The organism is Pseudomonas sp. NY15364 (assembly GCF_048068235.1).
Lineage (GTDB): Bacteria > Pseudomonadota > Gammaproteobacteria > Pseudomonadales > Pseudomonadaceae > Aquipseudomonas > Aquipseudomonas mendocina_D.
Window position 1 is genome coordinate 1 of sequence record NZ_JBLUPX010000007.1, and the last position, 56,075, is coordinate 56,075.

Annotated in this window: 55 protein-coding genes, 1 tRNA gene and 1 riboswitch; of the genes, 44 read left to right on the forward strand and 12 right to left on the reverse strand. The window is 62.3% G+C overall.

Annotation, left to right across the window (positions count from 1 at the left end; translation table 11 throughout):
* The 11 genes from ACNFCJ_RS07975 to ACNFCJ_RS08025 form a co-directional block, all read left to right on the forward strand.
* Positions 1–658: hypothetical protein (locus ACNFCJ_RS07975; protein ID WP_416770703.1), on the forward strand; the 658-nt coding region annotated here is incomplete at its 5' end.
* On the forward strand, positions 655–918 hold the full coding sequence (locus tag ACNFCJ_RS07980; protein WP_416770704.1) for a hypothetical protein: 264 nt from the start codon (positions 655–657) through the stop codon (positions 916–918). The genes ACNFCJ_RS07975 and ACNFCJ_RS07980, both read left to right, overlap by 4 nt.
* The gene (locus tag ACNFCJ_RS07985) at positions 915–1,226 is read left to right on the forward strand and encodes a hypothetical protein (RefSeq protein ID WP_416770705.1); all 312 of its coding nucleotides are present in this window, start codon (positions 915–917) and stop codon (positions 1,224–1,226) included. The genes ACNFCJ_RS07980 and ACNFCJ_RS07985 overlap by 4 nt, the downstream gene beginning before the upstream one ends.
* Before the next feature lie 141 nt (positions 1,227–1,367).
* On the forward strand, positions 1,368–2,543 hold the full coding sequence (locus ACNFCJ_RS07990; protein WP_416770706.1) for a hypothetical protein: 1,176 nt from the start codon (positions 1,368–1,370) through the stop codon (positions 2,541–2,543).
* Positions 2,540–3,043: a hypothetical protein gene (locus ACNFCJ_RS07995; RefSeq protein ID WP_416770707.1), complete on the forward strand. Its 504-nt coding sequence runs from the start codon at positions 2,540–2,542 to the stop codon at positions 3,041–3,043. The genes ACNFCJ_RS07990 and ACNFCJ_RS07995 overlap by 4 nt, the downstream gene beginning before the upstream one ends.
* 10 nt (positions 3,044–3,053) lie before the next feature.
* Positions 3,054–3,500, forward strand: coding sequence for a hypothetical protein (locus ACNFCJ_RS08000; protein ID WP_416770708.1), 447 nt, complete (start codon positions 3,054–3,056; stop codon positions 3,498–3,500).
* Between the two features lie 6 nt (positions 3,501–3,506).
* Positions 3,507–5,318, forward strand: coding sequence for a hypothetical protein (locus ACNFCJ_RS08005; RefSeq protein ID WP_416770709.1), 1,812 nt, complete (start codon positions 3,507–3,509; stop codon positions 5,316–5,318).
* Between the two features lie 2 nt (positions 5,319–5,320).
* Complete coding sequence (locus ACNFCJ_RS08010) at positions 5,321–6,265, forward strand: hypothetical protein (RefSeq protein ID WP_416770710.1); 945 nt, start codon at positions 5,321–5,323, stop codon at positions 6,263–6,265.
* Between the two features lie 35 nt (positions 6,266–6,300).
* Positions 6,301–8,592, forward strand: coding sequence for a hypothetical protein (locus ACNFCJ_RS08015; RefSeq protein ID WP_416770711.1), 2,292 nt, complete (start codon positions 6,301–6,303; stop codon positions 8,590–8,592).
* 5 nt (positions 8,593–8,597) lie between these two features.
* Positions 8,598–9,677 carry a hypothetical protein gene (locus tag ACNFCJ_RS08020; RefSeq protein ID WP_416770712.1) on the forward strand — a complete coding sequence of 360 codons (1,080 nt, stop codon included), beginning with the start codon at positions 8,598–8,600 and terminating at the stop codon, positions 9,675–9,677.
* 70 nt (positions 9,678–9,747) lie between these two features.
* A complete protein-coding gene (locus ACNFCJ_RS08025) occupies positions 9,748–11,787 on the forward strand; it encodes a hypothetical protein (protein WP_416770713.1) in 2,040 nt (679 codons plus the stop codon).
* Here ACNFCJ_RS08025 and ACNFCJ_RS08030 read toward each other — a convergent pair.
* The 3 genes from ACNFCJ_RS08030 to ACNFCJ_RS08040 all read right to left on the reverse strand — a co-directional run bounded on the left by ACNFCJ_RS08030 (position 11,784) and on the right by ACNFCJ_RS08040 (position 13,890).
* Positions 11,784–12,155, reverse strand: coding sequence for a hypothetical protein (locus ACNFCJ_RS08030; protein WP_416770714.1), 372 nt, complete (start codon positions 12,153–12,155; stop codon positions 11,784–11,786). The genes ACNFCJ_RS08025 and ACNFCJ_RS08030 overlap by 4 nt on opposite strands.
* A gap of 43 nt (positions 12,156–12,198) precedes the next feature.
* Positions 12,199–12,744 carry a hypothetical protein gene (locus ACNFCJ_RS08035; RefSeq protein ID WP_416770715.1) on the reverse strand — a complete coding sequence of 182 codons (546 nt, stop codon included), beginning with the start codon at positions 12,742–12,744 and terminating at the stop codon, positions 12,199–12,201.
* Between the two features lie 705 nt (positions 12,745–13,449).
* Complete coding sequence (locus ACNFCJ_RS08040) at positions 13,450–13,890, reverse strand: Arc family DNA-binding protein (protein WP_416770717.1); 441 nt, start codon at positions 13,888–13,890, stop codon at positions 13,450–13,452.
* Positions 13,891–13,985: 95 nt separating this feature from the next.
* Between ACNFCJ_RS08040 and ACNFCJ_RS08045 the strand changes: the two genes are divergently transcribed.
* The 5 genes from ACNFCJ_RS08045 (at position 13,986) to ACNFCJ_RS08065 (ending at position 23,570) form a co-directional block, all read left to right on the forward strand.
* Positions 13,986–14,153, forward strand: a complete 168-nt coding sequence (locus tag ACNFCJ_RS08045; protein ID WP_416770718.1) for an Arc family DNA-binding protein — start codon at positions 13,986–13,988, stop codon at positions 14,151–14,153.
* A gap of 70 nt (positions 14,154–14,223) precedes the next feature.
* The gene (locus ACNFCJ_RS08050) at positions 14,224–14,484 is read left to right on the forward strand and encodes a hypothetical protein (RefSeq protein WP_416770720.1); all 261 of its coding nucleotides are present in this window, start codon (positions 14,224–14,226) and stop codon (positions 14,482–14,484) included.
* Positions 14,481–15,374: an ORF6N domain-containing protein gene (locus ACNFCJ_RS08055; RefSeq protein ID WP_416770721.1), complete on the forward strand. Its 894-nt coding sequence runs from the start codon at positions 14,481–14,483 to the stop codon at positions 15,372–15,374. Before ACNFCJ_RS08050 ends, ACNFCJ_RS08055 begins: the two co-directional genes overlap by 4 nt.
* Complete coding sequence (locus ACNFCJ_RS08060) at positions 15,367–16,185, forward strand: hypothetical protein (protein ID WP_416770723.1); 819 nt, start codon at positions 15,367–15,369, stop codon at positions 16,183–16,185. The genes ACNFCJ_RS08055 and ACNFCJ_RS08060 overlap by 8 nt, the downstream gene beginning before the upstream one ends.
* 86 nt (positions 16,186–16,271) lie before the next feature.
* Positions 16,272–23,570, forward strand: coding sequence for an LPD38 domain-containing protein (locus ACNFCJ_RS08065; protein WP_416770725.1), 7,299 nt, complete (start codon positions 16,272–16,274; stop codon positions 23,568–23,570).
* An 8-nt stretch (positions 23,571–23,578) separates the two neighbouring features.
* Here the strand turns inward: ACNFCJ_RS08065 and ACNFCJ_RS08070 are convergent, their stop codons facing one another.
* The 4 genes from ACNFCJ_RS08070 to mobA form a co-directional block, all read right to left on the reverse strand.
* Entirely contained in the window at positions 23,579–24,808 is a 1,230-nt protein-coding gene (locus tag ACNFCJ_RS08070; RefSeq protein WP_416770727.1) for a tyrosine-type recombinase/integrase, read from the reverse strand.
* Positions 24,809–24,977: 169 nt separating this feature from the next.
* Positions 24,978–25,054 (reverse strand) — tRNA-Pro (locus ACNFCJ_RS08075).
* A 130-nt stretch (positions 25,055–25,184) separates the two neighbouring features.
* Entirely contained in the window at positions 25,185–25,406 is a 222-nt protein-coding gene (locus ACNFCJ_RS08080; RefSeq protein ID WP_099525269.1) for a YgdI/YgdR family lipoprotein, read from the reverse strand.
* An 87-nt stretch (positions 25,407–25,493) separates the two neighbouring features.
* Positions 25,494–26,084: a molybdenum cofactor guanylyltransferase MobA gene (gene mobA / locus ACNFCJ_RS08085; RefSeq protein ID WP_143504243.1), complete on the reverse strand. Its 591-nt coding sequence runs from the start codon at positions 26,082–26,084 to the stop codon at positions 25,494–25,496.
* A gap of 68 nt (positions 26,085–26,152) precedes the next feature.
* Here mobA and moaB point away from each other — a divergent pair, with 68 nt between their 5' ends.
* From moaB to ACNFCJ_RS08195, 22 genes are all read left to right on the forward strand, one after another.
* A complete protein-coding gene (gene moaB / locus ACNFCJ_RS08090; RefSeq protein ID WP_045732987.1) occupies positions 26,153–26,692 on the forward strand; it encodes a molybdenum cofactor biosynthesis protein B in 540 nt (179 codons plus the stop codon).
* Positions 26,689–27,903, forward strand: coding sequence for a gephyrin-like molybdotransferase Glp (glp, locus tag ACNFCJ_RS08095; RefSeq protein WP_416770728.1), 1,215 nt, complete (start codon positions 26,689–26,691; stop codon positions 27,901–27,903). The genes moaB and glp overlap by 4 nt, the downstream gene beginning before the upstream one ends.
* A gap of 151 nt (positions 27,904–28,054) precedes the next feature.
* Positions 28,055–28,687, forward strand: coding sequence for a C40 family peptidase (locus tag ACNFCJ_RS08100; RefSeq protein ID WP_256834726.1), 633 nt, complete (start codon positions 28,055–28,057; stop codon positions 28,685–28,687).
* Positions 28,688–28,814: 127 nt separating this feature from the next.
* Positions 28,815–29,339, forward strand: a complete 525-nt coding sequence (locus tag ACNFCJ_RS08105) for a C40 family peptidase (RefSeq protein ID WP_416770730.1) — start codon at positions 28,815–28,817, stop codon at positions 29,337–29,339.
* Between the two features lie 10 nt (positions 29,340–29,349).
* Positions 29,350–29,670: a hypothetical protein gene (locus tag ACNFCJ_RS08110; RefSeq protein WP_099525274.1), complete on the forward strand. Its 321-nt coding sequence runs from the start codon at positions 29,350–29,352 to the stop codon at positions 29,668–29,670.
* 39 nt (positions 29,671–29,709) lie between these two features.
* A riboswitch (cobalamin riboswitch) is annotated at positions 29,710–29,921 on the forward strand.
* 185 nt (positions 29,922–30,106) lie between these two features.
* On the forward strand, positions 30,107–30,718 hold the full coding sequence (gene cobO, locus ACNFCJ_RS08115; RefSeq protein ID WP_143504237.1) for a cob(I)yrinic acid a,c-diamide adenosyltransferase: 612 nt from the start codon (positions 30,107–30,109) through the stop codon (positions 30,716–30,718).
* Positions 30,718–32,010, forward strand: coding sequence for a cobyrinate a,c-diamide synthase (locus tag ACNFCJ_RS08120; protein ID WP_416770732.1), 1,293 nt, complete (start codon positions 30,718–30,720; stop codon positions 32,008–32,010). Before cobO ends, ACNFCJ_RS08120 begins: the two co-directional genes overlap by 1 nt.
* On the forward strand, positions 32,007–32,660 hold the full coding sequence (gene bluB / locus ACNFCJ_RS08125) for a 5,6-dimethylbenzimidazole synthase (protein WP_416770733.1): 654 nt from the start codon (positions 32,007–32,009) through the stop codon (positions 32,658–32,660). Before ACNFCJ_RS08120 ends, bluB begins: the two co-directional genes overlap by 4 nt.
* Positions 32,661–32,663: 3 nt before the next feature.
* Positions 32,664–33,572, forward strand: a complete 909-nt coding sequence (gene cbiB, locus ACNFCJ_RS08130) for an adenosylcobinamide-phosphate synthase CbiB (protein WP_416770734.1) — start codon at positions 32,664–32,666, stop codon at positions 33,570–33,572.
* On the forward strand, positions 33,565–34,575 hold the full coding sequence (cobD, locus tag ACNFCJ_RS08135) for a threonine-phosphate decarboxylase CobD (RefSeq protein ID WP_416770735.1): 1,011 nt from the start codon (positions 33,565–33,567) through the stop codon (positions 34,573–34,575). Before cbiB ends, cobD begins: the two co-directional genes overlap by 8 nt.
* Positions 34,575–36,026: a cobyric acid synthase gene (locus ACNFCJ_RS08140; RefSeq protein ID WP_416770737.1), complete on the forward strand. Its 1,452-nt coding sequence runs from the start codon at positions 34,575–34,577 to the stop codon at positions 36,024–36,026. The genes cobD and ACNFCJ_RS08140 overlap by 1 nt, the downstream gene beginning before the upstream one ends.
* Before the next feature lie 58 nt (positions 36,027–36,084).
* Positions 36,085–36,606 (forward strand): bifunctional adenosylcobinamide kinase/adenosylcobinamide-phosphate guanylyltransferase, encoded by a 522-nt coding sequence (cobU, locus tag ACNFCJ_RS08145; protein ID WP_416770739.1) that lies wholly within the window; start codon positions 36,085–36,087, stop codon positions 36,604–36,606.
* A complete protein-coding gene (gene cobT, locus ACNFCJ_RS08150) occupies positions 36,603–37,658 on the forward strand; it encodes a nicotinate-nucleotide--dimethylbenzimidazole phosphoribosyltransferase (RefSeq protein WP_416770741.1) in 1,056 nt (351 codons plus the stop codon). Before cobU ends, cobT begins: the two co-directional genes overlap by 4 nt.
* Entirely contained in the window at positions 37,658–38,230 is a 573-nt protein-coding gene (gene cobC, locus ACNFCJ_RS08155; protein ID WP_416770743.1) for an alpha-ribazole phosphatase family protein, read from the forward strand. Before cobT ends, cobC begins: the two co-directional genes overlap by 1 nt.
* Positions 38,227–38,958, forward strand: coding sequence for an adenosylcobinamide-GDP ribazoletransferase (locus tag ACNFCJ_RS08160; RefSeq protein WP_416770745.1), 732 nt, complete (start codon positions 38,227–38,229; stop codon positions 38,956–38,958). Before cobC ends, ACNFCJ_RS08160 begins: the two co-directional genes overlap by 4 nt.
* Positions 38,959–39,030: 72 nt before the next feature.
* On the forward strand, positions 39,031–39,435 hold the full coding sequence (locus tag ACNFCJ_RS08165; protein ID WP_099525285.1) for a MarR family winged helix-turn-helix transcriptional regulator: 405 nt from the start codon (positions 39,031–39,033) through the stop codon (positions 39,433–39,435).
* Positions 39,436–39,493: 58 nt separating this feature from the next.
* A complete protein-coding gene (locus ACNFCJ_RS08170) occupies positions 39,494–40,699 on the forward strand; it encodes an MFS transporter (RefSeq protein WP_416770746.1) in 1,206 nt (401 codons plus the stop codon).
* Positions 40,696–40,821 (forward strand): hypothetical protein, encoded by a 126-nt coding sequence (locus ACNFCJ_RS08175; protein ID WP_256672108.1) that lies wholly within the window; start codon positions 40,696–40,698, stop codon positions 40,819–40,821. Before ACNFCJ_RS08170 ends, ACNFCJ_RS08175 begins: the two co-directional genes overlap by 4 nt.
* 205 nt (positions 40,822–41,026) lie before the next feature.
* Positions 41,027–41,578, forward strand: coding sequence for a glutathione peroxidase (locus tag ACNFCJ_RS08180; RefSeq protein WP_416770748.1), 552 nt, complete (start codon positions 41,027–41,029; stop codon positions 41,576–41,578).
* A gap of 146 nt (positions 41,579–41,724) precedes the next feature.
* A complete protein-coding gene (locus ACNFCJ_RS08185; RefSeq protein ID WP_143504222.1) occupies positions 41,725–42,651 on the forward strand; it encodes an esterase/lipase family protein in 927 nt (308 codons plus the stop codon).
* Positions 42,652–42,693: 42 nt separating this feature from the next.
* The gene (locus ACNFCJ_RS08190; protein ID WP_416770751.1) at positions 42,694–43,752 is read left to right on the forward strand and encodes a lipase secretion chaperone; all 1,059 of its coding nucleotides are present in this window, start codon (positions 42,694–42,696) and stop codon (positions 43,750–43,752) included.
* Positions 43,753–43,764: 12 nt separating this feature from the next.
* Complete coding sequence (locus tag ACNFCJ_RS08195; protein WP_416770753.1) at positions 43,765–45,513, forward strand: ATP-binding protein; 1,749 nt, start codon at positions 43,765–43,767, stop codon at positions 45,511–45,513.
* Here the strand turns inward: ACNFCJ_RS08195 and ACNFCJ_RS08200 are convergent, their stop codons facing one another.
* The 4 genes from ACNFCJ_RS08200 to ACNFCJ_RS08215 all read right to left on the reverse strand — a co-directional run bounded on the left by ACNFCJ_RS08200 (position 45,514) and on the right by ACNFCJ_RS08215 (position 49,343).
* Entirely contained in the window at positions 45,514–46,125 is a 612-nt protein-coding gene (locus tag ACNFCJ_RS08200; RefSeq protein WP_416770754.1) for a response regulator, read from the reverse strand.
* A 63-nt stretch (positions 46,126–46,188) separates the two neighbouring features.
* On the reverse strand, positions 46,189–47,448 hold the full coding sequence (locus ACNFCJ_RS08205; RefSeq protein ID WP_416770756.1) for an OmpP1/FadL family transporter: 1,260 nt from the start codon (positions 47,446–47,448) through the stop codon (positions 46,189–46,191).
* 148 nt (positions 47,449–47,596) lie between these two features.
* Positions 47,597–48,076, reverse strand: coding sequence for a hypothetical protein (locus tag ACNFCJ_RS08210; RefSeq protein ID WP_416770758.1), 480 nt, complete (start codon positions 48,074–48,076; stop codon positions 47,597–47,599).
* A gap of 412 nt (positions 48,077–48,488) precedes the next feature.
* Positions 48,489–49,343: a sulfurtransferase gene (locus ACNFCJ_RS08215; protein ID WP_143504210.1), complete on the reverse strand. Its 855-nt coding sequence runs from the start codon at positions 49,341–49,343 to the stop codon at positions 48,489–48,491.
* A 322-nt stretch (positions 49,344–49,665) separates the two neighbouring features.
* On the opposite strand from ACNFCJ_RS08215, the gene gdhA reads away from it, so the two are divergent.
* Together gdhA and ACNFCJ_RS08225 are read left to right on the forward strand one after the other, a co-directional pair.
* Positions 49,666–51,003: an NADP-specific glutamate dehydrogenase gene (gene gdhA, locus ACNFCJ_RS08220; RefSeq protein WP_416770759.1), complete on the forward strand. Its 1,338-nt coding sequence runs from the start codon at positions 49,666–49,668 to the stop codon at positions 51,001–51,003.
* Between the two features lie 129 nt (positions 51,004–51,132).
* Positions 51,133–51,813, forward strand: a complete 681-nt coding sequence (locus tag ACNFCJ_RS08225) for a spermidine synthase (protein WP_416770761.1) — start codon at positions 51,133–51,135, stop codon at positions 51,811–51,813.
* A gap of 41 nt (positions 51,814–51,854) precedes the next feature.
* Here ACNFCJ_RS08225 and ACNFCJ_RS08230 read toward each other — a convergent pair whose 3' ends face one another.
* Positions 51,855–52,916, reverse strand: a complete 1,062-nt coding sequence (locus tag ACNFCJ_RS08230) for an SMP-30/gluconolactonase/LRE family protein (protein ID WP_416770878.1) — start codon at positions 52,914–52,916, stop codon at positions 51,855–51,857.
* 131 nt (positions 52,917–53,047) lie between these two features.
* Here ACNFCJ_RS08230 and rnd point away from each other — a divergent pair, with 131 nt between their 5' ends.
* The 4 genes from rnd (at position 53,048) to ACNFCJ_RS08250 (ending at position 56,040) form a co-directional block, all read left to right on the forward strand.
* Entirely contained in the window at positions 53,048–54,181 is a 1,134-nt protein-coding gene (gene rnd, locus ACNFCJ_RS08235) for a ribonuclease D (protein WP_143504202.1), read from the forward strand.
* The gene (locus ACNFCJ_RS08240) at positions 54,178–54,471 is read left to right on the forward strand and encodes a YcgL domain-containing protein (protein WP_099525298.1); all 294 of its coding nucleotides are present in this window, start codon (positions 54,178–54,180) and stop codon (positions 54,469–54,471) included. Before rnd ends, ACNFCJ_RS08240 begins: the two co-directional genes overlap by 4 nt.
* A 3-nt stretch (positions 54,472–54,474) precedes the next feature.
* The gene (locus ACNFCJ_RS08245; RefSeq protein ID WP_416770763.1) at positions 54,475–55,407 is read left to right on the forward strand and encodes a D-2-hydroxyacid dehydrogenase; all 933 of its coding nucleotides are present in this window, start codon (positions 54,475–54,477) and stop codon (positions 55,405–55,407) included.
* 183 nt (positions 55,408–55,590) lie between these two features.
* Complete coding sequence (locus ACNFCJ_RS08250; protein ID WP_143504195.1) at positions 55,591–56,040, forward strand: YcgN family cysteine cluster protein; 450 nt, start codon at positions 55,591–55,593, stop codon at positions 56,038–56,040.
* Positions 56,041–56,075: the final 35 nt, after the last annotated feature.

A 56,075-nucleotide genomic window follows, 5' to 3' on the forward strand; every position in this document is an offset into this window, starting at 1 on the left:
TGTCACGCTGTCCGGCGCTGCTACTGGCACGCTAACTGGCACAGGCGCAGGCAACCGTGTATCGCTGACTTTTACCCCTACTGCCGGCACTCTGACGCTGACGGTATCCGGCAGCGTGACCAGCGCCATGCTTGAGGCCGGCTCCTTCCCCACATCCTACATCCCCACGACCACTGCCCAGGTCACGCGCTCTAGCGAGGTAGCAAAGGTCACGCAGCTGGCTCCTTGGCATAACGTCGCAGAGGGCACGCTGTATGCAGAGTTCTCCTATGAGCTAAACGCTCGACCGGGGACGGTCGCAAGTTTTGACGATGGGACAGCATCCAACCGCATCTTCATCGCCGGCTTCAGTAGCAACCAGCGGCTAAATGGGGCCGTCACAAAAGACGGCAATAACGTCTCGACCATCGTACTCAACGATGGGGTAACTTGGAGCGGCAAGGTTGCTTTTGGTATCCAGCAGGCCGACATGGCTGCGGCGTTCAACGGCGTGATGGGATCAAGCACCAATTATGTCGGCGCTTTACCCCCGGTAAGCCAGCTGAGCATCGGGGGAGGTAACACGGCGGCTGTGAGCAGGGTCAACGGCCACATCCGCTCCATCCGCTACTGGCCACGCCGTCTATCTAACGCCGAACTCCAGGGGATCACAGCATGACGCCCTTTTACCTGCAAACAGACACCGAAGCTGGCATGTGGGCGGCTCTCGACCAGTTGGGCTATGTCTCCGAGCATGAGGGCGAGCGGTACATCAATGTCGAGCACAGCATCATCGGGACGTGGTACGTCATCGACGGGGAGGATGCACAGGCGCTACCAGGGTGGCACTTCAACCTGATGCTGCCCGAGGTGCCCGCAGAGTGGCCTGCCGGGGTGACGCAGCACAATCCGCAGACGCCGTGGAGGATTTGGAGGTGAGAGGCAGCAGCAAGTCTCCCGCGCTGCTATCCCTGACACTCGCCGCCGTCTGTGCGCTTGCGCTGGTGATGCTCACCGGCTGCGACGATCAGCCGAAGCCGAAGATCAGCGAGGCACTGATCGTGGTCAAGATCGTGGACGCACCAGCGCCCGACTGGCCTTCCGGCTCGGCAGCGATCACTCGCGGATCGGGCACTGGTCTATCCACCATCGAGATACTGCGCGGCTACTACCCGGAGTGCGTGACGCACGAAGTCCGGCATGTGTTTGAGGGTAAGTGGCACGACCAGCGCACTACCTGTAGGTGATCGCTGGACAGGCAGCCGCCAGTGACATTCCGTAGCCCTCACAGAAGTGAGGGTGCGCAGCCTGACCCCCTGTAGGGTTCGCACCCTCGTTGAGTCCCACATCAGACTTGCGGCATCGATTCTTGCCGTGAGTTTGGCGCAATGCCTGCACCTACAACCCGCATCAGCAACTGGTCACAGGGCATTAACAACAGTGCCCAGCCTGACCGTTTGCCTGATGGTGCGGTGCGCAACCTTGTGAACCTCGATGCGTCGGCGGGTGGCACGCTTGAGCTGCGCGCACCGTACCGCCGTGTGCACGCTGGTGCGCTGCGTGCGTGCGGTGCTGCCGGCCGGAAGGTTATTGCGATCGGCGACACCGTTGCTGCCTACGACCCGATGACGGACTCGACGCAGCAACTGGCTGGCGCTGTTGGCCCTGGTGCCGTGGCGTGCGTCACGCATAACGGCCAGCTCTTCATTTCGACGCCGGCAGAGACCTGGCGCTGTGATGGTGCCCAGCTTCAGCCGTGGGGTGTGCCTGAGCCTGCTGTTTCTGTGAGCCTCGTTCCTGGGCCGCTGAGCGGCGTTGTCACTGTCGGCGTGACTGCGCTCGGCGCCGGCGGCGAGGAATCAGGCGTAGAGCCGTTCGTGCTCACGCTGAGCAATCAGTCGATTGTCGTCAGCAGCAGCGACCCGCGCACGCTGCGCCTGTACGTCTCGCCGCCGAACCACGAAACGCTCTATTACCAGAGCGAGCTGCGCGGGCAGGTTGTCGTCTCGAATGTGCGTGACGAGACGGATCGGCTTGTCACTGACGGGCTGCGGCCATTCCCGGCCTGCTCGATGCTGGCTTCGCATCACGGCGTCATCGTCGGGGCGTTTGACCGTTACGTGGTCATGTCGGAACCGATGATGCCGCACTTGCACAACCCTGTTGCTGGCTTCTTCCAGTACGCAAGCCCGGTGAATCTTCTTGTTGCCACTGATGGTGGTGTGTTCATCGGCACTGATGACGCGACGTTCTTCCTGTCCGGACTTGAGAACGAGCCGGCGCAGATCCTGGCGCTGAACATCGGTGCGATCGCCGGTACCGGCGTGGCGCTTCCGGATGGTCGCGCCGCCTGGTTCACCCGCTATGGCCAAGCCATCGGCGCCGCTGACGGTTCGGTGGCGCTGATCAACAGCGGCAAATTTTCCCCCGATCTGGCTGCCGATGGCGCGGCCGGGCTGATCGAGCACAACGGCAACCAGATGCTGGTCACCACCATGCGTGGCCCGATCCGCACCAGCGGGCTCGGCGTCGGGTTTCATCACTCCCTGGAGATAGACGAATGAAGAAGCTGATCGGCTTCGTGCATGAGCTCGAAATCGTTGACCGATTCGGCGAGGTCGTGTCACGCGAGCGTGTTTGCAACCGCGTGCCGAAGACGGCGCTGGATTTCCTGATCATGGCGCCGTTCGGCGATCACGCGCAGATCCCGAACGTCTACTGCGGCCTGTTCACCAAGAACTACATCCCGTCGGATGCGAGTAGCGCGGCAGATCTGCCGATCGCCATGGGTGAGTTCACGCAGTACGCCGAGGCCACCCGGCCGATCTGGAATCGCGTTTACAACAACGCCGGCACCTACAGCAACGACGCCAGCCCTGCCGAGTTCATGCCTGCGCAGGACGTTGGTGTTTATGGCTCGTTCCTCGTCTCTGCATCGGACAAGGGTGGCAACAGCGGTTTGCTGCTTTCCGCGGCCCGGTTCTCGAGCGTCGAGCAGTTGCGGGCGGGAAACGCCACGCGGCTGAAAGTCTCGCTCACCTATCTCCCCACTGACGTCATCTGAGGAATCAATCATGGCATTTCAATTGAGCACGGGTGCGCGCAATGCTCTCGCTGTCAGCGTCTCTCTCCGTGGCCTGCTGACTGGCAACGTGATTCGCATCTACGGCGGCCCGGTACCGGCTTCTCCTGACGACTCTGTCGGCACTGCAGTTCTGCTTTGCACGGTATCTGGCGGCGGCACTGGTGCCGGTATCGAGTTCGAGGCGGTTCCGCAGAATGGCGCTGTGGTTAAGCTGGCCTCGCAGGCATGGAGCGGCACCAACGTCGCAAACGGAACCGCCACCTTCTGCCGCATCTGCCCTGCCAGCGATACCGGCGCTGCATCCGGTACGGCTATTCGCCTGCAGGGAACTGTCGGGCAGATTTCGGCAGACCTTGAACTGAGCAACGTCGACCTGGCGAATGGTGCGCCTCTCGCTATCAACTCCGGCGTCTTCACCGTTCCTGCGCGGTCGTAACGACAGATGACCTATCGCCTGCAGCGAGAGCCAGTTGTCACGGAATACGCCGCCATCCCGGCGGTTCCGGCATCGCCTGGCCGCAATGTGTGGGTCAGGCAGGGGCCCATCATTGGCGAGATCTACTTTCCTAAGAGCATGATCGAGGAAAGAAAGCTACGGATCGTCGGCGGAAGAGTCATTGCAGATATTGGCACCCACATTGTTGTGTCGAACCCCATTTGGGAGGAGCTGACATACTATCCTCCAACCCCAGCTGTTGCAGGTCAGGGCCCGCGCACGATAGTTACAGGCCGATCCGGATGGGATGGCGGCGGCCGAACAGTCAAGAAGGTCAGGGCAGGCGATCGCTTCACGTTCAAGTTCAAGGGGCTAGGGATCATTGCTGGCCTGGCCCGGCCCGGGGCTTCGTACTCATTCTCTACTGCTCGGCATGCCTGGTACCGAAATGGGGAAAGGCTTGAGCTGATTGAGAACGGCCGTGTGGTGATGGTCTTTTCTCCGAACATCCCTGACTTTGCCTTTGAGTCGTGGACGTTCGGTGTTGAGCGTATTGCCGGTCTGATCCGCTACTTCTTCATTCCTGCTGAAGGTGCTCCGGCCAACATCGTTTATGCGTCGCAGGATGTTGGTGGTGATCTGGTTGGCATTGCTATGCCGTACACGGTCGGCGACTACGTTGACCCAGTTGGCGTGAGCGGTGAGGGCATCGGCACTCTCTACGCCGACATTCCTGCTGTTGTCGGGAGGATGTCGAGCGGCGGCTATGCGAACTTGGTAGGCGACCTCCCCGCGATAGTCGGCTCGATGGTGTCGGACTTGGTTGCGAAGGTAGACAGCTCGGTGCCGGCTGTGGCCGGGCGCATGGGACGGTGGTCGGCAATCGCAGGCGCTGTGCATGGCGTGGTTGGCCAGATGCGCAGCGAGCCGGTGCTGGTTGTGAACTCGATTTACAGCGTGGTCGGCGGTGTGCTGGGCGGTATGTCCGGCGTGGCTGGGTCCGTTGGCCGAGTTGCCGATGGCATACCGGCGGTGCTCGGCAGGCTTGAGCAGATCCCACATGGCAGGATTCGTGCGGATGTGGGCTACCCGGTCACTGGTCGTATGAGCGATTACGTTCAGGACGCCTCACTCAACGCCATATCAATTGGCTTCAGTGCCAGCTTGGAAAGTCCTCTGCTGCTGGTCAGTGTGGATGGTGTCGGGGTCGGCTGCTCGGCATCTATCACCGTCATCATCGATCTGGTTACCGCTGACGGCCTGCAGCTTTCTGACTCTGCGTCCATCGGATCTCTCGTTGAGCTGATTTCCCGCGAGGGGCTGTACGTCAATGACGGGCGCAGTGCGATCGCTCGGCGCGAGGCGTTGCAGTACGCGATCAATCTGGCCACAGGCGCGCCCAGTGTTTACCAGGGCTTCGACTTCCAGGGCTTCGTTTCTATCGATGGCGTGAGCTACGGCTGGCGCCAGGACGGCCTGTACCGGATCGGCGTCAGCGGCGATGACGACGTTGCCATTCGTGCGATGGTTGACTTCGGCGTGAGCGACTACGGCACAGCACAGAGCAAGCGCCTGGCAACGGCCTGGCTGGGCCTGCGCAGCGACGGCCAGGCGTACCTGCGCATGCGTGCTGATGATGGCGCTGAGCATGTGTACCGGGCAATTCAATCGCATGACACGCACCGCGCTGTGCTGGCTAAGGGCGTCACCGGCCGGCAGTGGTCTGTCGTGCTCGAAATCGAGGATGCCTCCTTTGCATCTATAGACAGCATGGAGATCGAGGTCGCGGTCTCTCAGCGTAGGTTCGGGTCGAGGTAGATATGTCCAGCATTGACAGCAACATCCAACAGCTATTCAAGATCGCTGAGTCGGCACTATCGGACGCGCGCCATCAAGCATCGCGCATTCATTATCTCACGCCGGCATTATCGAATGCCGGTCTGTCGTATACGGCGCCGACATCATCTGGTGCGACCAAGCCGGCGGCGTTGAGCGGCATGCTGTCAGAGGACGACAGCGCGGCGCGGGTGCAGTTTCTCGACCAAGAGTCCGAGAAGTGGCTGGACACCTATTTCCCCGAGCTGCAGGCGTGCCTGAAGAGCGAACCGGAACGCTGGCTGTGCGGAATCATCACTGGGCAGAAGCCGTTCGGCTTGAGCGAAGACGTGTTTCGAGCGGTATGGCTGCAGGCCCGTGACCGGGAATACCGAACTCGCAATAGCGCGTCGCAGCAGTTGCGTGGCGATTTTTCGCGGCGTGGCTTCTCGCTGCCGCCCGGCGCGATGATCGCGGCGATGAGCCGGGTAGAGCGCGAAGCATCCGATGCGATAGGCGCTGTGAACATTGCCCAGGCCATCCGCGATTCCGAGATCAAGCTGGATCTGCTGAAGTTTGCCGAAGAACAGGCATTGACGTTGAAGCGCGGCATTCTCAGCGCTCTGGCCGACTTCTACCGCACCTGGGTTGAGCTGCCGAACAAAGCCCTGGAGGAGTCGCGCCTGAAGGTCGCGGCCTATCAATCGCTCAACAGTGCGCTGAGCGACTACCACCGCGTTGAGCTGGGCTGGGAAGAGCTGCGCCTGCAGGCCGCAAACCTGCGCATGAACGGCCGGCTCGATGCGGACAGAATCCGTGTCTCGGCCGCAACTGGCGACAACCGAAATGCTGCGGTTGGAAATGCAGTGCGTGCGTTCGGTGATGTTGCTGCAAGTGCAGCGAACGCCGCCGGTACCATGCAGGCCAACATTATCTCGGGTGAGTCGTGATTCCGCGCACGCTGCGAGTGGCTTCGGTCACTGGCATGCGCTGGGCCGGTATCTTTCGAGGATTCGCGGCCAGGTTCGCGCAAACATGGGCGCGTAAGCCGGACGCGGCGCGCAGCAAGACAGATTTCTTCGAGGGGTACATAGCCAAACACTCGCTGGTCAGTGGGAGGATCACCACGCGCGTCATCGACCCGCCCGGCTATCTGCTGGGGTTCCCCGATGGCGTAGCGGAAGCGCTATTCATAGACCCGCTCCCGGCGTCGTTGCTCTGGCCGACCTACGCCAGGGATGTATTCGCCCCCGGGGTGCCTATTCCCGACGACCTCGCGCCCAAGCCTGACGACCCGTCACAGGTCACGTTCCAGTACCCGACCTCTTTGTACGGGGCGTCCTCGTTGATCAATGGTAAGCCGTGGTCAAATGGCCCGTGGTGGTTCTCGGCGGGGGCGCCCACTGACGATAGCGGTATTGCAGGGGGTACTGTTATATGCAACACCCCTTATCCTTCACAGGGCGCAGATCGGGCAACGGTGTTGGATAGCGTTCGACTGGCTGCGTACATCCAGTGGTATGCCAGCAGGCGTGGAGTGGTGCGCCCCACAGATATGCTGGGCCTGTACATCTATGAGGATGGGTTGCAGGCGTCGATGCCGGGCTACACCTTCGCGCCCAGGATGTACCCGACCACGGCCGTGGGCGGCAGTAACAGGCCGATCACTGTAAGGATGGCCAGGCAGATCGCTATGCCTGCTGCCGCGCGCGCTGGGGGCAGGTGTGCGGCAGCTATGGGAGTGACCACCAGTCCTGAGCGCACGACGTTTGAGCTGGGCTGCGGCCTCACTGGCGTGTATATGCCGATCGTCGCGACGGCGGGGCTGCAACTGATCGACGACATTCGCGATGTTACGACTGACGACATCCTGCCGGGCAGCGCCACGGTTGGCCAGTGGACGGCAGATACACCGTGGGTGCAGGAGTTCGCTAAAGAGGAACCCGTGCAGTGGTACAACCCGGCGACTGACGAAACCGAAACAATCGTGGTCGAGGTCAAGCACGTTGTCACGTACCCGCCTGGCGGAACCTACCTGTACGGCGGGCGTACAAGCGGCAACCCTGAAGATCCGCTGCAGTTGCCAATCCAGCTGCGCGACTACATGACCAATGATGTCGGCGTGCCGGCTATTGCGCTGATGGACGATCGACTTGATGTGGTCGTTGCGTACCGGGCGGCGACCCCATGGATTGACGAGCGAGACACGGACGGGACGGGGATCGACATCTACCCCGAACTGACCCCGGTCACCACCCAAATGCGCACGGGATTGGTGGTTATGTCGATGACCTACACCACCAGCGTGAGCGAGGAAGGGGATCTGGTTACCACTGTCGGTGATCCAGTGCTCGATCACGTTCGGCAAGACGTTTCTGGGGCGGTAGAGAACTGCTTCGAGGCACTGGGCGGCGACAGGGAGGATTTCCACCGTCTGTATCGAGTCCGGTGGGCGGGCAACGTGGGTGGGAAGTCAGTCGCACTGGTGTCGATCGTCAAGCACAAGCGCTGGGAAGAGCCTGCGACTGGAAAAATCCCTGCTGACGGGCCGATCATCCCGGCGCTGCCTGCCGCGCAGGTGCTGCTGACTGCGCAGAGTGGGATCAACAACGGGCACAGCGTCGATTGGCGCTACACCTACACGGCCCCGGATGGCGAAGAGGTCTACGGCGAGCGCAATTGGAACCTCGGAGCGTGCGTGCGCATCCCGGGGGACGATGACGACGAGGACTGGCTGTCTACCATAGGGGTGGGTGTACTGGTCGACGGCGTACTAACGGAGCTGGAAGCGCTCGACCTCGGCTGGAGCCTGATCCGCAGCCCGACGCGCGCCCGACTGCGCGAGGACGATTGGCGCTGGGAGAGCACGACCGCAAACATCGGCACCGTGGTTTCGGATGACTCCCTGGTGTTTGCTGCCTACGCGCTACCGGAGATCGAGGGCGAGCCTGTGCGCGTGAAACTGTTGCGGCTCGATGTTGACGGCCTGGACTTCACGGAGTTGCGTGATGACGCGCTGCCAACCAACGGATCGAGGCCAGCGGTTTCCTGCTATCAGCACCACGTAGCGCAGGAAGGGGCCGACGATGTTCTGCCATGCCTGATCTATCGGCTCGGCCACCAGACCGCCGGAGGATGGGCCGAACTATCCAAGGACGGGGGGAGCACCTGGCGCCGGATATGGGAAGGCCCGACATCGCCAGGGCGGGGATTCATGTACATCGGATCGCAACTATGGGCGCCCGAGTACACCGATACATTCAAGAACTACAGGTGACAGGCATGTTGGCATCTCTATCATGGGCAACGGCGACGGAATCCATAGGTGACTATGGGGCCTTTATCTCGGTGTGGGAGGACGATGGGGCGACGCTGCGATTCCACACCCGTCTCCCTTTCGACTCGGGTGTGCAAGGGAACCTGAGCCTATTGGTCTCGCCGGACGCCAGCATGATCTGTGTTTCTGACTCGTCTGGTGCATATCTTGTGAATGCGTCAAACGGCACTTTCTTCGCAGTGCCTGAGCTGTCAGCCGGTGCTGGGTCGAACGACCCATACCAGCAGCCGGTTGGCTGGTCTCCGGTTGGCGCGTTCGTGTCTGGAAAGGCTGACTATGCCTACTATCTTTCGCCCGGCACCGTTTCTGAGTTGCCCGGGCCAATTCCTGAAGTGGTTGGCACCCCTGGATTTTCTGTGCTGCCTCACCTTGGGATAATCATCGAGGGGCGTACCAACATACGCCATCCAGATGATGCGGTAATCACTGCAAGGGATCTATTCTCTGGCGAGCCATTCTCGTTGCCTGCCTGGGTGACAGCCGGGTTTATGCCAGGTTTGCCGCCAAATCCATCCAGATGGAGTGATACCGGATGGCTGGGGACTATTGTGGGCGCCCCATCAGCTGCGGCGATGCCCCTGGCCGGCGTCATGGGGGAACTGGACGGTTGGCAACTGCCGTTGGACTCAAAGGTGCTCACGCTCCCCACCGAGACGGGTCTTATCGTTATCGACTCCGCCGGCGCCAGGCACGTCACCACGACCGGAGACATAGACCGGGTTTACGCGGGGGTGCCTGGCCACACCAACTCCCTGACCGCCACAGAGAACGTGTTGTTCCGCTGGAAAGGCAGCACGTTTTTCCGCCCCGATGGGGTATACGTAATTAGAGCCGACACCGTCTACGAAATGCAGACCTCCGGCCCTGTAGTCGGGGTGCCGGCGTTTCTCAACACCCCGGCTCTCTGGGGGCCGTCGTTGTCCGACATGACGGTGTGGAACGTAGCATCCCCTGTTGAACTGTTTTCGCTACAGGCCGGAGCGTTCTGGCAGAACATGCGTTATGCCGGCGAAGTGATGGTTTAGCCCCCCTGTAGGGTTTGGCCAGTTAGCTCGCTTGGTAGAACATCCCACCATCATCAATGGGAGATAGGCAATGTACGGGCTTCCCAAGCGCAAGCATGCCGCCAACGGCGGATTGATCGAAGGGCCAGGCACTGGCACGTCCGATTCGATCAATAAGGACGTTCCGGAAGGGACTTACATTCTGCCGGCCGACACCACGGCTCAGCTAGGCCTGGGTATGCCTGGGCGTAAGAGCCAGAGTGCGCCTGCTCAGGAGCAGCCGCGGCTCGGTATGCCTGGTAAGCAGGTGCCGGTTGCCGTCAGTAACGGCGAGTACGAAATGCCCCCGCAGGACGTTCATGCGCTTGGCGCGGTGGTGCTCGACCAATTGAAGAATGCCACTCACCAGCAGAAGGGGTTCGGTTTGACCAAGGCGGTGATGGCTGCTGCGAAAGGGCAGCAGGCCGATGGTCCGCGCCAGTTCTTTGCCGATGGCGGTCTGGTTGATGACGAGCGCAAGCAGCGCCAAAGCTCGTTCGATATCACTAACACCCCAGGCCTTGGCCTGCCAAGGCCTGGCGCCACTACGACGCTTGCGCAGCAGAATGCGCCGCGCCTCGGCGTTGGTGGCAACAACAGCCAGGCGGCTCCGGTGCAAGCTGAGCCGCGCGCTGGCGGCTTTGGGATGCCGCGCCCTGGGCAGCAGCCTGCTACCACTCAGCAGCCGGGGCTGGGCATGCCGCGAAGCACCACCACGCCGACTGCTGAACGGGAAGCGCCGCGTCTCGGTATGCCGGGGGCTCGTAGCCTGCTGGATGTTCCGGCCGGCATCGGCCAGGCCGTGGCTGGCGCAGCTCAGGTTCCGATCGCTGCTGGTCGTGATGCGCTGCGCAATGTGGCTGCATATGCAGTTGGCGGCGACCCGTCGACCTTACCTGGCGGCGCCGCGCGATATCGCGACGAGGCTGTCAGTGGCGTGCAACAGGGGCTGGACCGTATCAGCGGTGCCACCGAAGGCCTGCGTGCAGCCGGTCGTGAGGCTCTTGGCGTGCAGCCGCGTGATAGTGCAATCCAGGCACCTGCCGCATCGCCTGCACCAACTGCAACCACCGGAGTGACTGCTGAGCGTATCCAGGGAATGGCGCGCGATGCTGCAGCCATGCTGCCTGAAGCATCGGCGCCAAGCGTTGACGCGCCGGAGTTCGTATCGCCTGCCGGAAACGGTTACACCCAGGCCGGCAACGGTATCGCCATGCGTACCGGTGTCGATGGCGCACCTGAGTTCACGAACGACAACGCTGCAGTATCTGGCGCCAGGACGATGCCTGCAGGCGGCATGAGCCGTGTTGGCGATGGCGTTGGTGGTGGCCTCTCCGTCGGTGAGCCGGGTGACGCACAGATGGCCATTGATCGTTTCGAGCGCGCCAACCAAGAGCGTGCGCAGATGATTCAGGCCAGTCGACGTGGCGAAATCGGCGAGGGTGGTGGACGGGTTACCGTGGTGCGTGACAGCTCCCGAGCACCCAGCAACAACGAGATTCTGGCTGCGCGACATGCAGAGCGGCAGGATGTAATAAATCAAAACCGCGAACAGTCGCAGCAGCAGGCGCGCGCTGGCGTCAGGGGTGAGCAGCGGCAAGCGGCGACGGCCGAGCTGGAACAGCAGCGCCTGCAGCAGCAGATCGCAGAGGGCGACCTTGGAGTGCAGGACCGCCAGCGCCTGGACCAGCTGCGGGCGCAGATCAACGACCCGAACCTGACCGAGCAGCAGCGCGCACAGGCCATGGAAGCCTACAACGCACTGTCGATCACGCCGGATGCCAGGCTGAAGGCACAGCAGGACGCCAACACCCAGCAGAATCGACTGATCGGCGATCTCTACAAGTCGTTCAGCAGCCTGCAGACGCCGCCAACCATCGGGGAAGGCGAAAGCGCACGGCCTATGTCGTTCGAAGAATGGCTACAGCCAGCACTGCGGGCTATTCAGGGTGGTGGGCAGCAGGGGCAAAGTCTGCCGCAGGGAGTGAGCCAGGACGCGGCGATCGCAGAGGCGCGTTCAGCGATCGCCAGCGGCGCCTCACGGGATGCAGTAAACGCGAGGCTTGCGCAGTGGGGGATAGGTCCGGTTTAACGGGCCTGTTTCCCAGGGATAAGGTCGTCGAATAAGCCTTGCTTGGGTGCTGGCGGCTGCGGCTTGTTATAGAGCCGCATGCACGCCTCGGCCATTACACGAACAGCTCCGGTATAGCGCGTGTCCTTGGCCTTGTCGTAGGTGCATTCATCGCCTGAGTCGTAGGAAGCGAAGAGGCCACGGCCGGCGCCTTGTTCAACTCCGGCCAGGCCGCCAGGGTACTTGCTCTGGCACACGCGCACGGCAGAGACGCTGGCACCGTGGTTTTGCACGCCGGGCAGTTTATCCAGCAGGCAGGTGGCGTAGTTCCCAGCCTGGGCCAGGCCTGAGAATGCGAGCAGGGCGACTATGGTGAAGTGCTTCGTCATGGCGCTAGACCAACTGATTGGAGGGCGCGAAAAGTGGAGTGGTCTAGCTGCCTTTTAACCGCATATAGGTAAGCACAGCGCTCACAGTCAGGCCAGCAATGCCTAGCATGACAGTCACCAGTAGCCCAACAACCCAGCGTCTGCCAGAGCGCGCCCTTTCTTCGTGTTGCTGAAGGGCAACTGACGCGGTTTCTTTGGCCGCAGCAACCTGTTCTGCCAGGTCGCTCTGTATAGCATGCAGCCTATCCAGCAGTTCTACATGTTTGCTGTGCTGTTCCTTCAAGATGTCAGTATGCAGGCCACGGATGCCAGCCTCAGTTACCTGAGAACTCTTGAGCAGCGCAATGTTGTCACGCATGTGACTGAGATGGCTCTCCATGACAGCCAACTTAGTGGCGCGCTCGGCACTTTCTGCCGCCATGCATTTGATCGAATCAGCAGCGGAATTCAGCGCACCTTCAAAAGTCGTCAGCTTGCTTGAATGCCCATTCAGCTCTTTTTGAATCCACTGGAGCTGCATGGAGGCTGAAGCGCCACCGCTCTCGACTGGTACGGAATCAGGAGTCAGGCCAGTAATTGGATGGCTCATAGATTTTCACCATGGCCCTGCAGCCAAGTCCAAAGATCTGCGTCGTGATAGCCCCAGTATGACTCAAAACGCACAATCACAAGGGAGCCAAACTCACCGTCTTGGATGGCTAAGGTTTCATACATGTCCTTCGGAGTCACGATGGTTTTGGAGACAAGGGCAACACTGCACGGAGCAACCTTCCTAGCCAGCACTGCCTTCTCAGAGGCCCTAGTCAGGACAGCTTGTGATCGAGACTCATCCGTGTGTGTTAGAAGAAACAGGGCCATTTCATTACCGTTCTAGAACTTAAAAATGGCTACGTGAAGCGTAGCCTTGCAGGCTGTTAACAACTGTAGTTGCTCGGTGGCGGGCTGTTGAGTATGAAGCAATCCTCCTGATCGGGGAATTCCGCGACTTGATCTCCAACCCTGACGCCTGCCTGTGGCGGAGCATCCATTCAGTGGCCTTCCCGGCCGTCTCTCGTTGCTACGTAAACCCGTTTGTATCAGCTATGTATTAGCTACGTGACCATTCTACGCATGCAAAGTGGCCCGATTAGCGGCTGCTAGACTGACTTGCGTGGTGGCTTGGCGCCATCAGATTAAGTACATAAGGCTTGTAAGCATATGCTTACAAAGTGGTGCCTGACGAAGTTTCCTACGTTGTGACCCTGGCGTACTCGCAGTGTTCATGTCGCTGGGCTGATACCGACCCCCTGTAGGGTTAGGCTCTTTCTGGCGGCCAAAGGAAGATCGTGACGGCAGCCGGCCCATCCCATTCAACCTCGTAACCGGCGTTCAGCAGTTCCTCGTCGATTCCATGCAGAAGGTCTGAGGCTTCTTCGCCGCTTAGACCTCCCTCAAGCTCGAGGTCATAAAACTCCGCACTAGCGGCGCTGTGCCCCATTGCGATGGCTTTGTTGATCGCCTTGATGATGCGTTGGCGCACGATATCTGGGATGCGCCGACGGGCGATCAGAGAGAGTTCCTGCGCTTTCTTGGCTGGAACCAGCTTCTCTAAGGTAACACCCTCGCCAAAGCTGGCTTCCAGGCGTGTGGTGATCTCCGCGTTCAGGGATCGATTATTGGCGGCCGCTGCTTCCTCAACCCTGGCTTTCAGGTCGGGCTGCATTCGCAATTTGAATTGGGGGTCATCTCTGCTCATGCGCCGAATGATGGATCACCGTGGGGTTGACAGCAATGGGATCACGGTGGTTTTATTGTGATGCGGGATCACGGTGATCCTTTTGTGGAGGCTACATGAAACGAAGAGACATAAGCCCGTTTGGGTTCCGTATTCGGCCTGAAGTTAAGGAGGCCGCCCAGCGTGAGGCGAACAAGAACCGCCGCAGCCTTAACTCTGAACTCGAGTTGCTGGTTGAAGAGGGCTTGGACGGGAGAAAGAAAAGTGGGAAATCTGAACGCTGAAAGGATGAAGCCCCAGGTGCTCGCAACACCCAGGGCTTCGGACGTGAACAACTTGGAAGGAATTCACCCGATGAATGCTAACGCAAAGTCCGTGGAATGCAACCTTGAGGACGCCACTACGCCGGAGGAGATATTCAGCCTGCCCGACAATGTGCCGCTGAATCAGGATGTACTCAATACCTTCCTCGGTCGGGCGATCGGCCTGGCCGTTGTGCTGCAGGGCGGTGACCTGCCTACCCATGAGAAGAACGTGCTGTGGCTGCTGGAGTCGCAGTTGAGCCAGATGAAAACCTATCTGGATCGCGCGCTGTGCGGTCGGGAGGTTGCATGATGGGAAGCCTCACATCCCCCACAGTCAGCATTTATGGTCAGCAGATCCCTATCGTTGAGTTCAACGGGCAGCGCGTCGTCACTCTAGCGATGGTGGATAAGGTGCATCAGCGGCCGGACGGCACTGCTGGTCGCAACTTCAGAGAGAACCGCCAGCGCTTCATTGAGGCCGAGGACTACCTGCTTGTTACTTCCGACGAAATTCGTCGGAACAGTCCCAACGCCATTCCAGCGGCCCTACGGCGTAACGATGTGATCTTGCTAACCGAATCGGGCTACCTGATGTTGGTTAAGAGCTTCACCGACGACCTGGCTTGGGAGGTGCAGCGGCAATTGGTGAAGGGGTACTTCACCAAGCGTGAGGTGCAGTTGCCATCCTTGCCCCAGTCATTCGCCGATGCCTTGCGTTTGGCGGCAGATTTGGAAGAGCAGAAGGCCAAGCTGCAGGTTGAGAACAAGCAGCAAGCACAACGAATTGACAGCCTGGAAAATCTATTTCTGCCAGGAGAGACACCAACGCAGTTTTGTAAGCGTCTTAACGGTGTCAATACTCAGCAGGTCAATGCGACCTTGTTGGAGCTTGGATGGATATATAACTCCGAACGCGATACTGAGCGCTCCCCCAAGTATCGTGTTGCAAGCAGGGTGCGCGACCGCTATTTGACAGAAAAGCCGCGAACCATTTCGGCTGAGGGCTGTGACTCTTTCATAAAGTATGACCTGCAGTTGTTGCTAGCAGGGGCGCAGCGTCTTCATCAGTTCTATCTCATGAACAAGCTACCAATGAAGAAGGGGTGGGATGGCGAGTTCACCATGGTGAAGCTGGTCGCAGAAGGAAAGATAGGAAGAGTGCTTTCTGGAAAGGATGCAGGAGGGCGCAACGATGAATAAGCGTCTGGAAGATAACCAGAAGCATCGCGCCATGTTCAGCTTGCCGCCAATTCAATCCAGCGACGAGACCGCCCTTGTGGCTCAGGATTTACCGCCTCAGAAGGTTGTCACAGGCGACAAAGAAGTTGATGCACTACTGTGGTTGCGGGAGGTGATTAGTACTGGGCAGGAGGGGCTTATCGCAATTGCTCTGGAAGCGGCAAAAAACATCAAGACCCCGTTTAAAGAGTTGGAGAAACGATATACGCAGAAGCTCATCAAAGACAATCCCGGAAATTGGGCCGCCGCTTTTTCTTCTTTTGGATTTGCTGATATTCAGGGGTTGGCAGAGCGATCCATTGAAAAGGAGATGAAGAGGCGAGAGGCGAACGCAAGATTTCCAGGGGAGACTATTTGGGACAACACGCCTGCCGAGGATTTCTGTGTAACTACGCTGAAGCGTTGCCCGAAATTTAAAGACTGCACTAACTATGATAAGGAGGCAGTTAAAAAGCGATTTTTAAAGCATGCCGATTTACTGCCCTTCACTCTCACGGACTGCTTGCATGAGCTTAATTATTGGAGCGACCTGTATTGGCTCCGTAACTCATTTGGTAGCGGTGATGGTCCGGATGAGGCGACTGTTCGAGAATGGTTTGTCTTCGGTCTGCTCGCCGAGATCAAGCCGCGTAGTCATGCCGAGGCTAAATTCGTACTCTGGTGGTTGCGTGAAAAGGATCGGAATGACCATCAAGAGTACGATGCTATCGTCAACAACCTTCTGGATCACCCAGGAATGGTTGTAGATCAGGAGTGCTTTTCAAGCTCTTAGCAAAAGCCACCCCCTGTAGGGTTAGGCCATATCGCCGCCGCCTCTGAAACTCCCGCTATCGCGGGAGTTTTCTTTTGGAGGGTGGTATGGCTGGCTTGTTCGATGACCTGATGGGTGGCGGCTCTGCAACTGCCGGTACTGACCAGCCCTCGGGTAGCGGGCTATTTGATGATCTTCGTCAGAAGCCAGAGCAAAACACCTCCCTTATCGGCGACCTGGGTACTGACCTGAAACGCGGCGTGCAGCAGTTGCCCGGCGTGGTCACTGGCCTGGCCGACGTAGGTGTCGGCGCGCTGACCGGCCGCCGTGTAGTCGACGAGACTGCCGACAGGATCGGTGAGGCGACTGGCTTCCAGCCCAGCAAGTGGCAGGAAGAGGCGCGTGACGAATACAGCCCGGCTCGCCAGGCTGGTACCGCAGAGATCGATCAGGCCTGGGAAGAGGGTGACGCCCTGGATATCGCCGGCGCATACGCGAGCAATCCGGGCAATGTCGCCGGCCTGGTGGCTGAGTCGCTGCCGCAGATGCTGGCGGGTGGTGCTATTGGCCGTGGTGCGCTGGTCGGTGGGCGTGCTGCTGGGCTGATTGCGAACCCGGCTACTGCCGGCCAGGCCGCACGGCAAGCCATTGTTGCTGGCGCTGGTGGTGAGGGCGCCGTGATCGCCGGCGGCACTATGGACCAGATCGATCGCGAGGTCGACCCGCGGCGCGCTGCCCTGGCGTCTGCTGGTGCTGGCGTAGCTGGTGCTGCCCTGAGTGGCTTTGGTGCGCGCCTTGCGCAGCGTGCTGGCCTAATCGACGTAGAGAGTGCACTGGCTGGCAGCGTTGGTCAGGTGGCCGGGCAATCGTCAGGTCTTGCCCGACGTGTTGCAGGCGGCGCGCTGACTGAGGGCGTGCTGGAAGAGCTGCCGCAGTCCGTTCAGGAGCAGATGCTGCAGAACTGGGCAGAGCGGAAGCCGCTGATGGAGGGCGTACCGCGCGCCGCAGTGGAAGGCACGCTGGCAGGCTCCGCGATTGGCGGCGCGGTCAACGTTGCACGCCGACCGTCTGAGCAAATGGGGCTGGACCCTGCTGCTGGCCCGCTGTCTGCCGCTGCTGCAACTGCCGTTGATGGCGCTCCAACTGGCAGCCAGACCCCTGTGCAGGATGCTGTGCGTCAGTCGATGCTCAGCGGTGCGCCCGATACCCAGCCTGGTGGTCGATACGAGCCGATCAGCCAGCAACTGGCGATCGCTCAGGAGTTGTTCCCGGCCGATCTGGACGAGAACGGCAATCTGCGATTCTACCGCTACAATCGCGACCTGCAGACGATGGTTGAGGTGCCAGAGGCTGAGGCTCTGGCCGCCGCACAGCGGCAACTCGACACCTGGGCGCAGCAGGGCTTCGACCCTCAGGACGCTCGCGGCCTGGATGAACTGGTGCCGCAGGTAGACGAACTGCCAACTCAACCGCCGCTTGCTACCGTCGAATCGGACACTGGCCCGCAACAGGTGGAGCAGATCGAGCAACCGCTTCCACTGCCGACGGTTGAGTCGGATACCGGGCCTATGCAGACCGAGCAGGTGCAGGCCACGCCAGTGGCTGGCGATCCGAACTTCGAGATCCGCGTGCAGAAGAACGGGCGCCCATTCCGTGGCGAACGAGACGTGCGCTTGCTGGGCCTGTTCAACCAACTGCAGCGCGAAGGCGAGAGCCCGATTATCGTCCCGCATGAAGGTGGGTGGGCTGTCGCTGTACCGCGGGAGCCGGTGCCGCCTCCCGCGCCGCTGGGCTTGCCTGCGCCGAGCACCATGGTGGTGGATAGCCAGGGCAACGCGCAGCGTGGTGCGACTGCGCCATTCGTTGAGCCGCGCGCCCAGGTTCGCCCCATCGGCGGGCCTGGCATGGAGCGGCAGGCGCCGGCAGCGCGGCGACCTGTCACGGACGTGTCACGTGACAATGGCCGTGACAGCGGCGTGACTTTCGCGCGTGACCTGCAGGGTGACGACCTCGGTAGTGGGTGGGTTGGATTCAACCAACAGTCCGGCAGCCTTGGCGTGCCGCGCGCGGACATGCCGCAGATTCGCGCTGACCATCGCGGGGCCATGGTCAATTTCATGAACGCCCGCGGCGTTACGCATGAAGAACAGACCGTGCCGGCTAGCAGCCTGCGCCCGACGCAAGCTGAGTTCAGCCCGGAGCGGGTAGGGCGCGCTGCTGCTCGGGAAGGTACCGAGCGCTCCATTCTGGTATCTGGCGACGGCTATGTTCTCGATGGCCACCACCAATGGCTGGCGCAACGCGAGGCCGGCGGCGATGTGAAGGTTATCCGCCTCAATGCGCCGATGGCAGATTTGCTGCCGCTGGCGCGTGAGTTCCCCAGTTCGTTCACTGATCAGGCGTCTCAGGAGGTGCAAGGTGCTGATAGTCGGCCAGGGCCTGTTAATGACCGAGCCGCAGGCGATACGCCTGCTGTGCCAGATGCGGCAGATAACGTGGCGCGAGAGCCAGTTGTGGCTGAACGGCCTGCCGCTGCCGGGCGATCGGCAGGAGCTGGTCGATCTGGTGTTCCTGCTGCAACTCAAGGGGCAGACGGACAGCGCGCACTGAGCGAGCAGCCTGCTGCTGATCAACCAGCGGCCAGTGAAGAGGCGGTACCCGCTCAAGCGAATGACCAGGCGCCGGCTCTGCCCGATATCCTGGCGACCCCGCGCAAGCGCTATATAGACCGCCAGGCCAAGGCCGCCGGCATCAAGAAAGGATCGCCAGGCTACGATCAGGCCATCCAGCGCCTGCAGGATCAGTACGAAGCGGACGTAGACCGCGCTTCGGCCGGCATCACCTTCGAGCAGTACAACGACCTGAACAGCGACAGCCCGGAAGGCGTGAACCGCCAGGCCTGGGAGGCGCTGCGGCAGGAGTTTGGCCAGCAGTACTCGCGCAACAGCTACCGCCGTGCTCCAGAACAAGGCCAGGGCGCCCGTGCTGGCCAACTGCGCATTGCTATGAAGGTGCTGACTGGCGCCTGGCAGAACGCACCGGATGTGAAGGTCGTGCAGTCGATCAAGGATCTGCCGACTCGCCAGCGGCAGCGTGTCGAGCGCGATGGCGCCTTCGACGTGGAAGGCATCTTCGCCGAGGGCCAAGTGTATCTGGTGGCCGACAACCTGCGCGACGCCCAGCATGCGGCGTTCGTCCTGCAGCACGAAGTACTTGGCCATGCAGGCCTGCAGGGCGCCTATGGCCAGCGCCTGACGCCGTTGCTCATGAGCATCTATAACGGCAATCCAGAAATGAAGGCCCAGGCTGACACCCTGGTGCGCCGCTTCGGCTACAAGCCGGCCGTGGCCATGGAGGAAGTGCTGGCCGATATGGCTGGCGCTGGCACCATCCAGCAGCAAGCGTTCTGGCCGCGCCTGGTGACCGCCATGCGCAACGCGCTGCGCTCGATCGGCTTCAACATGCGTTGGACTGAGGGCGATATCCAGGGGCTGCTGGCCAATGCCCGGGCCTATATCGAGAACGGCCGGCGCCGTGCTGGTGCTCGGGAGGCGTTCTCGCGTGATGGGCGCTCCGGCATGGGGGCTGAGATCGTCGACGAACAAGGTCGCCTGCTGGCGCCCAATGGGAAGCCGTCGAAATTGACGCAGAAGCAGTGGCACCAGGCGCGCGGCGAGAACTTCAAGCGCTGGTTCGGTGATTGGCAGGCTGTGGCTGCGGAAGCTCGCCTGGCGAATCTGTCGCCGATCAGGATCAGGGTTTCTGATGGCTGGCGCAATCTGAGCATCAAGGAACTGCGCGCAAAGGCGAAGCAGGCGCTGGAGGCCATCGTTAAAAGTCGTGTTCCGTTGATGAATGACGATATCGGCGAGGTGAGCATCAGCCGGAACAAAGGCGTCAACAAGTTTATAAGTGAAGGTGCTGATCCCGCGAAATTGCTGATGGCCGAAGACCTGCGAAGCGCTTTCAAGCGAGCGGTCTATTCGTCGTCAAGGGCCCCCAAGGATCCATCTGCAGAACCGAACGTTGCCGCGTTTGAGAAACTGCTGGCCAAGATCAGTGTTGCCGACACTGAGCTTGTTGCAATTTTTACTGTGCAGAGGCTGAAGGATGGCAGCGCGCAGTTCTATAACGCGATGCTTGTAGATCCAGAGATCAGGGAGGGGAGGGAAGAAACCCCGGCAGTATCTCCGCGGGATACCCCCATTGCTGGGGAACGCGCCACATCGGCCCATACCGGGGTCACCGACTTTGTACGCCGACCGCTGGAGCGCGTCAACCCAGGCGACGTGTCGAAACTGACGGACGGTAATGGCGAACCGCTCGTTGTCTATCATGGTTCGCCGAACGAGTTCTCGGTGTTCGATCAGGCGCGGGCAGGCGAGTCGACCGGGCATAGCATCGCCCCGCTGGGCATTTTCCTGACAGCAGACAAGCAGCATGCCCGCGGCCACGCCGAAAACGTGTCCGGTGGGTTGCCTGGCAACGCGACGGTTATGCCGCTGTTCACATCGATCAAGAACCCGTACCGCATGAGCGTGGCGGAATCGCAGAGCCTGGATTCCTTCGAGAAGGCGATCGCCATGCGGCAGCGGCTTGAAGGTGAGGGCTATGACGGCATACAACTCGGTGACACCGGTACCTGGGTTGCGCTCTACAACAACCAGGTAAAGTCGGCCACGAACAACACGGGCGCATTCGATCAGGTCGATCCTGATATCCGCTACCGCCGTGCAGGCCAGGGCACTGTCGACTTGCTCGATACCTTCACTGATCGGTTTGTTACCGGGAAAACTGCAGATGCCTTCCCTGAGCTGAATCAGGGCGCGCGCGACTTCTTGAACAAGATCGGCTCGCCGCCGGCGCTGACCAAGGCCAAGGAGTGGGTGCGCGAGCGTACCGATCGCGTGGCCACGAAGATCCGCCAGGGCGTGGTGGATCGCTATGCCGCGCTGAAGGAACTCGACGAGAAGCTGCTGGGTAAAGATTTCATTGATAACGCCATTCACAGCAGTTCGTGGGTGCTGGCGCGTATGTCGTCGTCGGCCTCTGGTGCGCTGAATGCGATGCTGACCACTGGGCGCCTGCGCTTCGACGGGAAAGAGCGGGTGATTACCCTGCAGGATGGCGACAGGACCGGCGGGCTTTCTGCCGTGCTGACGCAGTTGGGTTCGGCCGCAGAGGTGGAGCGCTTCATGGGGTGGATTGCCGCGAACCGCGCTGATCGCCTGATGCAGGAAGGGCGCGAGAACCTGTTCACCGCCGATGAAATTGCCAGCGGCAAGCAGCTGAACGGCGGGCGGACGGCGGACGGCAAGAGCCGGCAGATGCTGTACAGCAAGGTATTCAACGAGTTTCAGCAGTACCGTGACGATGTGCTGGCCATTGCCGAGGCGAACGGCATTATCAATGCCGACACCAGGGCGATGTGGAGTGACGAGTTCTACGTGCCGTTCTATCGGGTGATGGATGAAGAGGCCGCCGCTGGCGGGCCGCGCGCGGGCAAGGGGCTGAGCCGGCAGGAGGCCTACAAGAAGCTGAAGGGTGGCAAGCAGAATCTGAATGACCTGCTGGAAAACACCCTGATGAACTTCCACCACCTGATTTCGGCCAGCCTGAAGAACCAGGCCGCTACGCAGGCCATGGTCAACGCCGAGCGCGCTGGCATCGCGCGAGTGGTGCCGGAGAGTCGCCGCGATCCCAAGACCAGCACGTTCGTCCTGAAGGATGGCGAGCGTGTCTTCTACGAGATCGATGATCCCCTGGTGTTCGAGTCGCTCACTGCTCTGGCAGATCCTGGCTTGAATAACCTGGCGGTGCAGACCATGTCGGCCTTCAAACGGCTGTTCACCAACATGACCACGGTTACGCCGCAGTTCATCCTGGCCAACACCATGCGTGACCTGATGCAGGCCTCGGCGACCTCGCCGACCAGTAAGAACCTGTTCAAGAACCTGTCGCAGGGCGTTGCGGGTTACCGGGATGCGCGTACTCGGGCGGAAATGCAGGCCAGCGGCGGGGCGTTCAGCTTCGGCCACCTGTACGGCGCTGACGTGAACGAGGTGAAGGCCAGCTTGAAGAAGACCGTTACCGGTGCCGAACTGGTAACCGATGTGAGCATGGTACCGAAGCTGCTGCGAGCTGGCTGGCGGCGCTGGGGAGAGGTAGCAGACACCGCCGAGAACGTGAGCCGTGCGGCCACCTACCTGCAGAACGTCGATGACCTGGGGCGCCTGCGTGCTGCCTATGAGGCGCGCGACATTATGGACTTCAGCCAGCACGGGGCATGGCCGGCGATCCGCTTCCTGATTCGGGTGGTGCCGTTCCTCAATGCCCGCCTGCAAGGCCTGGACAAACTGTATCGCTCTGGCGTCAAGCCGGCGCTGTTGACTGCCATGGGGCAGGGTACCGCCAGTGACAAGCAGGCTGCTGCACGCTTCAGTGCAGTGACTGGCGCGCTCACGCTGGCCAGTATCGCCCTGTACCTGGCGAATGCGGATGATGATGAATACCGCAAGCTCGAGGATTGGCAGAAGGACGCCTACTGGTTTATCCGCATCGGTGACAATGCGTTCTTCATTCCGAAGCCGTTCGAGGTGGGGGCGATCGCTACCATGGCCGAGCGCGTGACAGAGCAGCTCGTCGACGACAAGGCGACCGGCAAGCTGTTCGCCGATCGCCTGAAAGACATGATGATGCAGACCTTCAGCTTCAACCCAGTGCCGCAGATGTTCCAACCGGTGATCGATATCTACTCCAACCGGGATGCCTTCACTGGTCGCGATATCGAAACAGCAGGCATGGAGCGTCTGAGCAAGGGGCTGCGCTCCAGGGACAGCACCACCGTGGCGGCGCAGGCCGTATCGAGCGCGAGCCGGGTGTTTGGCGATGAAACGCCGTTCGCGCTTTCGCCTGTGCAGGCTGATCATCTGATTCGTGGCTATTTCGGTACCGTGGGTGCGAACGCGGCCGGCATCATCGATACGGTATGGCGCGGAGCAACTGGCCAAGAGGCGCCGGACAAGCGCTGGAGCGAGTACCAACCGATTCGCCGCTTCTATCGCGACCTGGGCGCACCAGCGCCTTACACCCGGTACAGCACGCTGTTCTACGATGGGCTGCGCGAGGCGAACCGCATTTACTCGGACGTGCGCGAGCTGCAAGGGCTTGGGAAAACGGCAGAGGCGCAGGATCTGGCAGCCGAGAAGCGCGGCATCCTGGCGATGCGGCAGCAGCTCAACCGCCAGCAGCGTCGTATCAGCGAGATCAACAAGCAGATGGAGAACGTGCGCCGCTCTGACCGGGACGGTGCCTGGAAGCGCAAGGAAATCGACAGGCTCACGCTGATGCGCAGCCTGATCACTGATCAGGTCGGTAAGCAGATCGAGGCAGTGAGGGCGGACTGAGGGCCTGTTCAGGCCCTCTTATCAAGCTGGACCACGTTGCCGCGCTCGAGCGCGGCGAGGTAGTCGGCATACCACTGCATCATCGTGCGCCGTTGCTCAAGGTAAGTGGCCTTGTTGTAGATCCTGGCGACGCCTTCCTCTGCGTGGGACAGTTGCGCTTCAACGTGGTCTTTCGGGAAGTCGTTCTCTCGCAGAATGGTAGATGCGATGTGGCGGAAGCCGTGACCAGTCTGCATCCCTTCATAGCCCATGCGGCGAAGGGCCATGTTGAAAACCATGTTGCTCAGCGGTTTGGTGCGGTCATTCCGCCCAGGGAACAGCAGGTCGTAGGAGCCTGAGTACAGTTGCAGTTCCTTGAGCAAGGCGACTGACTGGGTCGACAGCGGAACGATGTGCGCCCGCCGTTTTTTCATCCGTTCAGCCGGGATTTCCCAGATGGCTTTGTCCAAGTCGATTTCGCTCCAGCGGGCTTCTCGTACTTCGCTGGGCCGCAACCCGTTGATAACCAGCAGGCGCAGCCCAATCCTGACTGTTTTGTTGTTGTAGGCACTGATTGCACGTAGAAGAGCGGGAAGCTGGACCTGCTCGACGTGGGCATAGTTGGTGGACTGCTTTTTCTGGAGGAACTTGTCGAGGCCGTCGACTGGATTGTTGATCGCCCGGCCGGTAACCCTGGCGAGGTCGTAAATCTCTTTACAGAATCGGCGCACGTTGCCCATCTGGTCGAGAATGCCTTTCTTCTCCATGGAGCGGAACAGTTCCATCCATTCCATCGGGGTGATATCGGCGTAGGGCCGGTTACCCATTCTCGGGAAGACATGCAGTTCCAGGGCGCCTATCACTCGCTTGGCATACCCGTCGCCCCAGCCTGCTTTGCGCGTGGCATACCATTCTCGCGCCAAGAGTTCGAACAGATTCTCGGATTGTGCCTTCTCTTCCGCCTCAACCGCTTTGCGTTGAGTGGAAGGGTCTATGCCTTGGGCGATGAGCGTGCGCGCTTCCTGAGCCTTGGCCCTGGCCAGGGCGCCACCAACGCTGGGGTAGGGGCCTAGGCCCAGCCAAGAGCGGACTTTCGAGCCTGGTTTCGAGTACCTTAGCTCCCAAAGCTTCTGGCCGGATGGCTTCACCCGAAAATACAGACCCTGGCCGTCGTGTTCGCGGTATGTTTTTTCTTCGGGTTCGAGGCTGGAGAGGGTGGTATCGGCCATCGGCCGGCGCTTGATTTCCGCTCGTTTCATGGCTGTTTGGTATGCTGGGTTATAGGTGTTTTGCCAGCATACCAATCGGCATACCAATTAGGTAGGGATGACCTGGGATAAGGTGAGACAGCCAGAAACAGAAAACCCGGCGCAGAGGCCGGGTTTTCTGGGGTTCCGAGACATGTAGGAACATGCTGGAACAAGGGATTGGTCGGAGAGACAGGATTCGAACCTGCGACCTTCTCGTCCCGAACGAGACGCGCTACCAAGCTGCGCTACACTCCGAATGCCGTGTATTCTACCGAAAAACTTTTACCGCACAAGGGGTTAGCCCGAAAAAACTACGAGTCGGCAACCCGGTTGTCGACTCGTATCATCCATCTGTCCGGCCGATATGGGCGCTCAGGCTGTTGCCTCAGAGCTCCTTGACGGTTTGCACCTGATCCTTGTTGATGGTGGCGCGTTTGCCGTCGAGCTGTTCGAACTCGTAGAAGCCGGATTCTTCATCGAATTTGGGCTTGTCCACGGTCTGGATCTCACGGCCGTCATTCAGCGTGATTACCGACGGCGAGGAGCAGCCGGCCAGTACAGCGAGGCCGATCGTCATAAGCAGGGCTGGGATTATCCGTTGGTTCATGGTCTGTCTCCTTGAGTACAAAAGGTGGGGCTATACCCTCGCTCAGACGTAAAACTGTCGTATGAGTTCCGCTGGGTGCGTGGTGTTTCAGTGCGAAGGGGCGTGACCCGCCAAGGTTTCCGGCGTATTGAGGTTGGCTAGTCGTGCATCCTCTATGGGGCAATCGACAGCGATGGGCGCTAATTTACCGAACCAGCGCTGCGGGCTGCGTTCTCCGGATTGCCATGCACGTTCCAGGTCGTCTTTCAGTCGTGTCGGCAGCAGGCAGAACAACGGTTGCCAGTAGTTGCCCTGGCGAATCACCACCGGTTGGGTCCCCGCGTGCGCTAGCAGCGACTCGATCAGCGCGTGGTCGATCAGCGGGGCGTCGCAGGGCAGCACCAGCATTTGCTCATGGCGTGCCGCAGCCATGCCGGCGCGGATACCAGCCAGTGGGCCCTGAAAATCCTGATCTTCGTCGGTGACCAGCTGGTCGGCATAAGGCGCATAGCGCTCGGTGTTGCGGTTACAGGAGATGATCAGGTCGTCGCTCAAAGGTCTGGTCAGGTCATGCAACCAGGCGATCAGTGGGCGGCCGCGCCAGTCCAGCAAGCCCTTGTCGCGGCCACCCATGCGCTGGCCTCGGCCGCCGGAAAGCAGAAGCACCGAGCAGGTGGGAAGGGGGTTGGATACGGGCATGCGGGCAGTCTCCGAAGGCAGGCTGTGTGATATAACAGCGCCCATTCTCTCCCAATTGGATGCCTGCCATGAACCACAAGGCCGATGCGGTTTTCGTGCCGCTGAACATTGCCGTGCTGACCGTCAGCGACACACGCACGTTGGAGACCGACACCTCGGGTCAACTGCTGGTCGACCGCCTGACCGCCGCTGGCCACCAGTTGGCCGCTCGCGTTCTGCTCAAGGATGATCTGTACAAGATCCGCGCCCAGGTAGCGACCTGGATCGCCGAGGATCAGGTGCAGGTGGTGGTGATCACCGGCGGTACCGGTTTCACTGGGCGTGACAGCACGCCGGAAGCGGTCGCCTGCCTGCTGGACAAGCAGGTCGATGGTTTCGGCGAGTTGTTCCGGCAGATCTCCGTGGCCGATATCGGCACTTCCACCATCCAGTCGCGTGCGCTGGCCGGTCTGGCCAACGGCACCCTGGTGTGCTGCCTGCCGGGTTCGACCAATGCCTGTCGTACCGCCTGGGACGGCATTCTCGGCGAGCAACTGGATGCACGGCATCGTCCCTGCAACTTCGTGCCGCATCTGAAACAGGTGGGCGCCTGCGAGACACGCGGATGAGTGGTTGCGATCACCCCGGTCTGCTGCCCATGGAGGCGGCGCTGGAGCGCCTGCTGGCGTTGGCAGAGGCGGCGCCCATCGAGCAGAACGAGCTGGTTGCGCTGGCCGAGGCCGATGGACGGGTGCTGGCCGAGCCGCTGATTGCGGCGCTGGATTTGCCACCATGGGCCAACAGCGCCATGGACGGTTATGCGCTGCGCCTGGCTGATTGGAGCGGCCAGGCTCTGCCGGTCAGTCAGCGTATTCAGGCCGGGACTGCGCCTGTGTCGCTGGAGCCGGGTACCTGTGCGCGCATCTTCACCGGTGCGCCGCTGCCTGCAGGTGCCGATACCGTCGAAATGCAGGAGAACGTCGAGCTGGATGAGGCGGGGCGGGTGCACTTCCGTGAGCCGCTGAAAATTGGCCAGAACGTTCGAGCTCAAGGTCAGGAAACCCGCGTAGGCGAAGGTGTGTTGCCAGCCGGTACGCGCCTGGGGCCTATCGAGCTAGGGTTGGCGGCGTCTTTGGGGGCGGCGCAGCTTTCGGTGCGCCGGCGTCTGCGCGTTGCGGTGCTGTCTACTGGCGACGAACTGGTAGAGCCAGGTCAGGCGCTTGGCCCGGGGCAGATCTACAACAGCAATCGCCGTCTGCTGATTGCCTGGTTGCAGCGGCTGGGCTGCAGCGTTGTGGATGCGGGCATCTTGCCCGATGATCTGCAGCGTACCCGCGAAGCGCTGGGGGCCTTGGGCGAGGTCGATCTGATTCTCTCCACGGGTGGCGTTTCGGTGGGGGAGGCGGATTTCCTTGGCATAGCCCTGCGTGAGGCGGGCGAACTGGCGCTGTGGAAGCTGGCGATCAAGCCGGGTAAGCCGCTGACCTTCGGTCATTATCAGGGGGTTCCGGTAATAGGTCTGCCGGGCAACCCGGCTTCGACACTGGTTACCTTCGGACTGCTGGCGCGTCCTTATATGTTGCGTCGTCTTGGCGTGCAGCGGGTCGAGCCGTTGGGCTTCGCGGTACCGGCAGGTTTTACCTGGCGCAAGCCGGGCATGCGCCGCGAGTACCTGCGGGCGCGTCTGGAGCAGGGGCGTGTGGTGCCTTACGCCAACCAGAGTTCTGGCGTTTTGCGCAGCGCCGCCTGGGCAGAAGGCTTGGCCGAGGTCATGGAAGGCAGTACGCTGGCCGAGGAAGATATGTTGCGTTTCATTCCGCTCAGCGAGATTCTCGGCTAGGTTTCCGAGTCGCCCGACCATGCAGATGGTTGGGCGCTTTAGATGAAATGGCGAGACCACTGAGTCACAATTCTGTCGATAGAATTTGCAAATGAGCGTTATAGAAGGCATAGTCGCGGACTTGTTAAATTCACTCGACACGGTCGTGCCCATGCTAAAACGCTTCGCACCCCTCGTGCCTATTGCACTCACAGTCTTTCTCGCTGCCTGTGCCGGCCATGCTCCGCAGACGCAGCCGCAGCAACCGATCAGCGATGCAGCAGTCGAACCTGTGACTCGCCTGATGATCGAGCAGGATGAACCTGCCGATGATGAGATCAACGCGCTGATCGACGATCAACCCTATGAAATGCCGCAACTGGCCGACAGCCTGCTCGATCTCGGGCGTTCGCTGATCGGTACCCGTTATCGCTACGGCGGTAGCTCGGTACAGTCTGGTTTCGATTGCAGCGGTTTTGTCGGCTACCTGTTCCGCGAGGAAGTCGGCCTGGAACTGCCGCGTTCCACGCGTGAGCTGATCAACCTCGATGCGCCGAAGGTGGCGCGCGCCGATCTGGAACCGGGTGATCTGATCCTGTTCAATGATCGTGGTCGTGGTCGCGTCAGTCATGCCGGCATCTACCTGGGTGATGATCAGTTCATCCACTCCAGCAGCAGCCGCAGCGGTGGTGTGCGCATCGATAGCCTGGATGACAGTTACTGGAATCGCAGCTACCTGCAAGCCAAGCGCGTGCTCGCCCTGGCTCCGGTTGAAGATCAGGTCGCTGCCAAGCGTCATAACTGATGCATACGGCGTAACTGCAGAATCTGTTCAAGGGCTGTCTTGTCAGCCTTGAGCAGGTGCTGAGGGTTGCGCCGTTTGTCTGCAAGCGGCAGAGTAGAGCGCATTCAGGCTCAGGATCGCCTCGCTTATGCCCGTCACGACCCGTGTTGCCCTCATCGCTCTCGCTCTGCTGCTGAGTGCTTGCAGCAGTCGCGCTCCCTCTCCCCAGCCTATCTATAGTCCTCCAGTCTCTGCTTCGTCCTATCAGGGTGGTGCCGAAGATGTGCTGTTCCGCGCCCTCGGCCTGGTTGGTACGCCCTATCGTTATGGCGGTAATACCCCGGAAGGTGGTTTCGACTGCAGTGGCCTGATTGGCTATGTTTATCGCGATGCTGCCGGTATCAGCCTGCCGCGTTCGACGCGTGAGCTGAGTGCCATGCGCACCCCTGATGTCCGTCGCGATGCCCTGAAAAGTGGCGACCTGGTGTTCTTTGCCACCAATGGCGGACGCGCCGTCAGCCATGCCGGCATCTATGTCGGCGACGGCCGCTTCGTGCATGCTCCCTCTACCGGCGGTACGGTGCGCCTGGACAACCTCACCAGCGGTTATTGGCAGGGCGTCTATCTCGATGCCAAGCGCGTCATCACGCCAGAGCTAGCGCGTAACCCCTGAATTACTGTCCATGGTCGATCCCATTCGCCTGCCGCCTCAGCCCGAGGTGTGCGAACTGTGCGCGCGGCCCGTTGCATTGACGCGTCATCATCTGATTCCCAAGGCTCTGCACGACAAGACCTACGTGCAGAAGCGTTTTGCTCGTCATGAGCGCATCACGGCTACGCTCTGGGTCTGCCGCGCCTGCCACAACCAGATTCACCGGCTGTTCAGCGAAAAGGAGCTGGCGCTGACCTACAACAGCCGTGACGCGCTGCTGGGTGATGAGCGCCTGCGCACCTTCGTCGAGTGGCTGGCGAGCAAACCGCCAGGTTTCACACCCAGGCATTGAGTGGCGTTGGCGTTGACGCGCAGGGCTGCCAGCCTCTACCCTGCGCGCCTTGCTTCAGGTGCCCCGAGTTGCCGTGAATGGTAGCCATGGGGTGAAACAGGGAAGCCGGTCCGAATGCCGGCGCTGCCCCCGCAACGGTAGGTGAGTCAAACACCGCTCAAGGCCACTGTGTATTTGCACGGGAAGGCGCGGTGCCGAACCTTCTGGTTCGCTCACAAGCCCGGAGACCGGCCTGTCGCATTTTCACGGCATCGCGGAGGGCGTTGTCCGGCCGACGCTCCGGTTTTTCCGGGGTGTTGTGCTTCCTGTCTTCCGCTCGCCTGACCAGCCATTGGCGCCTGGGTGAGGAAGCGCGGACCATCGCGATCTACTCCCCATCGTTGCTCGTACTGTTTACCGACAGTCGACGCGGGTGCCTGATGTACAGGAGCACAGCATGAGCGAGTCCACCGAGCGTGATGCCCGCCACAAGGCGCGCATGCAGCGCAAGAAAGCCCTGATCGACGAAAAGATCGCCCAGGCCCAGGACGAATACGGCCTGTTGCTGGTGCACAGCGGCAATGGTAAGGGCAAGAGCAGCAGCGCCTTCGGCATGGTCGCGCGTGCCCTCGGTCATGGCCTCAAGGTCGGCGTGGTGCAGTTCATCAAGGGCGCGGCCAGCACCGGCGAAGAATCCTTCTTCCGCCGCTTTCCCGAGGAAGTCAGCTACCACGTGATGGGTGAGGGCTTTACCTGGGAAACCCAGGATCGCCAGCGCGATATCGCCAAGGCGCAGGAGGCCTGGGCGGTGGCTCGGCGCCTGCTGAGCGACGAGTCCGTCGGCCTGGTGGTGCTGGACGAGCTGAACATTGCCCTCAAGCATGGCTACCTCGAACTGGGCGCGGTGCTGGCCGATATCGAGGCTCGGCCGCTGCTGCAGCACGTGGTAGTGACCGGGCGTGGCGCCTTGCCGGGGATGATCGAGGCGGCTGATACGGTCACCGAGATGAGCCTGGTCAAGCATGCGTTCAAATCCGGGGTAAAGGCGCAGAAGGGCATCGAATTCTGATGGAAGCACGTCACTGTCCGGCGTTGTTGATTGCCGCCCCGGCTTCCGGCCAGGGTAAGACCACCGTGACTGCTGCCCTGGCGCGTTTGCATACGCGCCAGGGACGGCGGGTGCGGGTGTTCAAATGTGGGCCCGACTTTCTCGACCCGATGATCCATGCTCGTGCCAGTGGCGCACCGGTGTATCAGCTCGACCTGGCCATGGTCGGCGAGGCGGAAAGCCGTCGCCTGCTGTGGCGGGCCGCTGGCGAGGCTGATCTGATCCTGATCGAAGGGGTGATGGGGTTGTTCGACGGTAAGCCGTCGGCGGCCGACCTGGCGCGTCATTTCGGCGTGCCGGTGCTTGGAGTTATCGACGGTGCGGCCATGGCGCAGACCTTTGGTGCGCTGGCCCACGGTCTGGCTACCTTCCAGCCGGATCTGCCCTTTGCCGGGGTGCTCGGCAACCGCGTCGCCAGCACGCGCCATGGCGATATCCTGCGCGATGCCCTGCCGCCCAGCATCCACTGGTTCGGCGCCTTGCCGCGCAGTGCCGCGGTGGAATTGCCCAGCCGCCATCTGGGGCTGGTGCAGGCGGGAGAGTTGGCCGATCTGGATGCGCGCCTGGACGCCGCCGCCGATGCCCTGGCCGCCAGCGCCAACGTCGACCTGCCGCCAGCGGTGAGCTTCGCCGCGCCGCAGTTCGATGAACCTGCGCCATTGCTGAATGGCGTGCGCATCGGCGTGGCGCGTGATGCCGCGTTCGCCTTCCTTTATCAGGCCAATCTCGACCTGCTGCAGGCGCTAGGCGCAGAATTGCGCTACTTCTCGCCACTGGTCGATAGCGCGTTGCCCGACGTCGACAGCCTGTACCTGCCTGGTGGTTACCCTGAGTTGTACCTCTCCGAGCTGGAGAGCAATCAGGCCATGGCTGACGCGATTCGCGCCCATCACCAGTCCGGCAAGCCGCTGCTGGCCGAATGTGGCGGCATGCTCTATCTGCTCGATGAGCTGCGCGACAAGCAAGGTGCCAGCGGGCGCATGCTCGGCCTGCTCAGCGGCAGCGCGGCCTTGCAGCCGCGGCTGACCGCGTTGGCCCTGCAGGAAGTGACGTTGCCCGAAGGCGAGCTACGTGGCCACAGCTACCATCACTCGCGTCTGGAAAGCCCCTTGCAGCCCCTGGTGCGTGGCCGCTGCCCGAACGGCAAGCCGGTGGCTGAGGCGGTATATCGTTTGGGGCGACTAACGGCCAGCTATATCCATTTCTACCTGCCCTCCAACCCGGAGGCAGCCGCCGCGCTGTTGCGTCCGTGACCGACCATGCCTTCAGTGCGCAGGAGCGTGCCGCGGTATACCGCGCCATCGCCGAGCGTCGCGACATGCGTCATTTTGCCGGCGGCGAGGTACCGCCTGAGGTGCTGGCGCGCTTGCTCGAGGCGGCGCACCACGCCCCCAGCGTCGGCCTGATGCAGCCGTGGCGTTTTCTGCGTATCAGCGACCCGCAACTGCGTGAGGCGGCTCATGCGCTGGTGGAGGCCGAGCGTGTGCGTACCGCCGAAGCTTTGGGCGAGCGCAGCGACCAGTTCATGCGGCTGAAGGTCGAGGGCATTCGCGACTGCGCCGAGCTGCTGGCCGTGGCGCTGATGGAGGGACGCGAAGCGCATATCTTCGGGCGGCGCACCTTGCCGGAAATGGATATGGCCTCGGTGGCCTGCGCCATTCAGAATCTGTGGCTGGCTGCACGAGCCGAAGGGCTGGGCGTGGGCTGGGTGTCGCTGTTCGACCCCGAGGCGCTGGCCGAGCTGCTGTGCATGCCGGCTGGCAGCAAACCGGTGGCGTTGCTGTGCCTGGGGCCGGTGGACGCCTTCTATGAGAAACCGATGCTGGTGGAAGAGGGCTGGGCCACGCCACGGCCGCTGAGCGAGCTGCTATTCGAGAATCAATGGGGAGTTCGGGGTGACTGAACGATGAGTCTGGCGCTGATCACCTGTGCCGGCGTGGCGCTGGACGCCTTACTGGGCGAGCCCCGACACGCGCACCCGCTGGTGGCCTTCGGTCGCCTGGCCGAGCGCCTAGAGCAGCGTTTCAACCCGGCTGGCGGCGGCTGGCGCAGTCATGGCGTCACCGCCTGGTGCCTGGCGGTGCTGCCACTTACCCTGCTCACCTGGCTGCTGGTACAGGTCAGTGGTCTGGGCTGGGCGGTGGAGATATTCGCCCTGTACTTCGCCCTTGGCCTGCGCAGTCTGTATGAGCACGCACAGCCGGTGGCGCAGGCGCTGCGTCTGGGCGACCTGGCTCTGGCGCGGGAGCGCGTCGGCTGGATGGTCAGCCGCAACACTGCCGAGTTGGACGCCACGGGCGTAGCACGTGCCGGCACCGAGTCGGTGCTGGAGAACGGCTCTGACGCAGCGTTCGCCGCCTTGTTCTGGTTCATCGTTGCGGGCGCACCGGGTGTGGTGCTGTACCGCCTCAGCAATACCCTCGATGCCATGTGGGGCTACCGCAACGAGCGTTTCGAGCGTTTTGGCTGGGCGGCCGCGAAAATCGATGACTTGCTCAATTATCTGCCGGCGCGCCTGGTGGCGCTGACCTACGCACTGCTTGGCCACGCCGCCCTGGCGCTTAGGTGCTGGCGCAAGCAGGCGCCGCTGTGGGACAGTCCCAATGCTGGCCCGGTGATGGCGTCTGGCGCAGGCAGCCTGGGCGTGAGCCTGGGCGGGGCGGCGGAGTATCACGGCGAGCGGCATGAACGCCCGCAGTTGGGCGAAGGCCCGGCGGCGCGTGCGCGGGATATCGAGCGGGCGATGAATCGAGTCGCCGCGGGCGTTGGCTTATGGTTGCTGTGCCTGATCGTATGGGAGGTCTGGGTTGCTTGAGCATGGAGGTCGACTGCGCGCCGCTGCGCAGCGCTATGGCATCCCACTGGAGGATTGGCTGGACCTGTCCACTGGGGTTGCACCTTACGGTTGGGAACTGCCGAGCGTCCCAGGCTCGGCATGGGCGCGCCTGCCTGAAACGGACGATGGCCTGGAGCAGGCCGCGCGCGATTATTACGGCGCCGTCAGCCTGCTGCCGGTAGCCGGTTCGCAGGCGGCGATCCAGGCCTTGCCGCGTCTACGTCGCAACGCCAGCGTGGGCATCATCGCGCCCACCTACGCCGAGCATGCTGCTGCCTGGCGTCGTGAAGGCCATCGCGTTACCCGACTCAGCGAGGGTTCTGTGCATCGGGCCCTGCCGCAGTTGGATGTGCTGCTGGTGGTCAACCCGAACAATCCGACCGGCCGACTGATCGAGCCGGCGCGCCTGCTTGACTGGCACGACGAACTGGCCGAGCGCGGTGGATGGCTGGTGGTCGACGAAGCCTTCATCGATTGCACGCCGGAGCACAGCCTGGCTGCCTACAGCGACATGCCGGGGCTGATCGTGCTGCGCTCGTTCGGCAAGTTCTTCGGCCTGGCTGGTCTGCGCCTGGGCTTCGTCCTGGCTGCCCAGGCATTGCTGGATGAGCTGGAAACGCTGCTCGGCCCTTGGGCCGTGAGCGGCCCCGCGCGCAGTGTGGCGCGCAACCTGCTGGTCGATGGCGAGGGGCAGTGCCGCCAGCGTGAACGGCTGTTGGCCGATGGCGAGCGTCTGGCGGCGCTGCTGCGTGATTGCGGCATGCCGGTGACCGGTGGCTCGGCGCTCTTCCAGTTCTGTTGCACCCGTCGGGCGGTGCCTTGCATGGAGCTGCTGGCGCGGCGCGGCATTCTGGTGCGCCTGTTCGCCGAGCTGGACAGTCTGCGTTTCGGTCTGCCGGCGGATGAGGCTGGCTGGCTGCGGCTGGAGCAGGGGCTGCTGGAATGTGCGCCGATCCTGGCCAGTCTCGAGGAAACGCCCTGATGGCCACCTTGATGGTGCAGGGCACCACGTCCGATGCCGGCAAGAGCACGCTGGTGACGGCTCTGTGCCGCTGGGCTCGGCGCCAGGGCATTTCCGTGGCGCCGTTCAAACCACAGAACATGGCACTCAATTCCGCCGTGACTGCCGATGGCGGCGAGATCGGTCGCGCGCAGGCAGTGCAGGCGCAGGCGGCCGGGCTGCAGCCACATACCGACATGAACCCGGTGCTGCTCAAACCCAACAGCGACATGGGCGCCCAGGTGATCATCCACGGTCGGGCCATCGGCAATATGCAGGCGCTGACCTATCACGGCTACAAGCCGGTGGCGATGGCGGCGGTGCTGGAGTCCCACGGCCGATTGCTGGAGCGTCATCAGCTGGTGCTGGTCGAAGGCGCCGGCTCGCCGGCCGAAATCAACCTGCGTGCCGGTGACATCGCCAACATGGGCTTTGCCGAGGCAGTCGATTGCCCGGTAATCCTGATCGCCGATATCGACAAGGGCGGCGTGTTCGCCCATCTGGTCGGCACCCTGGAGCTGCTCAGCCCGAGCGAGCAGGCGCGCATCCGCGGCTTCGTGATCAATCGCTTTCGCGGTGATATCGCACTGCTCAAACCGGGGCTGGACTGGCTGGAGCAACGCACCGGCAAGCCCGTGCTCGGCGTGCTGCCGTACCTGATGGATTTCCACCTGGAAGCCGAGGACGCCGTCGATACCCGCCAGCAGGCCAAGGACGAACAGGCCTTGCGCGTGGTGGTGCCGGTTCTGCCGCGTATCAGCAACCACACCGATTTCGACCCGCTGCGCCTGCATCCGCAGGTGCAACTGACTTTCGTCGGGCCCGGTCAGGCCATCCCGCCAGCGGACCTGATCATCCTGCCTGGCTCCAAGAGTGTGCGCGCCGATCTCGCGCGGCTGCGCGAACAGGGCTGGGATGCTGCCATCACCCGCCACCTGCGTTATGGCGGCAAGGTTCTGGGTATCTGTGGTGGCCTGCAGATGCTCGGTCGGCAGATTCACGATCCGCACGGGCTGGAAGGTGTTGCCGGCAGTAGCGAAGGTCTCGGTCTGCTGGATTTCGAGACGCTGCTGGAGCCGGAGAAACAGTTGCGCAACGTGCGCGGTCGGTTGTGCCTGGAGCAGGCTGATGTCAGCGGTTACGAGATTCATGCCGGCGTCAGTCGTGGGCCGGGGATCAATGGCGCCGTGCGGCTCGATGACGGGCGCTGCGACGGTGGCCTCAGCGCCGATGGCCAGGTGTTCGGTACCTACCTGCATGGCCTGTTCGAGCAACCCTCGGCGTTCGCGGCGCTGTTGCGCTGGGCCGGGCTGCATGAGGTGCAGGCGGTGGATTACCAGGCGCTGCGCGAGCGCGATATCGAGCGCCTGGCGGATCAGGTGGAGCTGCACCTGGATACCGAAAAACTCAAGGCGCTTTGCGGCCTGGGGTAGGGGGCGTGGCACCCGCAGGTTTTGAAATGGTGCGCACAACGCACCCTACGGAGAGAAGATGCTTGAATTGATCCTCGGCGGTGCTCGTTCCGGCAAGAGCCGGCTGGCCGAGAAGCTGGCCGACGAGTCCGGATTGGAGGTCGTCTACATCGCCACCAGTCAGCCGCTCGATGGCGAGATGAATGCACGCGTCGCCCAGCATCGTGCACGTCGGCCAGCACATTGGGCGTTGGTCGAGGAGCCACTGGAACTCGCCCGTGTGCTGCGCGAACAGGCTGCGCCCGGCCGTTGCCTGCTGGTGGACTGCCTGACCCTGTGGCTGACCAATTTGCTGATGCTGGATGATTCTGCTCGTCTGGCAGCCGAACGTGAGGCGCTGCTCGACTGCGTGGAGCAACTGCCGGGGCGCATTCTGCTGGTCAGCAATGAAACCGGCCTGGGCGTGGTGCCGCTGGGCGAGCTCACCCGTCGTTATGTCGATGAGGCCGGCTGGCTGCACCAGGCGCTGGCCGAGCGCAGCCAACGCGTGCTGTTCACAGTTGCCGGTTTGCCCATGGTGTTGAAGGGGGAGGCGTTATGAGCCTGCAATGGTGGCAAGGGCCGTGTCAGCCGCTCGATCATGTTGCGCGGGTCAAGGCCGAGACGCGTCAGCAGCAATTGACCAAGCCGGCCGGTTCGCTGGGGCGGCTGGAGAGTCTCGCCATCCATCTGGCCGCATTACAGGGGCGCGAGCGGCCCAGCCTGAACCAGCTGTGGATCGCCATCTTTGCCGGTGACCACGGCGTGGTGGCCGAGGGCATTTCCGCCTATCCGCAGGCAGTGACCGGGCAGATGCTGGCCAACTTCGTCACTGGCGGTGCGGCCATCAACGTGCTCGCGCGTCAGTTGGACGCAGCGCTGGAGGTGATCGACCTGGGGACTGCCGAACCACTGCCGCCGCTGCCTGGCGTGCGTCATCTGCAGGTCGGCGCCGGCACGCAGAATTTCGCCCGCGATCCAGCGATGACCTTGGCCCAGGCGATGATTTGCCTGGAAGCTGGCCGCGACAGCGTCCAACGCGCGCGCGCCAGTGGTTGCGACCTGTTCGTCGGTGGCGAGATGGGCATCGGCAACACCACCGCGGCGGCCGCGCTGGCCTGCTGGCTACTGGATTGCCCGGCGAGCGAACTGGCAGGCCCTGGTACCGGATTGGATGGTGCTGGTGTGGCGCACAAGGCGCGGGTGATCGACGCCGCGCTGGCGCTGCACCGGAGGCAGATCGTCGATCCGCTGCAAGCGCTGATCCACTTGGGTGGCTTCGAGATCGCCGCCCTCGTTGGTGCTTACCTGGCCGCTGCGCAGCAGGGTGTCGCGGTATTGGTCGATGGCTTTATCTGCAGCGTCGCTGCCTTGCTTGCCGTGCGCCTGAACCCTGGTTGCCGCGACTGGCTGCTGTTCGCCCACCACGGCGCTGAGCCGGGGCACGTGCGCGTGCTGCAGGCACTGCAGGCCGAACCAATGTTGGAACTCGGCCTGCGCCTGGGCGAGGGTAGCGGCGCTGCATTGGCCGTGCCGTTGCTGCGCCTGGCCTGCGCCCTGCACGGACAGATGGCGACCTTCGCTGAAGCTGCCGTTGCCGAGAGACCAAGCTGATGCTGCAGCTGGAATTGCTGCGCCATGGCGAGACCGAACTGGGTGGCGGTTTGCGCGGCAGCCTGGACGATGCGCTCACCGAGCAGGGCTGGGCGCAGTTGCGTGCCGCCGTGCAGGGCGCCGGCCCCTGGGATCGCCTGATCAGCTCGCCGCTGCAGCGTTGTGCCCGCTTTGCCGAGGAGCTGGCCGCCGCCCATGGTTTGCCGCTGCACCTTGAGCCCGGCCTGCAGGAGCTGCATTTCGGTGACTGGGAAGGGTGTAGCGCCGCCGAGCTGATGGGCAGCGATGCCGAGGCATTGGGCAGGTTCTGGGCCGACCCCTATGCGTTCACGCCGCCCAATGGCGAGCCGTTGCTGCAGTTCGAGGCGCGTATTCTGGCTGCCATGCGGCGCTTACAGCAGAACCATGCGGACGAGCGCCTGCTGCTGATCACTCATGGCGGTGTCATGCGTCTGCTGCTGGCGCGAGCCCGCTGTCTGCCACGCCAGGAGCTGCTGCAGGTCAACGTCGGCTACGCTCAGCGTTTTCGCCTGAGCCTGGATGCCGACGGGCAACTGACGGAATTGCCATGATTGCGCTGCTGATCGCCCTGCAGTTCCTCACTCGCTTGCCTGTCACGCTGCCTGGCATGCCCTCGCCGGAGCAGGTGGGGCGTTCGCTGCTCTGGTATCCGGCCGTGGGCCTGTTGCTCGGCCTGCTGTTATGGGGCGCGCACCTGCTGTTGGGGCAGACGTCGGCCTTATTACAGGCAGCGATCATTCTGGCGCTGTGGGTGGGGCTGAGCGGTGGCCTGCATCTGGATGGCCTGGCCGACACCGCTGATGCCTGGGTCGGCGGTTTTGGTGACCGTGAGCGCACCCTGGCGATCATGAAAGACCCTCGCAGCGGGCCTATCGCAGTAGTGGTGCTGGTTCTGCTGTTGCTTCTCAAGTTCGCCGCCTTGTTCACGCTGCTGCAGGCCGGGCAGGGGATCTACCTGCTGCTGTTGCCCTGGCTGGGACGCAGTCTGTTGCCACTGCTGTTGGCGACCACGCCCTATGTGCGCTCCGGTGGACTGGGGCAGGCGCTGGTCGATCACTTGCCGCGCCGACAATTGCCCTGGGTGCTGGGCCTGCACCTGCTGGGCATGCTGCTGTTCGGCTGGCAGGGCCTGCTGGTGCTGGCGACGGGCTTGCTGCTGTTCGCCTGGCTGCGCCGCGCCTTGCTGCAACGTCTCGGCGGCACCACGGGTGATACGGCCGGTGCACTGGTCGAGCTGGCTGAGTGCAGCGCACTTTTAGCGCTAGCGCTGAATCTCTGACACAACTGTTATGCCGACCCAGTGCATAACTGTATGAGTGTGAATCGTTGATGCGGGTATATACCTGTATCTATGTTGCCGACCTCCTGCCTCTGTACCCAACTGCGCCGCGCCAGTCGCGGCGTTACTCGTCTCTACGATGACGCCTTGGCTGCTGTCGGGCTTGGCGGTGCGCAGTTTTCCCTGCTGCGGCACGTACAGCGGCTCGGGCAGCCGAGCATTTCCGTGCTAGCCGAGGCCATGGGGCTGGATCGTAGTACGTTGGGGCGCAACGTGCGGGTGCTGGAGGAACAGGGTCTGGTGCAACTGGGAGAGGGGCGCGACTTGCGCGCTCGCGAGGTACGGCTCACAGAGGCCGGCCTGCAACGCATCGATCTGGCGCTGCCGCTGTGGGAACAGGCACAGCGCGAGGTGACCGCGCAACTGGGCGAAGGTCGCCGTGCCGAATTGATGAGGTTGCTCGAACAACTGGCCTGATGGCCAACTCATTTTTACTGCCTGAACGGTCGTTAACGGGCGTTCGCTGGAGAGACTGATGACAACTGCATGGCGCTCAACCACCTGGCTGCTGCTTGGCGCGTCACTGATCCTGGCGCTGTCGCTGGGCACCCGGCATGGTTTCGGCTTGTTCCTGCCGCCGATGAGTGCGGAGTTCGACTGGGGCCGCGAGGTGTTCGCCTTCGCCATCGCGCTACAGAATCTGATCTGGGGTTTGGCGCAGCCGATCACTGGAGCACTGGCCGACCGTTTTGGCGCGCGCAAGGCCATTGTCATCGGCGGGGTGCTTTATGTCTTGGGGCTGCTGTGTATGGGCATGGCGGATTCGCCTCTGTCGTTGTCGCTGAGTGCGGGCCTGCTGATCGGTATCGGCCTGTCCGGTACCTCGTTCTCGGTCATTCTGGGCGTAGTCGGCCGTGCGGTTCCGGCGGAGAAGCGCAGCATGGCCATGGGCATTGCTGCGGCCGCCGGATCTTTCGGTCAGTTCGCCATGCTGCCGGGTACGCTGGGGCTGATCGGCTGGTTGGGCTGGTCTTCGGCATTGTTGGCGCTGGGCCTGCTGGTCGCTCTGATTCTGCCGTTGGCCGCGATGATCAACGAGGCGCCGTCACCGGTGAGTACTGGCCCGCAGCAAACCTTGGGTGAGGCGCTGCGCGAGGCCACCAGCCATTCGGGGTTCTGGCTGCTGGCGCTGGGTTTCTTCGTCTGTGGTTTCCAGGTGGTGTTCGTCGCCGTGCATCTGCCGGCCTATCTGGTTGACCATCACCTGCCGGCGCTGACCGGCACTACGGTGCTGGCACTGGTCGGCCTGTTCAATATCTTCGGTACCTACATCGCCGGCTGGCTCGGCGGCCGCATGGCCAAGCCGCGTCTACTGAGCATCCTGTACCTGTTGCGTGGGGTGGTGATCACGCTGTTTCTGGTGGCGCCACTGACGCAATGGAGCGCCTACCTGTTCGGTATCGCCATGGGCCTGCTGTGGCTATCCACCGTGCCGCTGACCAACGGTACCGTGGCGACCCTGTTCGGCGTGCGTAACCTGTCGATGCTCGGCGGTATCGTCTTTCTGTTCCACCAACTGGGCTCCTTCCTCGGTGGTTGGCTGGGCGGTTACCTCTACGACACCACCGGCAGCTACGACCTGGTCTGGCAGATTTCCATCGGCCTCAGCCTGATGGCCGCCGCGCTCAACTGGCCGGTACGTGAGGTGCCGGTGGCGCGTCTGCAGGGTGCGCCGGCATGAGCCGTAAGGTGCTGACGCTCAGTGCCGCGGCGCTGGGCTTCGGTACGCTGCTGGCTTTGGCCTGGTGGGGCTGGCGCCAGGGTGGACTGGCTTTGCTGCAGCTGGGTGTCGGTATCTGCTAGGTTCTGCACGATAAGTGCCTGCGCTCGGTGATGCTGCGTTAAAAACGGGTTCGGAATGCTCATTTACAACTCGTAAACTCCGCTTCCTCACCCGTTTTTGCCTTGCCTGACCTTCGCTCGACGACTTTTCGTACAGACCCGAGTTGCTTGCGGCTGGGCCTGCGAGTAGCGTGGTGCAATCGCGTCATCGCTTGAGGTCACTGCCATGTCCCTTCGCCGTCTTGCCTGTTCCCTATTGCTGTCCAGCCTGGCGCTGCCGGTGCTGGCCGCCGAATGTCCGGCCATGCTGCAGGGCGAGCTGCCCAAGCTGCGCGCCAAAGGTGAAAACATCGAACTCTGTCAGTTCTCGGGCAAGCCGCTGGTGGTGGTGAACACGGCCAGCTTCTGCGGCTTCACCCCGCAATTCAAAGGGCTCGAGGCGCTGTACCAGCGTTACAAGGATCAGGGCCTGGAAGTGCTCGGCGTGCCATCTGACGACTTCCGCCAGGAATCCGCCGACAGCAAGGAAACGGCCACTGTCTGCTACGTCAACTACGGCGTGACCTTCGCCATGACCGAACCGCAGCCGGTTTCCGGTGCCAACGCCATCCCATTGTTCAAGGGCCTGGCCGAGCAGAGCCGGCAGCCGCGCTGGAATTTCTTCAAGTACGTGGTCGACCGCCAGGGCAAGGTGGTGGCGATTTTCTCCAGCCTGACCAAACCGGATGATCCCGAGTTGATCGCCGCCGTTGAGAAGGCCATCGCTTCGCAACCCTGAGAGTCTCTGAGCAGGCTCTGATTCTTCTCGCTTCACGGCCCTTCACCCATCTGGGCGATGGGCCGTGTCCGTCCGCCTGCCTAGACTGGCCTGGCGCCGGACGCAGTTCACCCGGCGTGCCCTACAAGAACAATAAGGAGGCACCCATGCGTCGCGTCTATACCGCTGCCCTGGCGACACTCGCTCTACTTGGCGCCGTCGAGGCCCAGGCCAACTACACCAAGACCAAGTACCCGATCGTGCTGGTACACGGCGTGACCGGTTTCAACACCATCGGTGGGTTGGTCAACTACTTCCACACCATTCCCTGGAACCTGGAGCGCGACGGCGCGCGAGTGCACGTCGCCAGCGTCGCGGCCTTCAACGATAGCGAGCAGCGTGGCGCCGAGCTGGCCCGGCAGATCGTGCCCTGGGCCGCTGCCGGTGGCGGCAAGGTCAACCTGATCGGTCACAGCCAGGGTTCGCCGACCTCGCGCGTGGCCGCTTCGCTACGCCCGGATCTGGTCGCCTCGGTGACCTCGATCAACGGCGTCAACAAGGGTTCGAAAGTAGCCGATGTGATACGTGGGGCGATTCCCCCGGGTGGTGGTATCGAGGGTGGTGCCAATGCCATCGCCAATGCATTGGGCGCGGTGATCAATCTGCTGTCCGGCTCGAGCAACCCGCAAAACGGCATCAACGCGCTGGGTACCCTGACCACTGCCGGTACCACTGCCCTGAATGGTCGCCATCCGTGGGGCGTCAACAATAGCAGTTACTGCGCCAAATCCACTGAAGTGCATAACGTGCGTGGGCACAGCATTCGCTACTACTCCTGGACCGGTAATTCCTCTTATACCAACGTGTTCGACGCGGCCGATCCCTTCCTGGCCTTCACCGGCCTGGTGTTCGGCAGCGAGAAGAACGACGGCCTGGTAGGCGTGTGTTCCACCTACCTGGGACAGGTGATCGACGACAGCTACAACATGAACCACGTCGATGCGATTAACCATCTGTTCGGCATCCGTGGCTGGACCGAGCCGGTATCGCTGTATCGCCAGCATGCCAACCGTCTGAAGAACAAGGGCGTCTGATCCCGGTGAACGCGGCGGGGTGACCCGCCGCAACGAGGTTGCATGTCCAAGTTCTTCAGTCTTTCCCTGGTCGCCGTGGTGGTGGCGGGTGGTCTTACCCTGTATTGGCGCTGGCCGGCAGCGGTACCCGAGGTATTGCCAACTGCCGCTGTCGCCGTGCCGTCACGGCAAACGTCGACTGAACCGCTATCTGTCCCCATCGCCAAGGCATCTTCCGAGGCGCAGCCGTCAGTGGCCGAGTCCTTACCGAGCCTGGCCGATACCGAGGTGGACGGCCAACTGCTCACCGACGCGGCCGGTAATCTGGTGCTGGACCTGGCGGTACGCGACTACTTCGATTATTTCCTCAGCGCAGTCGATCATTCCGGGCTCGATGCGGTGATCGAGTCGCTGCTGGCCGATGCCGGGCGGCGTCTGCCGGAGCCCGCGCTTGGGCAGATGATCAGCCTGCTCGGTGATTATCTGGACTACAAGCGCGCCAGCATGGCGCTGATGCAGCAGCCGCTGGATGCCCAGCAGCAGGTAGAACCGAAGGCGCAGTTGCAGGCACTGCAGTCGGCTTTTGCCCGTCTCGACGAGTTGCGCCGCGCCCATTTCTCTGCGGCCGCGCAAGAGGCGCTGTTCGGCGCCGAACAGGCTTATGCCCGTTACACCCTCGATAGCCTGGCATTGCAACAGCGTGATGACCTCGGCGAGGCGCAGCGCGCGCAGAGGCTCGAGCAGTTGCGTGAGCGTCTGCCCGAGGCGCTGCGAGAAAGCGAGCAGCGCCAGCAATTGGCTTTGGAACAATTGCAGCGCAGTGAGCAGTTGTGGCGTGATGGTGCGGATGAGCAGCAGGTGCGCGAGTTCCTGGCGATGACCTATGATCCGCAGACCGTGCAGCGCCTGCTGGATGAACAGCGCCGCGAGCGCGATTGGCAGCAGCACTACCAGGCCTATCGCAATGAGCTGGCCAGCCTGCAAGGCCGGGGGCTGAGCGAAGCAGATGGCGAGCAACTGCAGCGTCAGCTGCGCGAGCGCTTGTTCAGCAGTGAAGACCGACACCGTGTGGAAACCTATGACGCCATCGCCGCGAAGCAACCGGAGCCGCTCGACCCCTGACGGATACCGCCCATGAGTGAGCGCCTGCTGCTGGCCCAGCAGCGCCGAGGCTATCGCTCGCTGCGTTTCGCTACCGAGTTGGAGGCGGGCTTTGCCGAGCATCGGGTGCAGCGTATTCGTCGACGCCTGCCGCTGATCGCCCCCATCGCAGCGTTGTTTCAGTTGATTTATGCGCTGCTGGATTTTCTGCTCATGCCGCTGCCGGTCAGCCTGTCGGTGCTACCGCTGCGTATGCTTGCGCTGGCGGTGTTGGCGCTGTCCTTTTTTTACTGCCGTCGGGTCGAGGCACCGCCTGCCAGGGTGCCATTGGTCTATGCCGCGGCCTACTGGGTCAACGGCGTCAGCGTCGCGTTGATCGTTCACCTGTGCTGGCAGCAGGGCGTGGCGATGCCCTACGACGGCCTGTTTCTCATCCTGTTGTTCGGTTACGCCCTGCTCGGGCTGTCGTTTCGTGCGATCAGCCTGTGCAGCTGGAGTTTCTGCCTGCTGTTCATTGGCGTCGGCGTGCTGTTCGGTGAAACCGGTGGCGCGTTGGCTTACCAGGGCCTGTTTCTGTTCTGCGCCAACTTGATCGGCAGCGTCGGCGCCTATATGCAGGAGCATGGCCAGCGTGGTGCCTGGCTGAACCTGCGCCTGCTCGATCTGGCGCGTCAGCGCGCCGAAGCCGATGACGCGCGCAAGCTGCGCCTGCTCGCAGCGGCCAGTCACGATCTGCGCCAGCCGCTCAACGCCATGGGGTTGTACGCCGAACATCTGGTGGAACAGGGCGGTGACCTGCAGACCCGGCGCATCAGCTCGCGCCTGGCCGCGTCGGTGGAGCAGTTGGGACGCCTGCTGCAATCGCTGCTCGACTACACCCGTCTGACCTTGCCCGGTGGTGTGCAGGCCAGGCCGCATGCGTTCGCCCTGCGCCCCTTGCTCGAACGGCTGATCGCTGAAGTGGCGCCAGAGGCGCAACAGCAGGGTTTAGATCTACAGCTGCATTGTGACGACTGTGGTGCGCACAGCGACCCGCTGCTGTTGGAGCGCCTGCTGCGTAACCTGCTGAACAATGCCCTGCTACACGCGCAGGCGCAGCACCTGAGGTTGAGTGCAGCGCCTGATGGCGACGAGATCGTGTTGGAGGTGGCCGATGATGGTCGCGGCCTCAGTGAGGCGGAGCAGACCTTGGTGTTCGAGGAATTTCGTCAACTGGACAATCCCGGGCGCAATGCCGAGCGCGGACTCGGTCTTGGTCTGGCCATCGTGCGGCAGCTGGCCGAGGTGCTGGAGCACCCCTTGCACCTGCATTCACAGCCGGGCGCGGGCGCACGCTTCGTCCTGCGTTTGCCGCTGGCCGAGGTGCCAGTAGCGGCGCCGCGCGCCGATGCTGGGTTGACCTTGCAGGGGCGCGTGCTGCTACTCGAAGACGACCCAGCCGGGCGTGAAGCGCTGGCTGGTCTGTTACGTCGCTGGGGCTGCGAGGTGCAGGCTTGCGCTGACCTGGCCACTGCGCTGCAGGTCCTGCGGGTCGACACGCCGCATTTGCTGATCAGTGATTACCGGCTGGCCGAGCAGGAGGATGGCCTGCAGGCCATCGAGCGCCTGCGCGAGGCGGCCGGGCTGATGCTGCCGGCTCTACTGATCAGCGCTGACCTGAGTCCGGAGCTGCACGAGCGCTGCCTGCCCGCTCACGTCATTCCCCTGGGCAAACCGCTGTTGCCGGCGCGTTTGCGCCAAGTGCTGGCCACTCAGTTGCGAGCGCGCCAGACCGTCAGTTGATCACAGCCAGCCACGCTGGCGGGCGGCACTGACACAGGCGGTGCGGGTATGCACGGCGAAGGTTTCGAACAGGGCCTTGAGGTGGGTCTTGACCGTGTCTTCGGCCAGGCCCAACTGGCGGCTGATGGCTTTGTTCGGCAGACCCTCGGCCAGTAGCTGGAGAATCTCCAGCTGCCTCGGTGTCAGCGGTGAGGCGTTGGTCGGCGCCGGCAGGGTTTCACCCAGCAGGACGCGAGTCACCGACTGACGCAGGGCATGGCCATCGGAACTCTTGGGGATGAAACCGAGCGCGCCAGCCGCCAGGCTAGCCTGGGCATCCAGCGCCGAGTCACTGGCGCTGAGAATGGCCACTGGCGTGCTTTCGCCGCGCGCCAGCCAACGCTGCAAAAGCTCCAGGCCAGGCACGTCAGGTAAGCGCAGGTCGAGCAGGATCAGGTCATAGTTGTGTTGGCGCAGGCACTGCTCGGCTTCAGTGGCACTGTGCGCGGTGTGGATCTGCAGGTTCGCACTGAGCGGCGACAGGGCCAGGGACAGGCCATCGAGAAAAATGCGGTGGTCGTCGACCAACAGCAGACGGAGATTGTCGGGCAGGGTAGTGCAGAGGGCAGTCATGATGTTCTCACGCGGCTTTTATTGTTGTTCTGCCGCGTGAGTTTAGCCAATGCAGAGGCTCGATTAGAAGCGGTAGCTGAGCGAGGCGCCGAGACCGTGTGCACTGTTCTTGTAACGTGCACTGTAGGTGCCGCGGGTGGCGCTGGCGTGGTTCACGTCCACCGACTCTTCCTGCAGGTAGGAATAGGCCACATCGATGGTCATGTCCTGATTCGGGCTCCAGCCGGCACCGACGCTGAAGATGGTGCGGTCACCGGATGGCACGCGCGGCGAGCGGTCGACGTTGTTGGTCGGCGACTGGTCGATGGCGATACCGGTGCGCAGCGTCCACTGCGGGTTGACCTTGTAGGACAGGCCGACCGCATGAGCCCAGGTGTCGTGCCAGTTCTGCTCCTCAACGATGGTGGCGAGGTTGGCCGGCAAGGTGGCGGAGTCGTTCTCCACGCGGATTTCCTTGAAGCGGCTCCAGCGCGTCCAGGTGCTGCCGACATGCAGCGTCAGCGCATCGGTCAGATCGTGGGTGATGGACATGTCCACAGATTCGGGCGTGGTCAGGTCCAGGTTGGCGTCGTACTTGCCGGCGATGCCGGCCAGTGGCGATGCTTCGACACGGGTGTCGCCCTCCAACTTGTACTTGACGCGCGAATGGTAAGTCAGGCCAGCGCGGGTCTGCGGAGTGAACTCGTACAGCACGCCGGCGTTGAAACCAACGGCGACATCGTCACCCTTGACCTTCACCTTGCCATCGCCGAGGGGCGTGAACAGTGACGAGGTCAGTTCCCCTTCGATGTGGTTGAAGGTTGGGCCGAAACCCACCGACAGCTTGTCATTGAAGCGATAGCTCAAGGTCGGCTGCACGGTGATCACGCGCACGTAGCTCTTATCCGCATAGTAGCGACCCTGGAAGTTGCTTTCGTAATCGGTCATCAGGCCAAAGGGCACATAGATACCGATACCGAAGGCGACCTTTTCGTCCAGCGGCTTGACGTAATAGCCCATTGGCACGCCGGTGGTCGGCACCATATCGCCGTCGTTGCTACCACTGATAGCACCGGCCGGGGAGCTGGCGCTGACGTGGTCGATATCGCTCTTGGCGCGAATCGCCGCAGCACCGACGTAGACTTCGTCGCGCTTGAGGCGGGCCATGCCGGCCGGGTTGCCGAACACGGTGCTGGCATCGTCGGCCGACGATGAGCGTCCGGCGAAGGAAGTACCCATACCGGAAATGCTTTGTTCGTTGAGGGCGAAGCCGCTGGCGAAACCATGGCTCGAGGTGGCAGTGATGGCGACGGCAAGACCGGTCTTGAGAAGACGTTTGCTCACGGGGAAGCTCCTGTGGTGAGGCGGGGGCGCACGCTACAGTTTTTCCTGACCCCTGCCAAGGCGCTGAAGTTCCCGAAATAGAGCGTATTGTCGGACAATTGGTTGGATAATGTATGGATTTTCTAAATTGTATTTGCTGACTGCCTGGTCAGGCCGCCTGGCTTAGGGGCTCAATGCAGCGTTGCCAGGCATCGAGAAAGTCATGTTGGCTCCCCTGCGGCTGAAAAACCTTGCGCCAAATTCGGCCCATGGCTAGCACGTTATCAGCGGCCGGCAGTTCGAGTTTTTCGCTTTCGATCATCAGCCAGGCAATGGCAGTGGCGTAACGCAGATTGACCGTCAGCTCCATGTGCGGCATTTCCAAGAATGCGTGCTGGCTGGCGAGGCCACGTACACGGCTGGCAAGATCCGGGTCGAAGGCCAGATGCTGGTCCCAGAGTATCTGGTGGCGCTGTTCGCTGATGCGATACAAGCCGTGACCTTGCGGGGTGTCCAGCGCACTGCCCAGTGCTGACTGACAGGCCGCAGCCCCTAGCAGCAGTGCCTCGGCGGTGGCGCTATGGCGTTCGAGATAGAGCAGGGTAGGGCGGATCACATGTTGGCTGAGATCGCAGGCGGCAATTCCCATGGCATCCTCGCAAGGGTGCCGGTAGGGCCGGGCGCGTGGCAGCTGTTTCCAGACCGATGAAAAACTATCTCGGCTTTGGCTTCCTGCGTCGCTCTAACTCCTGCATCCATGCAGTCGTGCGTCGGCAATCCTGCGTTAAAAACAGCCTCGTGTGCGAGCCCAGTCGAAATGCTCATTTACGCTTGTAAAATCGAGCGCGATTCCGACCGTTTCTCGGCTGTTTTTGCCTTGTCTTGCCTGCCTCGCTAACGTTTTTCAACGGTCTGGGCTCTTCGATAAAGGCCCCACCGGGAGCGGGGTTAGCCGCTCATTCTCAAGTCTAGTGCGATATTTCAGCTGTAAAGGTCTGTTTTTAAATTGATTCTGGATTTGAGTTATTGGGCATATTTCGATTGGTGCTTAAAACCTTCGATCAATCACCCGTTGCTACCGGGCGCGTCGGATCGGTGATCCACTCGCTCCAGGAGCCTGCGTAGAGCGGCGCCAATGGATAACCGGCGAGGCTCATGGCGAAGAGGTTGTGACAGGCCGTGACCCCCGAGCCGCAGTAAGCCACCAGATTTTCCATCGGGCGTTCGCCGCGCAGCTCGTCGAAACGCTCGCGCAGTACCGTTGCCGGAAGGAAGCGGCCATCCTTACCCAGGTTGTCGGTGAATACGGCGCATCGTGCGCCGGGAATATGCCCGGCGACCGGGTCGAGCGGCTCGACCTCGCCGCGAAAGCGCGGCAGTGCCCGCGCGTCGAGCAGGGTCAGCTCCGGGTTGCCCAAGTGCTGGGCCAGGTGATCGGCAGTCAGCAGCAGGCTGCTGTCGGGTTGCGCGGAGAAATCGCCCGGGGTGTTGTTAGGTGGCGTGGTGGTCAGTTCCTGTCCGGCTTCACGCCAGGCTTTCAGGCCACCATCGAGCAGGTACAAACCATCACGCTTGCCCAGCCATAGCAGCAACCACCAGGCGCGTGCGGCGAAAGCACCGGGACCGTCGTCATACAGAACGACCTGGCTATCCCCCCGCAGACCGCAGCTGCGCAGGCGTTCGACTAGATGACTCGGGTCGGGGAGCGGGTGGCGACCGGTTACGCCCTTGACCACCGGGGCGGACAGGTCCTGCTCCAGATCGAGAAAGTGCGCGCCCGGGATATGCCCCTCGACGTAGCTGCGGCGCCCATAGGCTGGGTCTTCGAGGGCGAAGCGGCAGTCCAGCACCAGCAGGTCGTTCTGGCCAATACGTTGTTGAAGGTGTTCCGCGCTGATCAGTTGAGCGAGTGGCATGCAGCCTCCTGTTACGTAGCAGGGTTTGCGGCATCATACCGCCTGGCCTGCTATTGGATTCGCTTGAAGAAAAGCCTTCTCACACAGATTCGGAAAAGCTGTAACGCCAGCGCTGATGCTGACCCAATCATGGGTGGCCGATGTTCGTGCGCTGAATGCAATTATTTGGTGCGTTATTGGGTGGAGATAATTGCGCGATAGAGGCTTTATTTGCAGTTCGCGCACTAAAAGGTTTCATCAACGCGACATTTTGATTTGTTTTGGTGCTTTGCTGCCTGATAGAGTGCCGGCCACTTTTGTCTTTGTGGTGTCGAGGTGCCGCATGTCGTTGTCCGTTGATTCTTTCCTGGCGCGCCTGAAACAGCGCGATCCCGACCAGCCGGAATTCCACCAGGCGGTGGAAGAGGTCGTGCGTAGCCTGTGGCCTTTCCTCGAAGCCAATCCGCGTTATCGCGATGCCGGTATTCTCGAGCGCATGGTCGAGCCCGAGCGTGCGATCCTGTTCCGTGTACCCTGGGTCGACGACCGTGGTCAGGTGCACGTCAACCGTGGTTACCGTATCCAGATGAGCAGCGCCATCGGCCCGTACAAGGGTGGCCTGCGTTTCCATCCCTCGGTGAACCTGGGCGTACTCAAGTTCCTGGCTTTCGAACAGGTATTCAAGAATTCGCTGACCTCGCTGCCCATGGGTGGCGGCAAGGGCGGTTCGGACTTCGATCCCAAGGGCAAGAGCGAGGGCGAAGTGATGCGCTTCTGCCAGTCGTTCATGACCGAGCTGTATCGCCATATCGGTGCCGACCTGGATGTGCCGGCTGGTGACATCGGCGTCGGTGGGCGCGAGATCGGTTACCTGTTCGGCCAGTACAAGCGCCTGTCCAATCAGTTCACCTCGGTGCTGACCGGCAAGGGCCTTAGCTACGGCGGCAGCCTGATCCGCCCGGAAGCCACCGGCTACGGTTGCGTGTATTTCGCCCAGGAGATGCTCAAGCGCATCGACCAGGGCTTCGAAGACAAGCGCGTGGCCATCTCCGGTTCCGGCAACGTTGCCCAGTACGCGGCGCAGAAGGTCATGGAATTAGGCGGCCGGGTGATTTCGCTGTCGGACTCCGAGGGCACTCTCTATGCCGAGAGCGGCCTGAGCGATGAGCAGTGGTTGTACCTGATGGATCTTAAGAACGTGCGTCGTGGCCGCCTGCGCGAGATGGCTGAGCACTATGGTTTGCAGTTCCTCGCCGGGCAGCGTCCGTGGGGCCTGGCCTGCGATATCGCTTTGCCCTGCGCGACGCAGAACGAACTGGACGCTGAGGATGCTCGCGCGCTGCTGAAGAGCGGCTGCATCTGCGTGGCCGAAGGCGCCAATATGCCTTCGACCCTGGAAGCGGTGGACCTGTTCGTCGAGGCCGGCATCTGCTACGCACCTGGCAAGGCGTCCAACGCCGGTGGCGTGGCCACCAGCGGCCTGGAAATGAGCCAGAACGCCATGCGCCTGCACTGGAGCGCCGGAGAGGTGGATGAGCGTCTGCACGGCATCATGCAGAACATTCACCATGCTTGCGTGCACCATGGCGAAGAGAATGGTCGCATCAACTACGTCAAGGGCGCCAATATAGCCGGCTTCGTCAAGGTCGCCGATGCGATGCTGGCGCAAGGCGTAGTCTGAGCCCATCGCAGTAGACTCGAGGCCCCGCGTGAGAACGCGGGGCCTCGTCGTTTCTGGTGGGGCTGTGTTGCCCGGCCGATTCAGGCATGCTGCCTGCCCTCACGCTCGCTACTCAGGTCTTCGCCTTCTATGAAACGCTTCGTTCTGCTCGATACCGCTCCTATCCCCGGTACGGATGGTGCGCTCAATCTGTTCGAATACGGCGAAGATTTCGTGATCAAGATTGCTGGCGGCGATGGCGGGCAACTGATGAATACGCGCATGCACGGTTCGGAAGATGCCCTGGCCGCGATTCCCTGCAAGCAGATTGCGAGCCGGCCGCAGGTGCGGGTACTGATCGGTGGTCTGGGCATGGGCTTCACCCTGGCGTCTGCGCTCCAGCACTTGGGGGCCGATGCCGAGGTAGCGGTGGCCGAGCTGGTGCCGGGCGTGGTCGAGTGGAACCGTGGTCCGCTCGGGGCGAAGTCCGGTTATCCGTTGAATGACCCGCGTGCAGTGATCATTCAGGAGGACGTCGCCAAGGTGCTGCAGGCCGCCGAGCAGTGCTACGACGCTATAATGCTGGACGTCGACAACGGCCCCGAGGGGCTGACCCAGAAGGGCAATGACTGGCTGTACAGCATGGACGGCCTGCGCCGGTGCGCCAAGGCACTGAGGCCCAAGGGCATGCTGGCGGTGTGGTCATCCAGCGCCGACTGGGCGTTCTCGGAGAAGGTGCGCAAGGCCGGCTTCAAGGGCGAGGCGGTTCAGGTATATGCCCACGGCAATCGGGGTACGCGGCACACCATCTGGATTGCTCAGAAGGTCTGAGTGGGCTGCCCAGGTCTTGAGTGAACCGGGCAGCTGTGTGCTCAGTGAATCTGCAGTTTGCCGATGTGATCGTTGTCCAGGCTGCCGAAGTACAGGTAGTCGCCTACCGGCTTCACCGAGGTGACCATGCGCAGGTGCGTGCCGCTGGTGTCATGCAGGCTGCGGACGATCTCGCCTTGCTCGTTGAGGGCGATGGCGAAGCCGTAAGGGATCGCCTTCGGCCAAAGGGCACGCGGCAGTTTGGCCATTTGCGACTTGAGCCAGGGGTGGCGATGGAGGAAGTCGGCATCGGCCTTGCGTGGGGTCGGCAGGGCCACCCAGAAGGTGCCGTTGCGGTCGCCCTGGAGGTTGTCCGGCAGGCCCGGCAGGTTGTCGATGAAAATGTCGTGCTGGCCGGCCTTGTCGCCCTTGAGCCAGTAGCGGGTGATGCGATAGCGATAGGTTTCGTTGACCAGCACGAAGTCCTCGTTCGCCGACAGCGCCACGCCATTGGCGAAATACAGATCTTTCAGCAATACGCGGGTTTCGCCACTGACCGGGTCATAGCTGAGCAGGCGGCCGTGAGGGCGTGCCTCGAGCAGATCGAGCAGGTAGTCCGGCTGTTCGAAGCGTGAGGAGGCGTCGCTGAAGTAGATGGTGCCGTCTCTGGCGATGTCCAGGTCATCGGTGAAGGCGAAACGCAGGCCTTCAGCCTCGGTGGTCAGCACCTTGATCGCACCCTGCGGGTCGATGCTCAGCAGGCCCTTGTAGGCATCGGCGACGATCAGATTGCCGTTGGCATCAAAGTTCATGCCCAGCGGGCGGCCGCCGGTGTCGGCGAAGGTTTCCAGGCTGTCGTCTTCCAGCACGCGAACGATGCGGCCATCATGTAGGCCGGCGTACACCCGCCCCTGGTTGTCGACGGCGGTGTCTTCCGGGCCATGCACCTGGCCGCGAGCCACCAGCTCGGCTTTCATCAGGGTGTCGTTGGGCTCCAGTGTTCCAGTCATCGCCGGGGCGGGCGCGGCATCCCAGGGCAGCGGATCGATCGGGCTGGGCGTCAGGGCCAGGTAACTGGCCGCTGCGGCCAGCAGCATGACGACCAGGGCAAGTAGTTTCTTCAGCATTGTTGTTCTTCCGCGTCGGAGGTGGTGCGCGGCACAGATTACACAGTTCCCGTTATCGGCGGCAGGCTGCTGCCCCGTGCGCTGGCCTGGGCATATATACTGCGCGGCATTCTAGACGGGAGAGCCGCGTGGCTAACGACATTCACTGGATTCTCGACGACGCCAGCCTGGCCGAGCATTGCGCCGCCTGGCAGGCGCAGCCCTTCGTCGCGTTGGACACCGAGTTCATGCGCGTCGACACCTTCTATCCCATCGCCGGGTTGCTGCAGGTCAGCGCTGGCGACGGCGCCTACCTGATCGACCCCTTGCGCATCAGCGATTGGCGGCCGTTCGCCGCGCTGCTTGAGGCGCCTACAGTGGTCAAGGTGCTGCATTCATGCAGTGAAGACCTGGAAGTCTTTCTACGCCTGACCGGCAGCCTGCCGACGCCGCTGTTCGACACGCAACTGGCCGCCGGTTATCTCAATCTCGGTTTCTCCATGGGCTACTCGCGCCTTGTGCAGGCCTTGCTGGATATCGAGCTGCCCAAGGGCGAGACCCGCTCCGATTGGCTGCAGCGGCCGCTGTCCGAACTGCAGGTGCGCTACGCCGCCGAAGACGTGCTGCATCTGGTCGAGGTGTACCGTGCGCTGATGGCTCGGCTGGCGCCGCAGAAGGTCGAGTGGGTGCTGGAGGATGGTGCCGAACTGGTGGCCAACCTGAGCCGTGAAGTGGCGCCCGAGGATGCCTGGCGCGAGGCCAAGCTGGCCTGGAAACTGTCGCGTCAACAGCAGGCCGTGCTGCGCGCGCTATGCGCCTGGCGCGAGCGTGAGGCGCGCGCGCGTAACCAGCCGCGTAATCGCATCCTGCGCGAGCATTCGCTGTGGCCGCTGGCACGTACCCAGCCAGATAACCTGGTGACGCTGGCGCGCATCGAGGACATGCACCCGAAAACCGTGCGCCAGGACGGAGAGACACTGCTGCAGCTGATTCGTGATGCTGCTGCGCTGCCGCCCGAGCAGTGGCCCGAAGCCTTGCCCGAGCCGCTGCCCATCGAAGCCTCTGCGCTGCTGAAGAAATTGCGCGTCATCGGCCAGCAAGAAGGTGAGCGCCTGGACATCGTCCCTGAGCTGATGCTGCGCAAGAAAACCCTGGAAGCCCTGTTGAAAACCGGCTTCCCCCATGGCCCGTACCAATTGCCCGACTCCCTGCGCGGCTGGCGCCGGGAGCTGATGGGCCAGGCGCTGTTGGATTGCCTGGCCGCCGAAGGAGAATCCGCGTGAAACGCATCTGTTCCATCTACAAGAGTTCGCGCAAGAACGAGATGTACCTTTACGTACTCAAGGCCGATGCTCTGGCGCGCGTACCGGAAGGACTGCTCAGCGTCTTCGGCCCGCCCGCGCATGCCTTCGACCTGGTGCTCAGCCCTGAGCGTCAGCTGGCCCGTGAGGACATCGCCCAGGTGCTGGAGAACCTCGAGAAGCAGGGCTATCACCTGCAGATGCCGCCGCCCGAGGAGGAGTACATCGAGCACCTGCCTGACGAACTTTTGCGCCGTAACGACCCGGTGTGACCGATGCGCCTGTTGATCGCCGAAGAGGAGCATGCGTTCTACGCCGAGCGTATCCGTAGCGCCTGCCCCGACCTGCAGTTGGTCGCCAGTGCGCAGCTCGAATCGCTGCGTGAGCAGGCCGGCGAGTGCGACCTGTGGCTGGGGCAGCCGGATCTGCTCGCACCGCTGTTGCGCGACGGCGCGCGGCCGCAGTGGTTGCAATCGACCTGGGCCGGCATCACGCCGCTGTTGGCGGAAGGATTGCCGCGTGATTACCGCCTGACCCGTGCGGTCGGCATCTTCGGACAGGTAATGGCCGAATACGTGCTCGGCCATATGCTGGCCCACGAGCGGCGCCTGTTCGCCCGCCTGGCGGCGCAGGTCGAGCAGCATTGGGATCACAGCCTGCCACGTAGCCTGCGCGGGCGCCGCGTGCTGGTGGTCGGTTGCGGTGATATCGGTCAGGCCGTTGCCGAGTTTCTCCAGCCTTTTGGGGTGGAGTTGCGTGGCGTTGCCAGCCAGGCGCGTGAGCAGATGCCGTTTCTCGAGGTCGCGGCCATGGATCGACTGGCGCAGTTGGTCGCCTGGGCCGACTACGTGGTCAACCTGCTGCCGGACACGCCGGCCACGCACGATCTGTACGATGCCCGGCTGCTCGCCCATTTCCGCCCGGAGGCGGTGCTGATCAATGCCGGGCGTGGCGTTGCCGTGGTCGATGCCGACCTGGTGGCCGCGCTGGAGCAGAACCAGTTGGCCGCAGCCGTGATCGACGTCTGCCGTGAAGAACCTCTGCCGCCAACCCATCCGTTCTGGACGGCGCCGCGTTTGCTACTCACCGGCCACAGCTCGGCGCCCACCGATCCGGCCTTGATGGGCGAGTTGTTCATCGACAACCTGGCGCGTTGGCAAGTCGGACAGCAGTTACGGGGTGAAGTGGATTTCGCCCGCGGTTATTGAAGCACTTGGCGGGTTGTACCCGCCCTACGGGTGCAGATCTGTAGGGCGGGTGCAACCCGCCAGCGGCGATGACCGGCTCGTACAATACATCCCTGATGGCGCCATTCGGCATGCGCCGCTTGGCCAGGGCTGGGGCTCAAGCTAGACTGCCGCGCTTTTTACCCTTGAGTCCATACTGCTGCCATGGCTGCCGACCTCGAACCCTTCTGGAAACGCAAGACACTCGCCCAGCTCGATCCGCGCGAGTGGGAGTCGCTGTGCGACGGTTGCGGCTTGTGCTGCCTGCAGAAGCTCGAGGACGAAGACGACGGCGCCGTCTACTACACGCGCATCGCCTGCAAGCTGTTGGACCTGCAAACCTGCCGTTGCAGCGATTACCCCAATCGGGTCAAGCACGTGCCTGACTGCATTCAGCTCACCCCGGCGCAGGCCGATCAGTTCCGCTGGCTGCCGCCCACCTGTGGTTATCGCCTGGTCAGCGAAGGCAAGGACCTGCCGCACTGGCATCATCTGGTCTGCGGCGACCCGGATGCGGTGCACGCCGAGCGCATTTCCCAATCAGGACGTATGCTCAGTGAGAACAGCGTGGCCGAAGACGACTGGGAAGATCATCTGATTTTTCGCGCCGGTTGATTGCCGCGCGGCTTCATGGCAATTCTGTTTGCCGT

Coding starts and splice junctions, on each gene's coding strand:
- cobU (WP_416770739.1), top strand. CDS start 36,085: ATGCTTGAATTGATCCTCGGCGGTGCTCGTTCCGGCAAGAGCCGGCTG.
- ACNFCJ_RS08080 (WP_099525269.1), bottom strand. CDS start 25,406: ATGAACCAACGGATAATCCCAGCCCTGCTTATGACGATCGGCCTCGCT.
- ACNFCJ_RS08200 (WP_416770754.1), bottom strand. CDS start 46,125: ATGACTGCCCTCTGCACTACCCTGCCCGACAATCTCCGTCTGCTGTTG.
- gdhA (WP_416770759.1), top strand. CDS start 49,666: ATGTCGTTGTCCGTTGATTCTTTCCTGGCGCGCCTGAAACAGCGCGAT.
- ACNFCJ_RS08030 (WP_416770714.1), bottom strand. CDS start 12,155: ATGACGAAGCACTTCACCATAGTCGCCCTGCTCGCATTCTCAGGCCTG.
- ACNFCJ_RS08005 (WP_416770709.1), top strand. CDS start 3,507: ATGACCTATCGCCTGCAGCGAGAGCCAGTTGTCACGGAATACGCCGCC.
- ACNFCJ_RS08140 (WP_416770737.1), top strand. CDS start 34,575: ATGGCCACCTTGATGGTGCAGGGCACCACGTCCGATGCCGGCAAGAGC.
- ACNFCJ_RS08190 (WP_416770751.1), top strand. CDS start 42,694: ATGTCCAAGTTCTTCAGTCTTTCCCTGGTCGCCGTGGTGGTGGCGGGT.
- ACNFCJ_RS08195 (WP_416770753.1), top strand. CDS start 43,765: ATGAGTGAGCGCCTGCTGCTGGCCCAGCAGCGCCGAGGCTATCGCTCG.
- ACNFCJ_RS08055 (WP_416770721.1), top strand. CDS start 14,481: ATGATGGGAAGCCTCACATCCCCCACAGTCAGCATTTATGGTCAGCAG.
- ACNFCJ_RS08100 (WP_256834726.1), top strand. CDS start 28,055: ATGCTAAAACGCTTCGCACCCCTCGTGCCTATTGCACTCACAGTCTTT.
- ACNFCJ_RS08015 (WP_416770711.1), top strand. CDS start 6,301: ATGCGCTGGGCCGGTATCTTTCGAGGATTCGCGGCCAGGTTCGCGCAA.
- ACNFCJ_RS07980 (WP_416770704.1), top strand. CDS start 655: ATGACGCCCTTTTACCTGCAAACAGACACCGAAGCTGGCATGTGGGCG.
- ACNFCJ_RS08160 (WP_416770745.1), top strand. CDS start 38,227: ATGATTGCGCTGCTGATCGCCCTGCAGTTCCTCACTCGCTTGCCTGTC.
- ACNFCJ_RS08045 (WP_416770718.1), top strand. CDS start 13,986: ATGAAACGAAGAGACATAAGCCCGTTTGGGTTCCGTATTCGGCCTGAA.
- ACNFCJ_RS08165 (WP_099525285.1), top strand. CDS start 39,031: ATGTTGCCGACCTCCTGCCTCTGTACCCAACTGCGCCGCGCCAGTCGC.
- ACNFCJ_RS08050 (WP_416770720.1), top strand. CDS start 14,224: ATGAATGCTAACGCAAAGTCCGTGGAATGCAACCTTGAGGACGCCACT.
- ACNFCJ_RS08025 (WP_416770713.1), top strand. CDS start 9,748: ATGTACGGGCTTCCCAAGCGCAAGCATGCCGCCAACGGCGGATTGATC.
- ACNFCJ_RS08040 (WP_416770717.1), bottom strand. CDS start 13,890: ATGAGCAGAGATGACCCCCAATTCAAATTGCGAATGCAGCCCGACCTG.
- cobT (WP_416770741.1), top strand. CDS start 36,603: ATGAGCCTGCAATGGTGGCAAGGGCCGTGTCAGCCGCTCGATCATGTT.
- ACNFCJ_RS08035 (WP_416770715.1), bottom strand. CDS start 12,744: ATGAGCCATCCAATTACTGGCCTGACTCCTGATTCCGTACCAGTCGAG.
- ACNFCJ_RS08065 (WP_416770725.1), top strand. CDS start 16,272: ATGGCTGGCTTGTTCGATGACCTGATGGGTGGCGGCTCTGCAACTGCC.
- ACNFCJ_RS07990 (WP_416770706.1), top strand. CDS start 1,368: ATGCCTGCACCTACAACCCGCATCAGCAACTGGTCACAGGGCATTAAC.
- ACNFCJ_RS08185 (WP_143504222.1), top strand. CDS start 41,725: ATGCGTCGCGTCTATACCGCTGCCCTGGCGACACTCGCTCTACTTGGC.
- ACNFCJ_RS08210 (WP_416770758.1), bottom strand. CDS start 48,076: ATGGGAATTGCCGCCTGCGATCTCAGCCAACATGTGATCCGCCCTACC.
- ACNFCJ_RS07995 (WP_416770707.1), top strand. CDS start 2,540: ATGAAGAAGCTGATCGGCTTCGTGCATGAGCTCGAAATCGTTGACCGA.
- ACNFCJ_RS08110 (WP_099525274.1), top strand. CDS start 29,350: ATGGTCGATCCCATTCGCCTGCCGCCTCAGCCCGAGGTGTGCGAACTG.
- ACNFCJ_RS08120 (WP_416770732.1), top strand. CDS start 30,718: ATGGAAGCACGTCACTGTCCGGCGTTGTTGATTGCCGCCCCGGCTTCC.
- cobC (WP_416770743.1), top strand. CDS start 37,658: ATGCTGCAGCTGGAATTGCTGCGCCATGGCGAGACCGAACTGGGTGGC.
- ACNFCJ_RS08215 (WP_143504210.1), bottom strand. CDS start 49,343: ATGCCACTCGCTCAACTGATCAGCGCGGAACACCTTCAACAACGTATT.
- glp (WP_416770728.1), top strand. CDS start 26,689: ATGAGTGGTTGCGATCACCCCGGTCTGCTGCCCATGGAGGCGGCGCTG.
- cbiB (WP_416770734.1), top strand. CDS start 32,664: ATGAGTCTGGCGCTGATCACCTGTGCCGGCGTGGCGCTGGACGCCTTA.
- ACNFCJ_RS08070 (WP_416770727.1), bottom strand. CDS start 24,808: ATGAAACGAGCGGAAATCAAGCGCCGGCCGATGGCCGATACCACCCTC.
- ACNFCJ_RS08170 (WP_416770746.1), top strand. CDS start 39,494: ATGACAACTGCATGGCGCTCAACCACCTGGCTGCTGCTTGGCGCGTCA.
- cobO (WP_143504237.1), top strand. CDS start 30,107: ATGAGCGAGTCCACCGAGCGTGATGCCCGCCACAAGGCGCGCATGCAG.
- ACNFCJ_RS08175 (WP_256672108.1), top strand. CDS start 40,696: ATGAGCCGTAAGGTGCTGACGCTCAGTGCCGCGGCGCTGGGCTTCGGT.
- ACNFCJ_RS08060 (WP_416770723.1), top strand. CDS start 15,367: ATGAATAAGCGTCTGGAAGATAACCAGAAGCATCGCGCCATGTTCAGC.
- moaB (WP_045732987.1), top strand. CDS start 26,153: ATGAACCACAAGGCCGATGCGGTTTTCGTGCCGCTGAACATTGCCGTG.
- ACNFCJ_RS08020 (WP_416770712.1), top strand. CDS start 8,598: ATGTTGGCATCTCTATCATGGGCAACGGCGACGGAATCCATAGGTGAC.
- ACNFCJ_RS08245 (WP_416770763.1), top strand. CDS start 54,475: ATGCGCCTGTTGATCGCCGAAGAGGAGCATGCGTTCTACGCCGAGCGT.
- ACNFCJ_RS08010 (WP_416770710.1), top strand. CDS start 5,321: ATGTCCAGCATTGACAGCAACATCCAACAGCTATTCAAGATCGCTGAG.
- ACNFCJ_RS08225 (WP_416770761.1), top strand. CDS start 51,133: ATGAAACGCTTCGTTCTGCTCGATACCGCTCCTATCCCCGGTACGGAT.
- ACNFCJ_RS08250 (WP_143504195.1), top strand. CDS start 55,591: ATGGCTGCCGACCTCGAACCCTTCTGGAAACGCAAGACACTCGCCCAG.
- ACNFCJ_RS08000 (WP_416770708.1), top strand. CDS start 3,054: ATGGCATTTCAATTGAGCACGGGTGCGCGCAATGCTCTCGCTGTCAGC.
- mobA (WP_143504243.1), bottom strand. CDS start 26,084: ATGCCCGTATCCAACCCCCTTCCCACCTGCTCGGTGCTTCTGCTTTCC.
- ACNFCJ_RS08180 (WP_416770748.1), top strand. CDS start 41,027: ATGTCCCTTCGCCGTCTTGCCTGTTCCCTATTGCTGTCCAGCCTGGCG.
- ACNFCJ_RS08105 (WP_416770730.1), top strand. CDS start 28,815: ATGCCCGTCACGACCCGTGTTGCCCTCATCGCTCTCGCTCTGCTGCTG.